At 63.4% G+C, this 55,038-nt stretch carries 55 protein-coding genes (1 of these 55 only partly in view); 35 read left to right on the top strand and 20 right to left on the bottom strand.

Translation table 11 applies throughout. From position 1 onward, the window contains the following. Window positions 1-321, top strand: the 3' end of a protein-coding gene (locus ACS5Q0_RS20865) for an HpcH/HpaI aldolase/citrate lyase family protein (RefSeq protein WP_473128571.1). Its footprint begins 570 nt before the window's first position; 321 of the gene's 891 nt are visible here — the last part of the coding sequence; the start codon falls outside the window, past its left edge; the stop codon is at window positions 319-321. 1 nt (window position 322) lies between these two features. Beyond that, a complete protein-coding gene (locus ACS5Q0_RS20860; protein ID WP_473128570.1) occupies window positions 323-1,558 on the top strand; it encodes a CaiB/BaiF CoA transferase family protein in 1,236 nt (411 codons plus the stop codon). A gap of 46 nt (window positions 1,559-1,604) precedes the next feature. Here ACS5Q0_RS20860 and ACS5Q0_RS20855 read toward each other — a convergent pair whose 3' ends face one another. The 3 genes from ACS5Q0_RS20855 to coxB are packed head-to-tail and all read right to left on the bottom strand — an operon-like array spanning window position 1,605 to window position 5,121. After that, window positions 1,605-1,961: a hypothetical protein gene (locus ACS5Q0_RS20855; RefSeq protein ID WP_473128569.1), complete on the bottom strand. Its 357-nt coding sequence runs from the start codon at window positions 1,959-1,961 to the stop codon at window positions 1,605-1,607. Beyond that, window positions 1,958-4,465 carry a cytochrome c oxidase subunit I gene (gene ctaD / locus ACS5Q0_RS20850; RefSeq protein ID WP_473128588.1) on the bottom strand — a complete coding sequence of 836 codons (2,508 nt, stop codon included), beginning with the start codon at window positions 4,463-4,465 and terminating at the stop codon, window positions 1,958-1,960. Before ctaD ends, ACS5Q0_RS20855 begins: the two co-directional genes overlap by 4 nt. Window positions 4,466-4,467: 2 nt before the next feature. After that, on the bottom strand, window positions 4,468-5,121 hold the full coding sequence (gene coxB / locus ACS5Q0_RS20845; protein ID WP_473128568.1) for a cytochrome c oxidase subunit II: 654 nt from the start codon (window positions 5,119-5,121) through the stop codon (window positions 4,468-4,470). A 117-nt stretch (window positions 5,122-5,238) separates the two neighbouring features. On the opposite strand from coxB, the gene ACS5Q0_RS20840 reads away from it, so the two are divergent. After that, window positions 5,239-5,724 (top strand): DUF2231 domain-containing protein, encoded by a 486-nt coding sequence (locus ACS5Q0_RS20840; RefSeq protein WP_473128567.1) that lies wholly within the window; start codon window positions 5,239-5,241, stop codon window positions 5,722-5,724. On the opposite strand, the gene ACS5Q0_RS20835 is transcribed toward ACS5Q0_RS20840, so the two are convergent. Both ACS5Q0_RS20835 and ACS5Q0_RS20830 read right to left on the bottom strand, forming a co-directional pair. Beyond that, window positions 5,691-6,185, bottom strand: coding sequence for a CopD family protein (locus tag ACS5Q0_RS20835; protein WP_473128566.1), 495 nt, complete (start codon window positions 6,183-6,185; stop codon window positions 5,691-5,693). The genes ACS5Q0_RS20840 and ACS5Q0_RS20835 overlap by 34 nt on opposite strands. Next, window positions 6,182-6,949, bottom strand: a complete 768-nt coding sequence (locus ACS5Q0_RS20830) for a cytochrome c oxidase assembly protein (protein ID WP_473128565.1) — start codon at window positions 6,947-6,949, stop codon at window positions 6,182-6,184. The genes ACS5Q0_RS20835 and ACS5Q0_RS20830 overlap by 4 nt, the downstream gene beginning before the upstream one ends. 640 nt (window positions 6,950-7,589) lie before the next feature. On the opposite strand from ACS5Q0_RS20830, the gene ACS5Q0_RS20825 reads away from it, so the two are divergent. After that, window positions 7,590-7,721 (top strand): hypothetical protein, encoded by a 132-nt coding sequence (locus tag ACS5Q0_RS20825; protein WP_473128564.1) that lies wholly within the window; start codon window positions 7,590-7,592, stop codon window positions 7,719-7,721. Between the two features lie 115 nt (window positions 7,722-7,836). Here ACS5Q0_RS20825 and ACS5Q0_RS20820 read toward each other — a convergent pair whose 3' ends face one another. Beyond that, window positions 7,837-8,277, bottom strand: coding sequence for a hypothetical protein (locus ACS5Q0_RS20820; RefSeq protein WP_473128563.1), 441 nt, complete (start codon window positions 8,275-8,277; stop codon window positions 7,837-7,839). Between the two features lie 627 nt (window positions 8,278-8,904). On the opposite strand from ACS5Q0_RS20820, the gene ACS5Q0_RS20815 reads away from it, so the two are divergent. The 15 genes from ACS5Q0_RS20815 to ACS5Q0_RS20745 all read left to right on the top strand — a co-directional run bounded on the left by ACS5Q0_RS20815 (window position 8,905) and on the right by ACS5Q0_RS20745 (window position 22,313). Beyond that, a complete protein-coding gene (locus ACS5Q0_RS20815; RefSeq protein WP_473128562.1) occupies window positions 8,905-9,885 on the top strand; it encodes a phosphate acetyltransferase in 981 nt (326 codons plus the stop codon). Between the two features lie 3 nt (window positions 9,886-9,888). Beyond that, window positions 9,889-11,097 carry an acetate/propionate family kinase gene (locus tag ACS5Q0_RS20810; RefSeq protein ID WP_473128561.1) on the top strand — a complete coding sequence of 403 codons (1,209 nt, stop codon included), beginning with the start codon at window positions 9,889-9,891 and terminating at the stop codon, window positions 11,095-11,097. Window positions 11,098-11,114: 17 nt separating this feature from the next. Next, the gene (locus tag ACS5Q0_RS20805) at window positions 11,115-11,627 is read left to right on the top strand and encodes a hypothetical protein (RefSeq protein WP_473128560.1); all 513 of its coding nucleotides are present in this window, start codon (window positions 11,115-11,117) and stop codon (window positions 11,625-11,627) included. A 37-nt stretch (window positions 11,628-11,664) separates the two neighbouring features. Continuing rightward, window positions 11,665-14,079: a DUF3141 domain-containing protein gene (locus ACS5Q0_RS20800; protein ID WP_473128559.1), complete on the top strand. Its 2,415-nt coding sequence runs from the start codon at window positions 11,665-11,667 to the stop codon at window positions 14,077-14,079. After that, on the top strand, window positions 14,076-14,882 hold the full coding sequence (fabI, locus tag ACS5Q0_RS20795) for an enoyl-ACP reductase FabI (protein ID WP_473128558.1): 807 nt from the start codon (window positions 14,076-14,078) through the stop codon (window positions 14,880-14,882). The genes ACS5Q0_RS20800 and fabI overlap by 4 nt, the downstream gene beginning before the upstream one ends. A gap of 42 nt (window positions 14,883-14,924) precedes the next feature. After that, window positions 14,925-15,197: a hypothetical protein gene (locus tag ACS5Q0_RS20790; protein ID WP_473128557.1), complete on the top strand. Its 273-nt coding sequence runs from the start codon at window positions 14,925-14,927 to the stop codon at window positions 15,195-15,197. Window positions 15,198-15,223: 26 nt separating this feature from the next. Then, complete coding sequence (locus ACS5Q0_RS20785; protein WP_473128556.1) at window positions 15,224-16,333, top strand: AI-2E family transporter; 1,110 nt, start codon at window positions 15,224-15,226, stop codon at window positions 16,331-16,333. A 28-nt stretch (window positions 16,334-16,361) separates the two neighbouring features. Continuing rightward, on the top strand, window positions 16,362-17,009 hold the full coding sequence (locus ACS5Q0_RS20780) for a CoA transferase subunit A (RefSeq protein WP_473128555.1): 648 nt from the start codon (window positions 16,362-16,364) through the stop codon (window positions 17,007-17,009). 4 nt (window positions 17,010-17,013) lie between these two features. After that, complete coding sequence (locus ACS5Q0_RS20775; RefSeq protein WP_473128554.1) at window positions 17,014-17,715, top strand: 3-oxoacid CoA-transferase subunit B; 702 nt, start codon at window positions 17,014-17,016, stop codon at window positions 17,713-17,715. Continuing rightward, a complete protein-coding gene (locus ACS5Q0_RS20770) occupies window positions 17,712-18,179 on the top strand; it encodes a hypothetical protein (RefSeq protein WP_473128553.1) in 468 nt (155 codons plus the stop codon). Before ACS5Q0_RS20775 ends, ACS5Q0_RS20770 begins: the two co-directional genes overlap by 4 nt. Beyond that, entirely contained in the window at window positions 18,172-19,407 is a 1,236-nt protein-coding gene (locus ACS5Q0_RS20765) for an HlyD family secretion protein (protein ID WP_473128552.1), read from the top strand. The genes ACS5Q0_RS20770 and ACS5Q0_RS20765 overlap by 8 nt, the downstream gene beginning before the upstream one ends. 33 nt (window positions 19,408-19,440) lie before the next feature. Next, on the top strand, window positions 19,441-19,833 hold the full coding sequence (gene atpC, locus ACS5Q0_RS20760; protein WP_473128587.1) for an ATP synthase F1 subunit epsilon: 393 nt from the start codon (window positions 19,441-19,443) through the stop codon (window positions 19,831-19,833). A gap of 22 nt (window positions 19,834-19,855) precedes the next feature. Beyond that, window positions 19,856-20,197, top strand: a complete 342-nt coding sequence (locus ACS5Q0_RS20755; RefSeq protein ID WP_473128551.1) for a phasin family protein — start codon at window positions 19,856-19,858, stop codon at window positions 20,195-20,197. A 316-nt stretch (window positions 20,198-20,513) separates the two neighbouring features. Continuing rightward, the gene (locus ACS5Q0_RS20750; protein WP_473128550.1) at window positions 20,514-21,512 is read left to right on the top strand and encodes an HAD family hydrolase; all 999 of its coding nucleotides are present in this window, start codon (window positions 20,514-20,516) and stop codon (window positions 21,510-21,512) included. A gap of 519 nt (window positions 21,513-22,031) precedes the next feature. After that, the gene (locus ACS5Q0_RS20745) at window positions 22,032-22,313 is read left to right on the top strand and encodes a phasin family protein (protein WP_473128549.1); all 282 of its coding nucleotides are present in this window, start codon (window positions 22,032-22,034) and stop codon (window positions 22,311-22,313) included. A 30-nt stretch (window positions 22,314-22,343) separates the two neighbouring features. Here the strand turns inward: ACS5Q0_RS20745 and ACS5Q0_RS20740 are convergent, their stop codons facing one another. Beyond that, window positions 22,344-22,670 (bottom strand): DUF1476 domain-containing protein, encoded by a 327-nt coding sequence (locus tag ACS5Q0_RS20740; RefSeq protein WP_473128548.1) that lies wholly within the window; start codon window positions 22,668-22,670, stop codon window positions 22,344-22,346. Window positions 22,671-22,810: 140 nt separating this feature from the next. Then, window positions 22,811-23,014: a hypothetical protein gene (locus tag ACS5Q0_RS20735; protein WP_473128547.1), complete on the bottom strand. Its 204-nt coding sequence runs from the start codon at window positions 23,012-23,014 to the stop codon at window positions 22,811-22,813. 286 nt (window positions 23,015-23,300) lie between these two features. On the opposite strand from ACS5Q0_RS20735, the gene ACS5Q0_RS20730 reads away from it, so the two are divergent. Continuing rightward, window positions 23,301-23,984: a hypothetical protein gene (locus ACS5Q0_RS20730; protein ID WP_473128546.1), complete on the top strand. Its 684-nt coding sequence runs from the start codon at window positions 23,301-23,303 to the stop codon at window positions 23,982-23,984. Window positions 23,985-24,145: 161 nt separating this feature from the next. Here the strand turns inward: ACS5Q0_RS20730 and ACS5Q0_RS20725 are convergent, their stop codons facing one another. The 4 genes from ACS5Q0_RS20725 to ACS5Q0_RS20710 all read right to left on the bottom strand — a co-directional run bounded on the left by ACS5Q0_RS20725 (window position 24,146) and on the right by ACS5Q0_RS20710 (window position 28,914). Beyond that, window positions 24,146-24,664, bottom strand: a complete 519-nt coding sequence (locus ACS5Q0_RS20725) for a BA14K family protein (RefSeq protein ID WP_473128545.1) — start codon at window positions 24,662-24,664, stop codon at window positions 24,146-24,148. A gap of 272 nt (window positions 24,665-24,936) precedes the next feature. Then, window positions 24,937-25,527: a phasin family protein gene (locus tag ACS5Q0_RS20720; RefSeq protein ID WP_473128544.1), complete on the bottom strand. Its 591-nt coding sequence runs from the start codon at window positions 25,525-25,527 to the stop codon at window positions 24,937-24,939. Window positions 25,528-26,188: 661 nt separating this feature from the next. After that, window positions 26,189-27,844, bottom strand: a complete 1,656-nt coding sequence (locus tag ACS5Q0_RS20715) for an ABC transporter permease (protein WP_473128543.1) — start codon at window positions 27,842-27,844, stop codon at window positions 26,189-26,191. Next, a complete protein-coding gene (locus ACS5Q0_RS20710; RefSeq protein ID WP_473128542.1) occupies window positions 27,841-28,914 on the bottom strand; it encodes an ABC transporter ATP-binding protein in 1,074 nt (357 codons plus the stop codon). Before ACS5Q0_RS20710 ends, ACS5Q0_RS20715 begins: the two co-directional genes overlap by 4 nt. Before the next feature lie 111 nt (window positions 28,915-29,025). Between ACS5Q0_RS20710 and ACS5Q0_RS20705 the strand changes: the two genes are divergently transcribed. From ACS5Q0_RS20705 to ACS5Q0_RS20690, 4 genes are all read left to right on the top strand, one after another. Continuing rightward, window positions 29,026-29,997, top strand: a complete 972-nt coding sequence (locus ACS5Q0_RS20705; RefSeq protein WP_473128541.1) for an extracellular solute-binding protein — start codon at window positions 29,026-29,028, stop codon at window positions 29,995-29,997. Between the two features lie 30 nt (window positions 29,998-30,027). Then, window positions 30,028-31,020 carry a hypothetical protein gene (locus tag ACS5Q0_RS20700; protein WP_473128540.1) on the top strand — a complete coding sequence of 331 codons (993 nt, stop codon included), beginning with the start codon at window positions 30,028-30,030 and terminating at the stop codon, window positions 31,018-31,020. Between the two features lie 322 nt (window positions 31,021-31,342). Further along, window positions 31,343-33,262 carry an autotransporter assembly complex protein TamA gene (locus ACS5Q0_RS20695; protein WP_473128539.1) on the top strand — a complete coding sequence of 640 codons (1,920 nt, stop codon included), beginning with the start codon at window positions 31,343-31,345 and terminating at the stop codon, window positions 33,260-33,262. Continuing rightward, window positions 33,262-37,563, top strand: coding sequence for a translocation/assembly module TamB domain-containing protein (locus ACS5Q0_RS20690; protein ID WP_473128538.1), 4,302 nt, complete (start codon window positions 33,262-33,264; stop codon window positions 37,561-37,563). The genes ACS5Q0_RS20695 and ACS5Q0_RS20690 overlap by 1 nt, the downstream gene beginning before the upstream one ends. Before the next feature lie 37 nt (window positions 37,564-37,600). On the opposite strand, the gene ACS5Q0_RS20685 is transcribed toward ACS5Q0_RS20690, so the two are convergent. Continuing rightward, window positions 37,601-38,173, bottom strand: a complete 573-nt coding sequence (locus ACS5Q0_RS20685) for an NADPH-dependent FMN reductase (protein ID WP_473128537.1) — start codon at window positions 38,171-38,173, stop codon at window positions 37,601-37,603. Between the two features lie 116 nt (window positions 38,174-38,289). On the opposite strand from ACS5Q0_RS20685, the gene ACS5Q0_RS20680 reads away from it, so the two are divergent. After that, window positions 38,290-38,688, top strand: a complete 399-nt coding sequence (locus tag ACS5Q0_RS20680; RefSeq protein ID WP_473128536.1) for a response regulator — start codon at window positions 38,290-38,292, stop codon at window positions 38,686-38,688. 61 nt (window positions 38,689-38,749) lie between these two features. Further along, window positions 38,750-38,998: a hypothetical protein gene (locus ACS5Q0_RS20675; RefSeq protein ID WP_473128535.1), complete on the top strand. Its 249-nt coding sequence runs from the start codon at window positions 38,750-38,752 to the stop codon at window positions 38,996-38,998. A 53-nt stretch (window positions 38,999-39,051) separates the two neighbouring features. Here ACS5Q0_RS20675 and ACS5Q0_RS20670 read toward each other — a convergent pair whose 3' ends face one another. Continuing rightward, entirely contained in the window at window positions 39,052-39,531 is a 480-nt protein-coding gene (locus ACS5Q0_RS20670) for a YidB family protein (RefSeq protein ID WP_473128534.1), read from the bottom strand. 273 nt (window positions 39,532-39,804) lie between these two features. Here ACS5Q0_RS20670 and ACS5Q0_RS20665 point away from each other — a divergent pair, with 273 nt between their 5' ends. Next, complete coding sequence (locus ACS5Q0_RS20665; RefSeq protein ID WP_473128533.1) at window positions 39,805-40,464, top strand: sigma-70 family RNA polymerase sigma factor; 660 nt, start codon at window positions 39,805-39,807, stop codon at window positions 40,462-40,464. A gap of 172 nt (window positions 40,465-40,636) precedes the next feature. Continuing rightward, window positions 40,637-41,059, top strand: a complete 423-nt coding sequence (locus ACS5Q0_RS20660; protein ID WP_473128532.1) for a hypothetical protein — start codon at window positions 40,637-40,639, stop codon at window positions 41,057-41,059. 21 nt (window positions 41,060-41,080) lie between these two features. Here ACS5Q0_RS20660 and ACS5Q0_RS20655 read toward each other — a convergent pair whose 3' ends face one another. Next, window positions 41,081-42,244: an RtcB family protein gene (locus ACS5Q0_RS20655; RefSeq protein WP_473128531.1), complete on the bottom strand. Its 1,164-nt coding sequence runs from the start codon at window positions 42,242-42,244 to the stop codon at window positions 41,081-41,083. 293 nt (window positions 42,245-42,537) lie between these two features. Between ACS5Q0_RS20655 and ACS5Q0_RS20650 the strand changes: the two genes are divergently transcribed. Further along, window positions 42,538-43,917: a M10 family metallopeptidase gene (locus ACS5Q0_RS20650; protein WP_473128530.1), complete on the top strand. Its 1,380-nt coding sequence runs from the start codon at window positions 42,538-42,540 to the stop codon at window positions 43,915-43,917. A gap of 89 nt (window positions 43,918-44,006) precedes the next feature. Here ACS5Q0_RS20650 and ACS5Q0_RS20645 read toward each other — a convergent pair whose 3' ends face one another. From ACS5Q0_RS20645 to ACS5Q0_RS20630, 4 genes are all read right to left on the bottom strand, one after another. After that, window positions 44,007-44,825 (bottom strand): anti-sigma factor family protein, encoded by an 819-nt coding sequence (locus ACS5Q0_RS20645; RefSeq protein WP_473128529.1) that lies wholly within the window; start codon window positions 44,823-44,825, stop codon window positions 44,007-44,009. After that, entirely contained in the window at window positions 44,822-45,331 is a 510-nt protein-coding gene (locus tag ACS5Q0_RS20640; protein WP_473128586.1) for a sigma-70 family RNA polymerase sigma factor, read from the bottom strand. Before ACS5Q0_RS20640 ends, ACS5Q0_RS20645 begins: the two co-directional genes overlap by 4 nt. A 98-nt stretch (window positions 45,332-45,429) precedes the next feature. Beyond that, a complete protein-coding gene (locus tag ACS5Q0_RS20635; protein ID WP_473128528.1) occupies window positions 45,430-45,870 on the bottom strand; it encodes a DoxX family protein in 441 nt (146 codons plus the stop codon). Between the two features lie 58 nt (window positions 45,871-45,928). Further along, window positions 45,929-46,570: a tetratricopeptide repeat protein gene (locus ACS5Q0_RS20630; protein ID WP_473128527.1), complete on the bottom strand. Its 642-nt coding sequence runs from the start codon at window positions 46,568-46,570 to the stop codon at window positions 45,929-45,931. Window positions 46,571-46,751: 181 nt separating this feature from the next. Between ACS5Q0_RS20630 and ACS5Q0_RS20625 the strand changes: the two genes are divergently transcribed. The 3 genes from ACS5Q0_RS20625 to ACS5Q0_RS20615 are packed head-to-tail and all read left to right on the top strand — an operon-like array spanning window position 46,752 to window position 49,569. Next, on the top strand, window positions 46,752-48,452 hold the full coding sequence (locus ACS5Q0_RS20625) for an ArnT family glycosyltransferase (RefSeq protein WP_473128526.1): 1,701 nt from the start codon (window positions 46,752-46,754) through the stop codon (window positions 48,450-48,452). Window positions 48,453-48,493: 41 nt separating this feature from the next. After that, window positions 48,494-49,225, top strand: coding sequence for a glycosyltransferase family 2 protein (locus tag ACS5Q0_RS20620; protein ID WP_473128525.1), 732 nt, complete (start codon window positions 48,494-48,496; stop codon window positions 49,223-49,225). Beyond that, on the top strand, window positions 49,225-49,569 hold the full coding sequence (locus ACS5Q0_RS20615) for a lipid-A-disaccharide synthase N-terminal domain-containing protein (RefSeq protein ID WP_473128524.1): 345 nt from the start codon (window positions 49,225-49,227) through the stop codon (window positions 49,567-49,569). The genes ACS5Q0_RS20620 and ACS5Q0_RS20615 overlap by 1 nt, the downstream gene beginning before the upstream one ends. Window positions 49,570-49,793: 224 nt before the next feature. On the opposite strand, the gene metC is transcribed toward ACS5Q0_RS20615, so the two are convergent. Continuing rightward, complete coding sequence (gene metC / locus ACS5Q0_RS20610) at window positions 49,794-50,978, bottom strand: cystathionine beta-lyase (RefSeq protein WP_473128523.1); 1,185 nt, start codon at window positions 50,976-50,978, stop codon at window positions 49,794-49,796. A 227-nt stretch (window positions 50,979-51,205) separates the two neighbouring features. Here metC and ACS5Q0_RS20605 point away from each other — a divergent pair, with 227 nt between their 5' ends. The 3 genes from ACS5Q0_RS20605 to ACS5Q0_RS20595 all read left to right on the top strand — a co-directional run bounded on the left by ACS5Q0_RS20605 (window position 51,206) and on the right by ACS5Q0_RS20595 (window position 54,896). Then, window positions 51,206-52,225, top strand: coding sequence for an amino acid ABC transporter substrate-binding protein (locus tag ACS5Q0_RS20605; RefSeq protein WP_473128522.1), 1,020 nt, complete (start codon window positions 51,206-51,208; stop codon window positions 52,223-52,225). A 140-nt stretch (window positions 52,226-52,365) separates the two neighbouring features. Continuing rightward, window positions 52,366-53,568 carry an amino acid ABC transporter permease gene (locus ACS5Q0_RS20600; RefSeq protein WP_473128521.1) on the top strand — a complete coding sequence of 401 codons (1,203 nt, stop codon included), beginning with the start codon at window positions 52,366-52,368 and terminating at the stop codon, window positions 53,566-53,568. 8 nt (window positions 53,569-53,576) lie between these two features. Next, entirely contained in the window at window positions 53,577-54,896 is a 1,320-nt protein-coding gene (locus ACS5Q0_RS20595; protein WP_473128520.1) for an ABC transporter permease subunit, read from the top strand. Window positions 54,897-55,038: the final 142 nt, after the last annotated feature.

Here is a 55,038-nt window from a genome sequence, read left to right as displayed (position 1 = left end):
TACGACGGAGCCTATGCGGTGGTCGCCAATCCCGAGCGATATCGGGAAGAATGCGAGGAGGCACGCAGTCTCGGATTCGCAGGCAAGAGCTGCATCCATCCGACGCAGATTCCGATCGCCAACGAGTGCTTCATGCCTCGTCCGGCCGAGGTCGAAAAGGCCCGCCGTATCCTGGCGGCAGCCGAGGAGGCGGCCGCCAAGGGCGTCGGGGCTTTCGTCGTCGATGGCCAGATGATCGATGAACCCTTCCTCGTCAGTGCACGGGCCATCGTCGCCCTTGCCAAGCAATTCGATTCGAAACGAACCGGGGAGGGCTGCTGACATGGTCTCTTCGACGCTTCACCAGCGCGCCTATCGCCCCGACGCCCAGGGGACCCTGAGCGGCGTGCGGATCCTCGATCTTTCGCGCCTTTTTGCAGGCAATGTCTGCACGCAGATGCTGGCCGATTTCGGGGCCGAGGTGATCAAGGTCGAGCCGCCTGAGGGCGACACGCTGCGGGCCTGGAAAACCGAGGGCGTCAGCACCCATTGGAAGATTTACGCTCGCAACAAGAAGAGTCTCTGCCTCGATCTAAGAAATCCTCAAGCGTCTGAGATCGTCAAAGCCCTCGTTCCTTCGTCCGATATGTTCATCGAGAGCTTCCGTCCCGGCGTGCTCGAAAAGATGGGGCTCGGCCCCGATACGTTGCTGAAACTCAATCCACGGCTCGTGATCATGCGGATCTCAGGCTGGGGCCAGGACGGGCCCTACAGCCAGCGTCCCGGCTTCGGGACCGTCGTGGAAGGCATATCCGGTTTCGCAGCCATCAACGGTTTCGCCGACCGGGAACCCGTTCTTCCCCCGATGTATCTCGCCGATGGCATCGCCGGCGTCTATGGCGCCTCCGCGGCCATGATCGCTTTGCGCGAGGTGGAGTTGAAGGGTGGGCAGGGGCAGGTCATGGACTTGCCGTTGCTCGATCCGCTCTTCTCGATCCTCGGCCCGCAATCCGCCAATTATCGACTCACCGGCACGGTCAAGCCGCGGACGGGCAGTCGCTCGACGAACTCGGCTCCGCGCAATGCCTATCGATGCAAGGACGGGCGGTACGTGAGCCTCTCGGCTTCAATCCAGAAAATGGCCGAGCGCCTGTTCCGGTCCATCGGACGACCCGATCTCATCGACGATCCCCGGTTCCGGACGAATGCAGACCGCGTCAGGAATGCCGAGGAGCTGGACGCCATCATCGGAGCCTTCATCGCCGAGCGGACGCAGGCGGAGAACGTCGCCTTCTTTGAGGCTGCAGAAGTTACGATCGGGCCGATCTACGACACCTCTCAGATCCTCGATGATCCGCACTTCATCGAGCGTGAAGTCATTGCCGACTATCCCGATCCGGACATGGGCGCTCTGCCGATGCACCATGTCGTGCCGCGACTTGAAGGCACCCCTGGCTCCATTAGGACGCCGGCCCCGAGGTTGGGCGAACATAACCGGGCCGTGCTGTCCGAAATTGGGATCGACGACGCCGGATACGCCGATCTGGTCGCATCCAAGGTGGTGTACGGAGAAACCTGATCAGTCACGGAGCACTCTCGGGTCCGTGACGGAATCGTCAGGGGCATCACACGCAAGTCGATGCGCCGACAATCGGCAGGCCCGTCCAAAGGGTTGCGAACAGGGCAACGCCGGCCGCTCCGAGGGTGCTCGCCGACATGAAACGGGAGAGCTGCCCTTGATCGGCACGACTCCTCCGCATCTTCAGGCACCCGCGGAGCAACACGCCCGATGCAGCCAGATGGCCGGCCCACACCACGAGCAGCACAAGCCTGTTCAGGCTGACCGCCCCGACTTCCACGTTCTGCCAGCCGAGGCTGCACCCGATTGCGTTCGCCGCGTACAAGGCCGTGAAGGCCGAACTCCAGATGAGGAAGCCGGCGACAAGGAGGAGGAGCTGGCGCGGCGAGTCCGTCCGGTTCATGAGCCGATCATCCAGGGCAGTGCGTAGACCATGAGAATGGCGATGATCCCGCTGGCCGCCGTGTAGCGGTGCCAGAGATCGCCGATGCGCAGGTCCAGGTCGCGTTTCGCGGAGACGAATCCCGAGAGGCAGCGATACCATCCGAAGCCGGCGAACAGGATGCCGAGTGCAGCATGAAGGCCGGCATAGGCCAGAATGGCGGAGGTGGTTGCCGCATAGGCGTGTCCCGTCGGGTCCGGCGCCAGGATGGCGAGCCGGGCCAAGCATGTCAGCGCGAGCGCGTACCCGGCCGCCGTCGCGATCAGCCAGAACGACGAGCGCACGATCCGGCCGACGGCGTTTTCTGCCCCAGCCTTCCGGCTCGCCAGTGCTGCCAGGGCGAACCCGAAGACGCCCGTGAGCGGCAGGACGATTCCCATCTCCATGAGCGTGGAAGGAGGCCAGCCCGGAGCGACAATCCAAAGATAGAAACTACCGAACAGCAGCGATGCGAAGAGCGTTCCGTCGGCCAGGAGCGTGAAGGCCATGGCCCACCAGGACGGAGCGCCGGATGCTTCCTGATGCACAGGCGCAGTCTCGTTCCGGCCGATGGGCAGAAGGCCGCGGTCCCGGCGCAGACCCGTGTTCCGAGACCATGCGACGAGCAGCACGGCGGCCAGTCCTGCGCCGGTCAGGGCTAGCATGTAGGCCTTCATCAGGAGCGACACGAAGAACAGGCCCGTCGCGAGAGCACTCCAAAGGGGCAGGAAGGTCGGCCCCGGAAGCAGGATGACCTGATCGGGCCTGCCGGTGACCATGTGGACGCCCAGCGTCTCTCGCCAGCCGTTGCGCACGAAACCGAGATAGCCCTCGCCGCGGGTGAGGCGAACGGCCAGGTCCGAGGCGTCCGCGAGCGGCGAGCGGCTCCCTACCTCCGGAATAGACGCGATGTTGTAGTTCGGACTCGGGGTTGGCATGGCCCATTCGAGAGTGTCCGCCTTCCACGGGTTGCGCGGCGCGCGCCGTCCAAACCGCACCTGCAGGATGATGTCGATCACGAACAGGGCAAAGCCGATGGTCATGACGAAGCCGCCGATCGAGGAGAGCAGGTTGAGCCAGTCCCATCCGAGCTCGGGCGCATATGTGTGGACGCGGCGCGGCATGCCCCGCAATCCCGTCAGATGCATCAGGAAGAATGTGGCATTGAAGCCGATGAAGATCAGCCAGAAGGCCGTCACGCTCAACCGATAGACGGGCATGCGTCCGGTGAAGTGCGGAAGCCAATAATGCGCCGCCGCCATCATCGGGAAGATGAAACCGCCCACGAGCACATAGTGCAGGTGCGCCACCACGAAGTGGGTGTCGTGCGCCTGCCAGTCGAAGGGAACGACCGCCAGCATCACACCCGTCAGTCCGCCGGTGACGAAGATGAAGAAGAAGCCGAGGATATAGAGCATCGGAACGGTGAGCTGAGGCCGCCCCGACGACAGCGTCGCCAACCACGAGAAGATCTGTACGCCGGTGGGGATCGCGACCAGCATGCTCGCGGCGGAGAAAAACGCTTGGGCGAGATGCGGGATACCCACAGTGAACATATGGTGTACCCACAGACCGAACGAAAGGAAGCCCAGCGCGATGATGCTCACGACGATCCATGAGTAGCCGACAATGGAATGGCGGGCGAGGACGGGAAGGATGGTCGAGACGGCACCCGCGGCGGGCAGGAAGATGATGTAGACCTCGGGATGGCCGAAGAGCCAGAACAGGTGCTGCCACAGGAGGGCATCGCCGCCACGCGTCGGATCGAAGAACGGCCAGTCGAAGGCACGCTCCAGTTCGAGCAGGATGCTGCCAAGGATCAGCGGCGGGAAGCCGACCAGCATCATCATGCCCGTCACGAGAAGATACCAGGCGAGCAGCGGCATCCTGTCGAGCGACATTCCGGGAGCGCGCATCTTCAGGATCGTGACGACGATCTCCACAGCCGCCGAGATCGCGGAAATTTCCACGAAGGTGATGCCGATAAGCCAGACATCCGCGTTGATGCCCGGGGTGTAGGTCCGCGACGAGAGCGGCGTGTACATGAACCAGCCGGAATCGGGCGCCGCCCCCACCGCGAGCGCCGCCAGCAGGATCGAGCCACCGAAGACATAGCACCAGAAGCCGTAGGCGCCGAGGCGGGGAAAGGCGAGATCGCGTGAGCCGAGGATCTTCGGCAGCAGATAGATCGCCAATCCCTCGAACATCGGGATGGCGAACAGGAACATCATCACCGTGCCGTGCATGGTGAAGATCTGGTTGTAATGGTCTGGTCCGAGGAACGCGCTGTGCGGGGTCGCAAGCTGCGCCCGGATCAGCATGGCGAGAATGCCGCCGACGCCGAAGAACACGAACGCCGCCACGATGAAGCGCCGCCCCAGGATCGAATGATTGACGGCCGACAGCGCACCCCATCCTCCAGGCGTGCCCCAGACCTGATCGAGTTCCTTGTGGAGGCGGATCGGGGATTGCGGCGAGGACGGCATCGTCACGGCGCGACCTCCGTTCGCGGGGCGGCCTGCGGATCGGTCGCAAGCCGCGCGAGCGCGGCGGCGTATGTCTCGGGAGGGTGCGCCATCACGGCCATGTCCATCCCGGCATGCCCGTTGCCGCAGAACTCGGCGCACACGCCCCGGTACGTGCCGGGAGCCTGGGCCGTCAGACGGATCACGTTCACGTGTCCCGGCACGGCATCGATCTTCCCGCCGAGGCGCGGGATCCAGAAGCCATGGATCACGTCCGCGCTGGCCACGTGGATGTCAACGGGCATTCCGGCCGGAATGTGGAGGATGCCGACCGTCCTTGCCGTCCTCCCGTCTGCAAGCGGATGGGAGACTTCCCATCGCCATTGGCGGGCGAGCACATCGACCCGCACCGCCTCGGGCGCTCCCGGATGGGCGAGCAATCTTTCCCCGGTCACGAGCGCATAGACCAGGAGTGCGGTGAGGGTAGCGACGGGAAACAGAACGCCCCCACCGAGGAGCCAGCGACGGGCTGATGCCGGGCCTGGGCCGGACGTCATGAAGGCTCGGATCAGGAGCCCCATCACCAGGAGCAGGATAGCCGCCGCGCCGAAGAGCATCACCCACCACAAGCGCGCCACAGAGGCGGCGTGCGGACCTGCGGGGTCGAGCGTCGACAATGGCCCGGCGCACCCTGCGAGCGCGATGCAGGATGCCGATGCAGTGGCCCACCTGAACCAGGCGGCGGTTCGCCGTGTTGTGCCATTGGAAGGAAGCCAGAAACGAGGAGTTGCGCTGTGCCCAATCCCGTTGTCGAGGAGGTCGAAAGACACGATGTCAGCTCCGCGGTCGCGGTCGCCGGGCATCCGGTCCATGCGATGCTCGTCACCTTTCCGATCGCATTCACGGTCGGGACGCTGGGCGCCGATGTCCTGTATTGGTGGAGCGGCGACGCATTCTGGGCGCGGGTCGAGCTCTGGTCGAGCGGCATCGCCTTCATCCTTGGCGTTCTCGCCGGTCTTGTCGGAACGGCGGAGCTCGTGCTCGTGAAAGGCATCCGCAAGCGCGCCGCGAGCTGGACGCACGCCATTGCGGCGATGATGCTGCTCGCAATCATCGGCGCGAATTGGGGCATCCGCCTGACCGATCACGAGGCGACCGTTCTTCCCACAGGGCTTTTCCTGTCTGGCCTTGGAATGGTGTTCGTGGGCATTGCGGGCTGGCACGGGGGCAAGCTGGTGTTCGAGCATCAGATCGGCCTCATGCTGTCGGAGAACGACTGAAGTCCGCCCGGTCGCCTCATCCAATCAGGCAACGACGCGATGTTGATCAACGGCTTCGACAGGACCAACCAGAGAATTGCAGAGATGACCGCGAAGGTCGCAAGCGCCGTCGCATGCCCGCGCCATGCCGCGAAGCACCGCTCCGGTCGGAAGACGCGAACGATGACGTAGCCGGCATGGACGTGCAGGAGGACCAGACCACCGACGGTTGCGAGCTTCAGCGCCATCCATAGCGTGAAGACCTCCCGCACAAAAATCAGCGCCGTGCCCGTGCCGACCGCCACGAACGCGGCCGGGGAGGTCACGGATGTGTAAACGAAGCGGGTGAATCTCTGGAGGTGGTAGAGCGCCTCACGATCCTTCACCCGAGTCTTCTGTGCATAGAGCCCCGGCAGCACGAGAAGCCCGGCGCACCAGATCACCAGCGACGCGATGTGGACAGCCTTCAGCCACGCCGTCATGCAGAGCCCTCCCGCCTGCGCGGGAGCGAGGACCCGCTCAGCGAGGCGCCGACGATGAGGAGGGCAGTCAGCACATAGGGCGCGGCAGCAGGGATCCACATGATGAGGCCGGCGATCTGCTGGTCTTCGAGCGGGGACAGGTGCCACGGCGCCGTCGTGCCAAGGTGCGGCTCGTAAAGCGGGGAGGGGGCGAAGGTGATCAAGGCGCCCAGCAAGCCCATCTGCGCCACGTTCCCGAGCAGCGGAAGGAGGGAGTGCAGCGAGGCCGAACGCAGGGGAAGCGTGCTCCAGAACAGGATTGCCGTTCCGAGAAGCGATATCTGCATGAGCCAGAAGATGCCATCGCTGCCCAGCGCCGCCGCATAGGGAGCGGGAGCATGCCAGAACCAGATGGTCGCCATCTGGATCACGAAGACGACGCCGAGTCCATTCGAGTTCCGCCGGGGTCTTTCGATGAATGGACATCCCAGCGCAATCAGGGGTGCCGCAACGACGATCATGATCACGGGATGCGTCACGCGGGCCGAGAACAGGGCCGATGTCAGGGCGCAGAACGGCGTGACGAACAGAAGCACGAGGATGAACCACCCGCACGTGAAGCAGATAGTCTCACGCTGACCGATCCTGGAGGATGCCCGCGCGATAAGGCCGTATGCAGCGGCAGACAACAGCAGCCCTGCGATGAGCCATGGGTCGAAGTTCCAGCTGTGCCAGAGTTCCGAAGGGACGGGCGCAGGGCCGCAATAAGGATCGCTCAGGAACATGATCGGCTCTCGGTTGGGGACAAGGTCAATCGTTTCGGCTCGGCAGCGCGAAGGCCTGCACGGAGTCGCCGATCTCCGTCTCCGTGAGGTGATGGCTGCAGGCAATGAGCCAAGCCCCGTTTGTCGTTAGCAGCGCGCCGATGGGGGCTAGACGAACACCTGGCACGATGACGCTCCAGGACCCGATTATGGTGGCGCCATGCCGATCCAAATGCGTCTCCTCCCTCATGACCGGATTGCCCAGTCCGTCACGCGCTGAACAGGCAAAAGGCCCTCGAAAGGTGGCACGCGAATGCCTCACTGGTCCTGGCCGGCTCCCGGCGCGGGCGAAGTCGATCGGGCAAACGCCGCCGTTAGCGAGAGGCGACCAGGCAGGCGGCTACGGATTTCTGCACCATCAAGTCCTCCATCTGCGGGGAAACGTGAGGCTCGAACGTCTGTGCCACGGCAAAGGTTCTGAGTTGTTGCTGATTTATCGCGCTGCCTCACGTCCTTGTTATCGGTCTGATCGTGTAGAGACTCATGCAAGTGCCAAAATGAAAGGTAATCAACGTATTCTGGCAATCTCCGAGAGGTGAGTTGCAGCAGAACCTTTCGGCTTTGCATTCGTTGGCCGACTTTGGAGAGGGAGGAGATACACGTGCGGGTGCCGCCTGAACTGAAGATATTCAAGGGCTTGTGGATCTACTTCGTCGGCCTGTTGCTCACGACCGTCGCGCTTCTGACATTGTATCACCTCGATCCGTCCACGCCGGAAATCGCATTGAACTAGGTTGCGCTTGCACGGAATGACGATGCGTTCCTTTATGAGGCTCACGGGAGGCGCGTGATTGCTTTCCAGCAAGCTGCCGAACCTGCGGGCGGCACTCCGTGATGAGGCGCGCAGCTCATGTCCATGAGGGTTTGGTCACGGCGTACGGATAGCATCGGCTACGATCGAGGGAGAGGCCAAAATGCTCCCCTAACGCGCGAATGGCGTCCTCATGATCCGGGTAGGGATCGCGGTTCTCGGGGCCGACAATGATGATCTTGAAGGCCGCGTCATTGTGGCCGCTCGGCGGAAGCATGGCTGTTGCAAGACCATTGCCCTCCGCATCGCGCAAGGTCAGAAACATCGGCATGGTCCGCTGCACGTAAGCCTTGAGACCGATGTTCTGCTCAATGAAGGGGCTGGCGGTCGAGCGGTAGGTCCCTGTCGCAGTATCCCAGGCGTGACGAAAATGCTTCTCAACGGCGTGGCCCATGATCTGCGACTCGAGGGCGGCTTCTCCCTCGGTCTCGATTCGGAACCAGCTTGTTTGTCCAGGGGCGTCGCAGACGAATTGCATGCCGTATCAACGCAGAAGCCGGGCAAGCGGTTGAGGTCGCGGAGCAGTCTAACAACGGAAATGCGCCTCCGGCACCATTCCCGCTCGTCGATCAACCCGTCTTGCCACGATGATCGTATCTCAGAAGCCGTCCTGTCACCTTCTTTCCCTCGCTGATCAGCCTTTTGGCTTTCTCGCGCAGCTTGTTCCTCTTCGCGCTGCTGCGGTGCTTCTCGCTTCCTTTGCCCATCGTTTGTCTCTCCAGATCGTCGCAGCATTGAAACGATGCTTGCCGGCCGCAGTTCCGATCCTCAGCCCCTGATCAAAGATCTCATTCCGACAGGGGGTTGATCGGAGTGGCACTTCTGCGTCGCTGTGACGAGCAGGCGGCCGTAGCAATTCCCGCAGGGGCATTCAGGTGCTGGCAGAACGGAAACGAACGCGATCCGCCGGGATCCCGCACCACAGTCCCAAACTGTCAAAGCAATGGCCGAATCGGTCAAGCAGCAGGCGTGGGAAAGGGCACACTCGCCTTAATAGATAAGCCGGATCATCGCGGACATCGGCCCAAGCTCCAATTCCGCGAGCCGCTTAGCTCGCCCGGCGACCCGTCGCACAGCCCATCGAGAACACAGGGGGAAAGCAATCATGACGGCTGCGATTCCAGCCCAGGACACGTCCCAGCGCGGTCAGCGCCGGCACGACAAATACGATCGGCTCGTGGCGGCCGCTCAATCTCTGCCGAAGCTGAAGGTCGCCGTGGTGCACCCATGCGATGCGGCTTCCCTAGGGGCTGTGTTCGAAGCAGCGGAACTCGGTCTGATCGAGCCGATTCTCGTCGGGCCTCAGGCCAGGATCGCGGCCGCCGCGCAGACGCTGGGCAAGGATGTCTCCAGGATGCGCATCGTCGACGCCCCACACAGCCATGCGGCGGCCGAGAAGGCGGTCGAACTCGTCAGGGCCGGCGAAGCCGAGGCGCTGATGAAGGGAAGCCTGCACACGGACGAGCTCATGGGCGCGGTGGTCCGCCGTGAGGGCGGCCTGCGCACGGCACGCCGGATCAGCCACTGCTTCGTCATGGACGTGCCCGGCCACGACAATGCGCTCATCATCACCGACGCGGCGGTCAACATCGCGCCGACGCTGGAGGACAAGGTTCACATCGTCCAGAACGCCATCGACCTAGCCCAGGCAATGCGCGTCGATCCAGTGCGGGTCGCGATCCTCTCGGCGATGGAAACGGTCAATCCGAAGGTGCCCTCGACCATCGAGGCCGCGGCCCTGTGCAAGATGGCTGACCGTGGGCAGATCACCGGCGGGATCGTGGATGGTCCCCTGGCGCTCGACAATGCCATCGATCTCGGCGCGGCGAAGATCAAGAAGATCCAGTCCCCCGTCGCCGGGCAGGCCAACGTGCTCGTCGTGCCGGATCTCGAGGCGGGCAACATGCTCGCCAAGAGCCTGACCTTCCTGGCCGATGCCGATGCCGCCGGCATCGTGCTCGGGGCCCGCGTGCCGGTCGTCCTCACCAGCCGGGCCGACTCGACCATCACGCGGCTGGCTTCCTGCGCCGTGGCCTCGCTCGTGGCCGAGGCGCAGCGAAGGCAACTCGCCATCCCGGAGGTCTGAGCCATGGTGCCCGTCCTCATCGTCCTCAACGCGGGTTCGTCGAGCCTCAAGTTCCAGGTTTACGACACGCCGGACGGCGCTGAGCCGCGCGTCGCCTTCAAGGGGTTGTTCGAAGGGTTAGGCGGACCGGCGCACTTTGTCGTCAAGGATGCCTCGGGACAATTCCTCGACGAGATGACGTGGAACTCCGGCGACCGGCTCGGACACGAGGAGGCACTGATGCACCTCGTCTCGTGGCTGCGGCAGCATCAGGAGGGGCGCAAGCTCGCGGCCATCGGGCACAGGGTGGTCCATGGCGGAGAGAGCTTTTCCGGCCCCGTGCTCATTGATGAAGACGTGGTCCAGAAGTTGGAAACTCTGGTGCCGCTCGCCCCCCTGCACCAGCCCCACAACCTGGAGCCGATCCGGATCGTGCGCCGGCGCCTGCCGGGGCTGCCGCAGGTTGCCTGTTTCGACACCGCCTTTCACCGGACACAGTCCGATATCGCGACCCTGTTTGCCATTCCGCGTGAAATGCGCGAGCGCGGCGTGCGGCGCTATGGCTTTCACGGGCTGTCGTACGACTACATTTCTTCCGTGCTGAAGAACTACGCTCCACGCCTCGCCGAGGGGAGGGTCATCGTCGCTCATCTCGGGAACGGCGCGAGCCTCTGTGCCCTCGACGGGGGGGTGAGCATCGCGACGACGATGGGTTTCTCAGCTCTCGACGGTCTTCCGATGGGAACGCGCTGTGGCGCCGTCGATGCCGGAGTCGTCTTCTTCATGCTTCGGGAAATGAAGCTCAGCCCGGACGAGGCTGAGCGCGTGCTCTACACCAAGTCCGGTCTGCTCGGCGTTTCCGGCCTGTCGAACGACATGCGCGTGCTGCGGGCCAATGCCCCGACCAATGCCGACGCCAAGCGCGCCATCGACCTCTTCGTCTATCGCATCAGGCGTGAAATCGGTTCGTTGGTCGCGGCGCTCGGCGGGCTCGACGCGCTCGTCTTCACGGGCGGCATCGGCGAGAACGACGCGGCGACCCGCGCCGAGGTGATCGCCGGGCTCGCATGGGCGGGGCTTACGCTGGACGAGGCGGCCAACCGCGCCGGTGGACCTCGGATCTCCGCCGGATCCGACCCCACGGCATGGGTCATCCCCACCAACGAGGAATTCGTGATCGCCCGGCAGACGCAGAGCGTCCTCGGCGCGACGCAAGCCAAACTTGCATCCTGAACACGGAGATTGACGTCATGGAAACCCTAAAGACCAAGCCGGGCGAGTCGAAGGCCCAGGAGGAGCTTGCCGACGAGACGTTCATGTCGGCCGCCGATCTGCGCAACTATATGACCGAGATGCAAATGGCCAAAGCCATGAAGTCGGTCGATGGGATGGATAAGGCCGGCAAGGCACGCGACGAGCTGATCAAGCGGCTGTCTGAGCCCCTCGACCTCTCCCCCGAGCGGTTGAAGGAGATCCTGCAGCCGTTGCGGACCAAGCTGCGGGCGGCGGCGGAGCGCGGCCAGACCGAGCTCATGGTCATGCGCTTTCCCAGCGCACTTTGCTCGGATAAGGGCCGCGCGATCAACAACTCGGACGAATCCTGGCCGGAAACCCTCACCGGACGCCCGCGTCAGGCCTATGAGCTGTGGCGCGATCAGCTCAGGCCGGCCGGATTTCGGTTGAGCGCGATGATCATCGAGTGGCCGGGTGGATTGCCGGGCGATGTCGGCTTCTTCCTCAAATGGGGCGAAACCAAGAAATGAGCTTCTTCGCAAGCCAACTCTGGACGGGATGAATGCGATGCGGGACGGCGAAACCAAGATCGAACACCAGGACGACGGGCAGGCTCGGCTGACGAAGCTCGCTCGCTCACAGGCGAAGGTGACCGAGGTCTATCACGAACGCTGCACCAGAGCCATGCAGCGTTACCTCGATGCCGTGAGGGTTGCGGGCGAGCCGTTGAGAAAGGAGCCGGTCCGATCGGTGTCGCCTCTCGATCTCTGGCGCGACGTCAGCGCCTATTGGCTAGATTTCGGCCAACGCTCGGTCCTGTTCTGGGACACGCTGCGCCAGCGCGGCAACAATTGGATCGAGCACGAGAAAGCCGGCAAGCCGCCACTTTTGGCCTTTGAGTGGGAGATGGTCGCCGACGCCCGCATGTTCGAGCACCCCGTGAACTACGCTCTCGTGCGCATCGTCCCGCCGGTCGGCATCAAGACGGATCCTGAGCTTCGGCCCTTCGTCATCATCGATCCGCGGGCAGGCCACGGGCCCGGCATTGGCGGGTTCAAGCTCGACTCCCAGGTCGGAGTGGCGCTCAAGGCAGGGCACCCGGTCTATTTCGTGATCTTTTTCCCCGATCCAATGCCTGGGCAGACCCTCGCCGACGTTTCCCGGGCAGAGGCCGAATTCCTGCGCATTGTCGGCGAGCGCCATCCCAAGACTCATAAGCCCGTCCTGTTCGGCAACTGCCAGGGTGGCTGGGCCTCGATGCTGGTCGGGGCCGTCGAGCCGGACCTCGTCGGCCCGATCGTGATCAACGGAGCGCCGATGTCGTATTGGGCCGGCAACGACGGCGAGAATCCGATGCGTTACGCGGGCGGCATTCTCGGCGGTCTCTGGCCGGCGCTCCTGGCCAGCGATCTCGGCGCCGGCAAGTTCGATGGCGCCTACCTCGTTGAAAACTTCGAATATCTCAACCCGGCCAACACCTATCTCGACAAGTACTACACGCTCTTCTCGAAGATCGACACGGAACCCGATCGCTTCCTGGAATTCGAACGTTGGTGGGGCGGCTTCTTCCTGATGAACCGGCAGGAGATCAAGTGGATCGTCGAGAACCTTTTCGTGGGCAACAATCTGGCGGCCGGTGACGCCGAGTGGTCCGAGGGCCGTGCTTTCGACCTGCGGTCGATCAAGTCGCCGATCATCGTGTTCGCGTCGCTCGGCGACAACATCACGCCGCCGCAACAGGCGTTCAACTGGGTGGCCGATCTGTATCCCACCACCGAGGCGCTGAAAGCCAATGGGCAGGTGATCGTCGGCCTGATGCACGAGAGCGTCGGCCATCTTGGCATCTTCGTCTCAGGCGCGGTCGCCAAGCGGGAATACACGCATATCGTCGATCTCATCGAATACATCGAACATCAGCCGCCGGGCCTCTACAGAATGCACGTGGAGGAGAGTAAATCGGACGGTAAGGTCCGCTACGACGTGGCTCTGGCCGAAATGCGGGTCGAGGACCTGCAGGTCCTCCAGAAATACAGCCGTAAGGACGAGATGCCGTTCGAGGCGGTCGAGAAGACATCGGAGGCGCTCGCGTCCGCCTACGAGACCTTCGTGCATCCGTTCGTAGGGCCGTTGGTCACGCCGGCTGCGGCCGGGCTCGTCAGGGCATTCAATCCCCAGAGGGTTCAACGCTGGGCCGTTTCCGACCTCAATCCTCTCCTGTGGCCGCTCAAAGGCATAGCGGATATGGCGAAGGCGAACCGGGCACCGCGTGACGATGACGGTCCGGCGGCAAAAGTGGAGCGCTGCGCTGCCGCCGTCACCTCCGCTTCGTGGGATCTCTACCGCGACCTTCGCGATGCGGCGGTTGAGAACATTTTCTTTCGCACCTATGGCCCCGCCAGCATCGGCATGGCCATGGAGGAGCAGGAGCCCGGCGCGCAAGAGCGGTTCGACGTGCGCAATGCCCCTCTCGTGAAGGAGGCGCTGTCGCGCATCGAGGAAGGCGATCGGATGAAGGCCACGGTCCGCGCGGCGCTTCTGCTGATGAAGGCGGGCACCGGGCGGCGGCGGCTCTCGGCCATGAAGCGGACACGGGAGCTGATCGGAGAGGACAGCGGTCTGCTCGACATGCCGATGGAGGCTGCCCGCGAGCTCATACGCGAGCAATCCTACATCGTCGACTTCGAACCGGTGAAGGCGCTCCTCGCCCTTCCCAAGCTCCTGCGGACTTCCGAGGACCGGCACAGGCTGCTCGATCTGCTCGACCGCGTGGCGGGCAGGATCGAAGCCAACGAAAAGCAGATGACCCTGCTGGGCGAGATCCGGCGCCTTCTCTCCGAAAACGAGACCGCCGCCAAAACCAAGGCGGAGCCGATCACCGTGACGCTGGTGGAGCGCGAGGTGGAGGGCGGCTCCGGGACAGCATCAAGGTCGGGATCGGTTCGTCAGCCACGTGACAACCGACGCACAAGGGCAAGCTCATGAACGATCGACAGGCCGAACAGACGAAAGTCGCCATTCAATCGAAGATCCTGCACGGCAAGCGGGCTCTCATCGTCGGCATCGCCAACGAGCATTCGATCGCCTATGGCTGCGCTCGGATCTTCCGCGAGCTCGGCGCCGATCTTGCCGTCACCTACCTCAACGAGAAGGCAAAACCCTATGTGGAGCCTCTCGCCAAGGAACTCGGGGCGTCGGTCTTTGCGCCCTGCGACGTGGCCCAAGCCGGTCAGCTCGAAGCGGTCTTCCAGCAGATCCGCACGACCTGGGGCAGCCTCGACATTGCGCTCCATTCGATCGCGTTCGCGCCGAAACAGGACCTGCAGGGGCGGCTCGTCGACAGTTCGGACGAGGGTTTCAAGGTGGCGATGGACGTCTCCTGTCACTCCTTCGTTCGTATGGCCCGGCTCGCCGAACCGTTGATGCACCATGGCGGAACGCTCCTGGCGATGAGCTATCACGGCGCCAACAAGGTGGTTCCGAACTACAATCTGATGGGTCCCGTGAAGGCGGCGCTGGAGAGCGCCGTCCGCTATCTCGCATATGAGTTGGGTGACAAGCATATCCGGGTACATGCGATCTCGCCGGGCCCTCTGAAGACGCGGGCGGCCTCCGGGCTGAAGGATTTCGACGTCCTCCTGTCCGAGGCCATCGAGCGGGCCCCCATCGGCGAACTGGTCGACATCGACGATGTCGGTCTCACGGCGGCCTATCTGACGACACCCTTCGCCAGGAGGCTGACGGGGACGACCACCTACGTCGATGGCGGACTGAGCATCATGGCATGAGGCCAGCCTCACGCGTGATTGTCCGAACAAAGGGAGGTCAGGATGACGTTCGGTCTCTTCGGTCCGCGAAGGCGCATCGGCATCATCGCTGCATGTGCCGTCCTTCTGGCAGGGGCGGCATGGGCCCAAGCGCCGGGCGAGCCGCTTTCGCAGCCTGATCGCACGAAGCCGCGTCAGCCGACACCCTCGTCCGTTCAGCAGAAGGACGTGCAGCAGACGAAGGAGGAAAAAGGTGGGTCGGAGGCCGAAAGGAAGGTTCATGCGATGGACCGCCGGCTGAACCGCACCCTGCGCAGCGTTTGCATCGGGTGCTAGCGGCCACATCACATCGGGAGAGAACAGTGCGTTCAGTGGACCATCGCGACGCAATGAACAGCCGGGAACGGGCAACGTCCGCCGAGGCGTCATACGTCGAGAAGGCGATCGGACTCGTGCTGCTTCTGATGCTGGCCGCCGGCTGCGTCTATATCCTGACGCCATTTCTCAACGCCATCTTCCTCGCTGTCACGCTCTGCGTCTCCACGTGGTCGCTGTTTCGGAAGCTCGAGAAGGGGCTCGGACGGCGTCCGACTGCCGCTGCCCTGCTCATGACCCTGATTATCGCGGCTCTGCTCGTGCTCCCGCTGATGGCGTTGGGCGCGAACCTGGCGGACGACGTTGCGCGGCTCAGCGCGACCGTGCGCTCCGGCATCGATCAGGGACTGCCACCGCCCGCATGGCTCGGGCGCGTGCCCATGTTCGGGCACGAAGCGGAGCGGATCTGGCTTGAGGCGTCGGAGCAAGGGAAAGGTCTCGGGCCGGCATTGGCACCTTATGTGGGGCCGTTGCGGGATTGGGCGCTGCGCCAGGGGGCCACGCTCCTCTCCGGAACGCTCCAGGTGGGCTTCGGCATCGTGCTCGCCTTCTTCCTCTACCGGGACGGCGCCTCCGTCGAGCGCCGCCTCGAATGGGCGATGGCGCGCCTGGGCGGCTGGCGGGCTCACCATGTGCTGAGGGCGGCGGGCGCCACCATCAAGAGCGTCGTCAACGGAGTTCTCGGCACTGCCCTGGTGCAGGGGATCCTGCTCGGCTTCAGCTTCTGGCTCGCGGGCGTTCCCGGCGCCATCGTGCTGGGTGCCGTGGGAGTGGTTCTGACTTTGCTGCCGATGGGGCTCGTGCTCCTCTGGCTGCCGGCTGGCCTCTGGCTGATGTCCGACGGACATACCGGATGGGCCGTGTTCGTGATGCTCTGGAACGGCCTTGTCGTCGGCAGCCTCGACAACGTTCTGCGTCCATACCTGATCAGCCGCGGCATCCGGATGCCGATGGTCCTGGTCTTTCTCGGCGTGCTCGGCGGCCTGCTGACCTTCGGGATCATCGGTGTCTTTCTTGGCCCCGTGCTGCTCGCGATCGCACACACCCTGTTCCAGGATTGGGGGCGCGCCAGCGAGACCGCGCCCGGCGCGACCTGATCAGGGGCAAAAGGGGAGGGAGGCCTCGATGAAAACCATTACGCTCCAGGACGCCGTTACGATGATCCCGGCGGGGGCCACGCTGATGGTCGGCGGGTTCATGGGGGTTGGCACGCCCGAGCCGGTGGTCGACGAGATCGTGCGCCAGAAGAAGTCCGATTTGACGGTCATCGCCAACGACACTGCGGCGCCCGGCATCGGCATCGGCAAGCTGGTCGATGCGGGGCTGCTTCGGCGGGTGATCGTGAGCCATATCGGCCTGAATCCCGAGACGCAGAGGCAGATGCTCGCGGGCAACCTGCAGGTGGACCTCGTTCCGCAGGGCACGCTCGCCGAGCGCATCCGCGCCGGTGGCCATGGTCTCGGCGGCATCCTGACCCCGACCGGCATCGGCACGGTCGTCGAAGAAGGCAAGCAGACGATCGACGTCGATGGCCGCCCGTATCTGCTGGAGCCGGCGCTGCGCGCCGACTTCGCGCTCGTGCATGCGTTCATCGCCGATTACCTCGGTAATCTCTCGTATGTCCTCACGGCGCGCAACTTCAACCCGCTGATGGCGATGGCCGCTGATACCGTCGTGGTCCAGGCCGAGAACATCGTTCCCGTCGGAGTCGTCGCGCCCGACCACGTCATGACGCCCGCTCCGGTCGTCGATTACCTCATCGCGAAAGGGTAAGGCCATGGATGCACAATCCCTTATCGCCAGACGTATCGCACGGGAGCTGCAGGATGGCATGCTGGTCAATCTCGGCATCGGCATCCCGACCCTCGTGGCCAACTTCGTCCCCAAGGGGATCCACGTCTTCTTTCAGTCCGAAAACGGCCTCATCGGTACCGGTCCCGTGCCCGAACCCGGCATGGTGCTCCCCTGGCTGACCGACGCGGGCGGGAAACCCGTGACCGCGTTGCCGGGAGCATCCACATTCGACAGCGCCATGTCATTCGGTTTGATCCGCGGAGGGCATCTCGACATCACGGTGCTCGGCGGCCTTCAGGTCGATCAGCATGGCCATCTCGCCAACTGGATGGTGCCGGGCAAGATGGTGCCTGGGATGGGGGGCGCCATGGACCTCGTGACCGGGGCCAAGCGCGTCATCGTGGCTATGCAGCATACCGCCAAAGGGCGCTCGAAGATCGTCCGCGAATGCTCGCTTCCGCTCACCTCGAACCGGCCGGTGGATCTCGTTGTCACGGAACTCGCAGTGATCGGCTTTCCGGAGGGACGCGCCACTCTTCTGGAGACGCAGGACGGCGTCAGCATCGAGGACGTCATCGCCGCAACCGAGGCCGAGCTCGCGGTCTCACCGGAACTGTCAAAACCAACAATCCCGAAGGCCGCGGCTGGAGCTGCCGCCATGCCTTCCATGGGAGACGCGACATGACTGCATCGATGAACCCCGCCGCACCCCACCATCTTCCGATTTTCATCACCGCACCCGGCAAGACCGATGTGCTCATGGTGGTCACAGCGGTGTTTCTGCTGCTCGCTGTGCTGGCGGTCGGCCTTCTGTTCCTGCGCCTGCATACGCTGCCCGAGCGCATGGCTCATAAGTCGCAGAAGATCCAGTTCGAGATCGTAGCGGTGCTGGGCCTGCTGTCCCTGTTCACTCACATGCATATCTTCTGGGTCATAGGCCTGTTGCTCGCCCTGATTGACCTTCCCGATCTCGGGCACCCGCTCCGCAGGATGGCGGGATCTCTTGAGAAGATTGCCGGCATACCGCCGGGCGGGGGCGCGGAGAACGTACCGGACGAGAGTGTTCCCGCCGCCCATGACGAAGGCACAGTGGATGTGCCGACGACCGTCACTCCTTATCGCGTGCCAAAGGAGCAGTCCCATGCTTGAGCTTCTTCTCTGCTCCATGCTGACGATCCTGCCGGACTATCTCTATCGCCGCTATGGACAGGGCAAGCGGCTCGGCAAGGAGATCACGCTCTACTCGGTATGGTTCGAATTGAGATGGGGCATCACGCTTTGCCTGATGCTCACCATCGGGCTGATCACGACCGTCTTCTACAATCACCCGGCAACCGCGAACGCCACGGCGTACTTCCGGACCATTCCGGTTCTGCCCGAGACGAATGGGCGCGTGGCCGAGGTCAATCTTGGCGTCAGCGGCGAGGTCAAGCAGGGACAGCCGATCTTCCGGCTCGACAGCTCGAAGCAGGAGGCAGCGGTGGAGACCGCTCGCCGCAAGATCGCCCAAGTCGACGCGGAACTGGTGGCCGCACGGACCGATGTCGTGGCGGCCGAAGGCAGGATCCAGGAGGCCAGGAGCGCCTATCAGCAGGCCGTGGATGAGCTGGCAACCAAGCAGGAGATCTACCGTCGCAATCCGGGAGCCGTTGCCACGCGAGACATCGAGAAGCTGCAGGTCGCGGTGCAGGGGCGCCAGGGCGGCATCGACGCCGCCGTTGCCGCCAAGGAACAGGCGGAGACGCGGATCTCCACCCTATTGCCTGCCGAGAAGGCCAGTGCCGAGGCCGAACTGGCGCAGGCCGAGGTGGAGCTGGACAAGACCGTCGTTCGGGCCGGGGTGGACGGACGTGTGGAGCAATTCACGCTCCGGGTGGGCGACGTCGTCAACCCGCTGATGCGCCCGGCCGGTGTTCTAATCCCGGAAGGATCCGGCCGGGGCCGCCTGCAGGCCGGGTTCGGCCAGGTCGAGGCCCAGGTGATGCAGGTCGGCATGGTCGCCGAGGCCACCTGCGCGTCGAAGCCCTGGACGATCATCCCGATGGTCGTGACCGGAGTGCAGGACTACATCGCCGCCGGCCAGCTCCGCAGCGGCGAGCAACTGATCGACCCGCAGCAGGTGGTCCGGCCGGGAACCATCCTGGCCTTCCTCGAGCCCCTCTACGAGGGCGGGTTCGATGGCGTGACGCCCGGCAGTAGCTGCGTCGTCAATGCCTATTCCAGCCACCACGAAGAAATCATCGCTCCCGAAACCAGCACGATGCGAAAGGTCGTGCTCCACGTCGTGGACGGCGTCGGGCTCGTGCATGCCCTGATCCTGCGCATTCAGGCGCTGATGTATCCGATCCAGACACTCGTGCTTGGGGGCGGACACTGAATATCACCATGAAGGAGGAATGCCGTGGCTACGATGCTTTTTGAGCTCATCTCACCGGAGCGGATCCTGTTCTCCGGCGAAGTGCGGGCGGTGATGCTGCCGGCCACCGAGGGCGACATGACCGTCATGCCGGGGCACGAGGCGATCATGGTGATGCTCAACCCCGGCGTCATCGCGGTGACTGATACCCAAGGGCACGGCCACCGCGCTTTCGTGAGGGGCGGGTTCGTCGAGATCACCGGCCGCAGCGTGTCGGTTCTGGCCGAGAGGGCGCTGCCGCCGGAGGAGCTCACGCGCGATCGTCTCGACGAGGAGATCGTGCGTCTGGAAACCATGCGCGAGGCAATGCGGGACGACCGTGCCCGCAGGGAGGCGGATTTCGCCATCAGCCGTCTGGAGCAGGTGAAGACGACCCTTTCATTCTGAAGCGCAAAAAGGAGGAAGATCCATGGCCACCATGCCAAAGACATCGGGGATATCGGAGACGCTGCGCGGCGCCGCCGGGGGCGCATTGCCCGATGGCAGCGGCCAGGCTCTGGCGAACGCAGCAGAAACCTGGTTCGCGGCCACCGCCGAATGCCAGCGCGAGATGCTCGGCTTCATATCCATGCGACTTGAGAAGGACGGGGAAGCGGCCAGGGAAATGATGGGCTGCAAGAACCTGGCTGACGCCGCAGCCGTCCACGTTCGCTGGATGGAGGAAACCCTCCGCGACTATAATGCCGAGACCACGAAGCTGATGACAATCTGCACCAGATCCGTCAACGGCGGTGTCCGCCCGAAGACATGATGGCTTTGTTCCCGCAGCCGCGTGACATCCGACGTGGCTGGACAGGGACGGGCCGGCAGGCACCATCCAGGCCATCGTCGGCGGTTTCGTGGACCGTGCGAGCCTTTATGGTTCGATGCGGGTCGACGACCGATTGGAGAGGCTTGCGCCCGAGCTGCAGGGAGCCCTGTTCCGTCCGGTCGCCGAGAGCATGGGACCCAAGATCACGGCGAATGCCGTAAAGCGTCCGGTCCAGAGACTGGCAGGCAAGGCTCGGCCATGGGCCCACTTCGGGGCGGTGAGGATCGACTCCGGGTAACATCTTCGGAGAGGAGCGATGATGAGGTTCTTGAAAGCAATGCGCATCCTCATGGCGGCGGCCATGGTCACGGGACTGGTTGCATTCCAGGCCACGGCACAGCCCGACCCGCTCCAATCCTGGAACGACGGGCCGGCGAAAGCCGCCATCACGGACTTCGTCAGGCGCGTGACCGTGCAGGGGAGCCCCGACTTCGTTCCGGTCGAGGAGCGGATCGCCACCTTCGACAATGACGGCACTCTCTGGACGGAGCAGCCCATGTATGTTCAGGCCGAGTTCGTTTTCGCCCGCGCCAGGGAGATCGCCCGATCCAACCCGGATCTGGCGAGCAGGCAGCCGTTCAAGGCCATCCTGAGCAGCGATAAAGCCGACTTGGCCGCGCTCGGAGAGCAGGGCATCGCCGACCTGATGGCCGCCACCCATAGCGGAATGACCACGACGGAGTTCGAGAAAACGGTTTCAGACTGGCTCGCGACTGCGCGACATCCACGCTTCGACAGGCCTTACCCATCGCTGGCATACCAGCCGATGGTCGAATTGCTGGCCTATCTGAGGGCCAACGGGTTCAAGACCTTCATTGTCTCCGGCGGCGGGGTCGATTTCATGCGGCCCTGGACCGAGAAGGTCTACGGCATCCCGCCTGAGCAGGTGATCGGATCGAGCGGCAAAACCGCGTACCGGCTGGAGGGCGACACGCCGGTCATCGATAAGCTGCCGCAGGTCGATTTCATCGACAATGGTCCGGGCAAGCCTGTGGGGATCGATCGCTTCATCGGCCGCCGTCCGGTCTTCGCGGCGGGGAATTCCGACGGCGACATCCAGATGCTGCAATGGACCACGTTGAACACGGGGGCGCGCTTGGCCCTGATCGTCCATCACACGGATGCCGAGCGCGAGTACGCCTACGACCGCCGATCCCTTATCGGCGAGCTCGATAAGGCGCTCGATGAGGCCCCAAAGCGCGGCTGGCTGGTGGTCGACATGAAGAAAGACTGGAAGGTGATCTACAAACCATGAGCGGCCATTATCGGCGGGGCGGCGAGTGGCCGCGATGAAGCCAAAGAACATGCCTGCTCATTTTTGCATCGGTGTCCCGAACTGTCAGGCCCATGGCCCAATCCGTCAAGCACATTGCGAAGGAAATATCATACTGCTCGCGCTGTACTGGTTCGGACTCGCCGGGACTGGCAGGACGTGCCCTGATGACTTCACTGACAATCCTCCGCCGTCAACGGAGGCCATGGCATCAGAGCCTGATGATCGATGACTCTTAAACCGGACATCACCGCGAAAAGGACAGCTTCGAAGATATCCGCTCCTCTCGCGCACATCCGGCGGGCCGGTATCGCTGCACTGGCCATTCTCCTGTAGCAATCCAGTCGGCGCAGACGCCGGGGCCCTGTTCGGTCGCCCTTCGCCTGGAAGGCCATAACGAAAACCTTTCGATACGAGCAAGTTCGAGGAGAATTGCCGATGACAACTGCATCAAGGAGGTCGTCGACGTCGGACACGACGCGGAGTGCAAAGGAGCCGACCATGCCCATGAACAACGGTCAAGCTGCGGCGAAGACTGCGGAAGCGTGGCTCTCTGCCACGAGCCAATGCCAGCGCGAGATGTTGGATTTCGTGTCCAAGCGTCTCGAGAAAGACGGCACGGCCATGCGCGAAGTTCTCGACTGCAGGAATTTTGCGGATGCGGTGGCGATTCAGTCGCGCTGGGTGGAGGAAACGTTGCGTGACTACAACGCCGAGATGTCCAAACTGATGGCCATCTACACGAATTCCATGAACGGTCGAGAGCGGCGGGGCGAGCGTTGAACCTGTTCGCGCTTGTCGCTCCGAACCGTTCTACCATGTGTTCGAGCGGACTTGATTGACGGCCACCGCCATCAGTTCGGCCATTTTCTCACGGATCTGGTCATCGGTCTTGTCGATCCCATAAGTGTCGAAATCCGCCCGGAGCTTTGCGACGAGGTTCTCATCGACGATGCGTGCCGCGATGCCGCTGCCGATTTCCCTGACATACGCTTCGGCTTTCTCTCCCGTGAGGCCGAGCTGCGAAGCAGCCCATTGCCCCAGCAATCTGTTCCGCTTCGCCAGCGCTCTGAAGCGCGCTTCTTCGTCATGCGCGAACATCTGCTCGAACGCTCGTTCGCGATCTTGGAAAAGTGTCATGGGGACACCTCTGGGCTCGCGGCCCGCAATGGTTGCCGCAAAACACCATGATACATGAAATGGACGTTCCCATTAATGATCAATGGCGTGGCACCCGCAAAGTCGTGTTCACCTGCGCGGCTGCCTCACCCGCATCGGTTTCAATTGAGGCGGCGGTCGGAAATCGCTTCCTTGAAATGGACCAGCTTGTTGAGCTTGTGGCGATCCACCCCGAGTTCCCCGGCCCATTCGCTCAAGGCAGAGCTGTAAAGCTGAGCAAGAAAACGCGTCGGGTTTTCTGCTCCGCCCCTGAGCCTGACGAGTTCACTCAGAGCCTGCTTCAGCATCGCACGATCTACGGGCATCGTCGCACCTCCCTAGAGCATCGGGTGAGCGCATCGTTTGCTGCAAAAACCGGGGCTACATTTTTGCACGATGCGCCAAGAGCAGGCCAATCTGCGGACTGAAGCTCAGGCTGTCAAAAGCGCAAAAGGCTTAAAGGCATTCTTTCGTCCGCGGCATGCTTACCAAAAATGTCAACTCGCCTGTCCCAAGTGATCAAGCAAGTGGGCCCGATTGGACCACAATGTTCCGTTCACTGCAGCTTGTTTCGGCCTGTGCTGTGCACCTGTCGATAAACGGGAGGGTAGGATGAACAGATTACTCGTAGCTCTGGGGGCCGTCTTGGCGGGCGCCTTGATCGTGCCGGGCGAGGCTGCGGCTCAACGAGGCGCCTTCCATAGCGGAGGTGGTTTCGGAGGCGGCGGACGCTTCGGCGGTGGTTTCGGCGGGGGGGCGCGCGTCGGAGGTGGCGGTTTCGGCGGGATGGGCCCCAGGGTTTTCGTTCCTTCGGCGGCAGGACGCTCATTCGGCGGGTACCCGATCCGCACGGGCAGCATCGGCGCTATGCCGCGCGCCGGCATGGCAGGGGCCGGCATGATCCGGCCAGGCTTCGCCCCTGGAGCCTATCGCTCGGCGGGCCGCTTTGCTCCGGTCGGTGTCTATGGGCCTAGGGGGATGTACCGCCCCGGAATCGGCGCCTATCCGGGCCGGGCCGGCTACTATCCGCGATATGGTTGGAACTATCCACGCTATGGCTGGCGCTACCGGAACGGGTACTATGGCTGGCGCTATCCCTATTACGGCCTGGCGGCCGGCTTGGCGCTCGGGGCCGTGAGCTATCCGTATTATTACGACTACGGTGATTACGGGGCCTACGATTATCCTTATTACGATGTGACTTACGGCAATGATTGTAGCTGGGTTGTCCGCCGCTTCGTCAATCCCAATGGGACTGTCGTCGTCAGGCGCGTTTGGGCCTGTGACAATTATTGAAACCTTGGTGCCGGAGAATTGGCTAGGTGAAAATACGACAGGGCGGGGGATTAAATCGATCCCCCAGCCTGCGTGGAGGCGGCATTGCAGCCTGCCTTTGACGCCGATGCGGAACGCCGTTGCATGGGTTGATGCAGCGGCGTGATCATAGGGCGCGGCCTTTACCGATAGCGACGATACGCGACGCGCCCCCCGAAGTGGCGCGGTCCGTAAAAGCCCCGATACGCACCGAAGTGGCGCGGTCCATAAAATCCCCGGTACGCACCGAAATAGCGCGGTCCATAATAGAAGCGGCGCGGATAGTAGCGTGGGCCGTAATAGACCGCGCGCGGGTAGTAGTAACGCGGTGCATAGTAGACGGGCGGCCTGTAATAGTAAGCATAGCCGGGATAGTAGTATCCTGGCCATGGCCCGTAATAGCCGTAACCTGGATAGCCGTATCCGTACCCATATCCGTAAGCGGGGGCGGTCGCGGCTGCCGTGAGAAGGCCTCCAAGGATCGCTCCGCCGATCAGACCAGCAGCCACACCACCTCCGCCCCAGCCGTTATGGTAGCCATAATACCCGCCGTGGTAGCCGTGGTAGCCCCAACCGCGGCCTCTCCAATATTGTGCATCCGCAGATCCGATACTGCCGGTCACCATGAGGGCAGCAACGGCGACCGTGGCGAGTTTTCGCATATCTACCTCCTTGGCGCCTCGTGCGGAACCGGAAACCCGCGTCGGCGAAACGCGGACCCGGTGCAGCAGATCAGGCTACCTCACTGGGCTGATTGCGCTTGATGGATTGGGACAGGTCCTTGACAATTTGAGCCACATGTCCGGCTCTGACCCGAGACGATCAAGGATTGGGGCCTCTTTGGTTCGTACGGCGACCGCCGTTTGTACTCTGTCCCCGTCGTATCCTTGTCATTCAGATCGCGCTTCGCGGCCCGCTGGGTCGACACGATGCGCTAGGCACTCGCGCCGGCGCGGCGGGCCCGCTGGGGGGCCGTCTCCATCTGAACCGTGGTTTCCTCCGGCTGAACTGTCAAGGTCATCGATGCATCATCGGCCATCCGGATGGCAACCTCGGCAAGCCTCCGGAAACTCTTCAGACTCTGCTCGAGGTTGTCGGCGACGAGGGAGCTCTGGATGCTGAGAAACTCGTTCGTCGACCGGCAGCAGACGAGAGCGTTGAAACCGTCGAGATTGCTGGTCAATCGCCTTTGGTTGAAGCGGAACCATTCGCGGGAAAGCTCTTCGAACGCTCGGGCGAGAGCGGTGCCGGTTTCAACCACCGCCCGAAGCCTTCGCGACGATTCCTCGATCCTTCGCCGGGCCTCCCCGTCGCTCCCGTCGCCGACACTTGTGAGTTGCCGGGACGAGTGACGGGCTAACTCGGACATCGTGCAGGCGCTGTTCTCAACCGCTTCCTGCAGAGTTCGGGCAATGATGTGCAGGTTTTCGATGCTGGCGCGGAGCGTTTCGGCAACGTCGTTCGTAATCCGTTGCGCGGTTTCGTTAGGCTCAAGAGTCGGCTTCGCCTCTTCTCTCATCGGCATCCATCCTCCCTCAATCGGTCCGTGATTGCTGTCCTGGAAGTCCTTCGCCGGCCGTTGTCCAACGCCACTGGGAAGGCGCGATGAGGCTGGAAACCACCCGTGTCTCAGGCTCTCCAGCCCAACTTGGATCAAGATTTTACGACGATGTGGACAAGCCCACCGCACGCGCGACGGGATGCCGGTGTGTGAAGCACAAACGATTCGTTCACTCTAAATCTGCCGAGTCGTCCTGCTTGATCGAAACGGACAATCTCTTGACACTTCGAGCCATTGCGATGGACAGGCCGGGGCGATGCCTCGGATCGTGGGCTTCGGCTCCCGTGCCTTTTCCGTGAAATCCTGTTCGCGCATAAAGATTGCCCCATCCGCATTTTACGGATGGGGCTTGAGTTTACAAAGGCGAGACAAGGGGAGCGGGAAGGGCCTTTGCGAAGGACATCATGATGGATTGAGGCTGCCTTGCTTGACCGTTTCGGCCCGTTCCTTGGCATTTCCGGACAGCGACCAAATTCTTTATAGCCGCGGCCCGCGAGAGAGCTCTTGCCTCGCGGGCAGTCATTAATCCTGAACATCATGTTCACGACGCGTGCCGGGCCGCGGGGAGCACGCTGCCGATTGCCACGCAGCCCGTCAGCCGATGTAGGCAACCGGCGATCGCCCGTCAGAGAAGGGCACTTTCCTTCCGGCCCGACAGATGGAAGGCCGCGTAAACGGCGGCGACCGTCATCGCCAGGAGGATCGTCGAAAGGGCCGAGGCCGTGCCGTATTCGCCGTCCATGACAGAGAGGTAGATCCGCACCGGCATGGTGATGGTGCTGCCCACATAGAGCACCAGCGAGGAGGACAGCTCGTTCATGGCCGTGACGAAGCTCATGAGCGCGCCGGCCATGATGCCGGGCAGGATCAGCGGCACTGTCACCTTCAAGAAGGCCTTGCCCGGCGAGTAGCCGAGGCTCACCGCCGCGTCCTCCAGGTTGGGGCCCACCTGCTTCAGCGCTGCGGCGACCGAACGCGCCGAGTAGGGAAGGCGCCGGACGAAGACCGCCATGATGATGATGAGGCCGGTTCCGGTCAATGCGAGCGGCGGCTCGTTGAAGCGGGTGATGAAGGCGATGCCCATGACGATGCCGGGCACCACGTAGGGAACCATCAGAAGGGCGTCGAGCGCGCCCGTGGCGATGCCGGGGCGTCGGGAAATGAGGTAGCCGATCAGGGTTCCCGTGATGACGATGGCCACCACCGCGACGGAGGAGAAGATGAGGGTATTCCAGATCGGGTCCGAGACGGTCGAGATGACGCGCTCATAGCTCTGCAGGCTCACGCCGGGCTGGAACACCGGCCCGCTCGTGCGACGGAACGAGAACAGCACCACGATGATGGCCGGGAGCGCGCCAATCAGTACGATGGCATAGGCGAGGATGTGAAGGCCCAATGCCTTGAGGCCACCGACGTGCTGGCGTTCCGGCTTCTTGATGAGGTTGCTGTGGTAAACGTTCTTGCGAAGAACCCAGCGCTGTCCGAAAACGACGATCATCGAGAGGACGATCAGCACGATGCTGAGCGCCGACGCCATTCCCGGATTGCCGCCGACTTCACTGCCGTAGAGATTGAAGGCCTCCGTGGCCAGAACGTTGAAATCGCGGCCGATGATGCGCGGTGTCCCGAAATCTGCAATGGAGAGGACGAAGGTGAGCAGCGCGCTGGCGGAAATCGCCGGCAGGATCAGCGGGAACGTGATCGTGAAGAGGCGTTTTATCGGAGACACGCCGAGGCTCTCCGCCGCCTCCTCGACGGAGCGGTTGATCGCAGCGAGCGCACCGGACGTGATCAGGAAAACGTGGGGGAAGAACTTGAAGGCGAAGACGAGGATCACTCCCGCCGCGCCGTAGAGGGGCGGAATGGAAAGGCCGATCTCCGCGAGCCCCTTGCGCACGACGCCGCTCGCGCCGAACAGCACGATCCAGGCATAGGCGCCGATGAAGGGCGGCGACACCAACGCCACCACGGCAAGCGTTTGGATGAGGGCCCGGCCGTAGATGTGAAAACGCGTCGTCACGAAGGCGAGGGTGACACCGAGGATAAGGGCGCCGGCCATGCCGCCGATTCCGGCGAGCATGGTGTTCCCGATGGCGCGCTGATAGGCCCTGATGGTGGCGATCTCTACATAATGAACGAGGGAGAAGGCCCCCGTGTCATTATCGATCAGGCTGGCGCGCAGAACCGACGACAAGGGCCAGATCAGCAGCGCGATGAGGATCACCCAGGCCGCAATGAGAACGAAGGTCCAGATATCGAAGCGAGCGCGCCTTTTCATCATGCCCGTCCCGCGTCGATCACGTCGCCATTGGGGCGGAAGAGAACGATCTTCGACTGCGGAAGCTGGACTTCGACCGGACGTCCTTCCATCTCGATGAAGTCGTGCGCCGGATCGGCCACCTGGGCCACGATCTCACCGGCTTCTGTCTTGAGAGTATAATGGGCCTCGCGACCGAGGAAGGTGACCTTCATCACCTCGCCCTTGAGAGCGAGACTCCCGCCTTCCGCGGGCGCGAGCGAAAGCTGCACGTTTTCAGGACGGATCGCGACTTCGACCGCGTCGGACTCGATCGCCGGGTAGGCGATGGACTGGCTGCCGACGGACAGGCGTCCGCCATCGAGGCGGCCGGGGAGAAAGTTCATGGTACCGACGAAGGAGGCCGCGAACCGGCGCAGAGGCTTGCGGTAGATCTCGAACGGAGTGCCGATCTGCTCGACATTGCCCTTGTTCATCACGCAGATTCGGTCCGAGACCGCGAGAGCCTCCTCCTGATCGTGAGTGACGTAGATGGTCGTGATCCCGAGGCGCCGCTGGATGTCGCGGATATCCTCGCGCAGTTCGATGCGCAGCTTCGCATCGAGGTTCGAGAGCGGCTCGTCCATGAGCAGAAGGGTCGGGCGGATCGCCATCGCGCGGGCGAGGCCGATGCGCTGCTGCTGGCCGCCCGACATTTCGGCCGGAAGGCGGTTCTGATACCCGTCGAGGCGTACCATTTTGAGGCTCTCGGCCACCCGCGCTTCGATCTCGCTTTTTGGGAGAGAACGCGCCTTGAGGCCGAAGGCGACGTTGTCTGCAACCGACAGGTGTGGGAAGACGGCGTAATCCTGGAACACCATTCCGATATCGCGCTTGTGCGCGGGCTTGTGGTCGATCCGTTCGCCGTTGACGACGATTTCGCCCCGATCCTGATGCTGGAAACCGGCGATCGTTCGCAGGAGGGTGGTCTTGCCGCAGCCCGAGGGGCCCAGAAGCGTGAAGAATTCTCCGGATGCGATATCGAGATCGATGCTTTCCAGGACCCGCACGTCCTTGTAGCTCTTGGCCAGCCCCTGGATCTTCAAATCGGCCACACTTGGCTCCCTTGTTGGTTTATCCACGCCTCGGAAGGCTCTGACTTTACAAAAGTTACCGCCTTCAGCAACATGCCTTTACCTGGCTAACGAATTCCCCGGGAGGATTTTATGTTGAAAGTCGGACTGACCGCGGGCGTGCTGCTCGCGTCCCTCACAGCTGCGGCCATGGCCCAAGACAAAACCGTCGTGGTCTATACCGCTCATAAGGCATCCATCGTCGACGCACTAGTACCGAAGTTCGAGAAGGAAACTGGCATCAAGGTCGACGTGGTGAAGGCCGGATCGGGCGACATCATCAAGCGCGTCAAGGCCGAATCCGCATCGGCGAAGGCCGACGTGATCTGGAGCATCGGCGGCGAGCAGCTCGAGGACAGCAAGGACCTGCTGGCGGTCTACAAGCCGAAGGAGGATGACGCCCTTCTGCCGAACTACAAGGTCAGCCCGGAATGGATCCCCTACACGGGCATTCTGCTGGTCATGGCGGTCAACAACAAGGAGTTGAAGCCCGCCGACTATCCCAAGACGTGGGCCGAACTCGGCGATCCCAAATGGAAGGGCAAGGTTTCTTCCGCCCGTGCCGATACCTCGGGCTCCAGCTTCCAGCAGCTCGCAACCGTGTTGATCGGCCATGGCGACAAGGGCTGGGATGTCTACAACAAGATCCTGGCCAACATGAACCTTTCGGATTCGTCGGGCGCCGTTCCGCGCTACGTCAACGACGGTGAGGCGCTCGTGGGCCTCACGCTCGAGGACAACGCCCTCGATTACGTGAAGGGCGGCGGCAACGTCGCGATCGTCTATCCGGAAGACGGATCGTCGACGGTGGCCGATGGCGTCGCTCTGGTGAAGGGCGCTCCGCATGCGGAGAACGGCAAGGTGTTCATCGATTGGCTTCTCTCGAAGCCGGTGCAGGAGCAGCTCGTCTCCGAGATCGGACGCCGTTCGGTCCGCAAGGACGTGACCGGTGCCGGCCTCAAGCCCATCAGCGAAATCAAGCTCGTTGACTACGACATCAAGAAGGTGGCACAGAACCGCAACGAATGGGTCGCCAAGTGGAAGTCGGCTCTGCAGAATCGTTGAGCCGTCACCGCTTGAGGTCATGAAGTCGACATGCTGATCGAAGCATTCTCCGAGGCGAAGAATCCCGCTGCGCCTCATGCTAATGAGGACCAGATCGTCATCCTGCCGGGCCGCGCCTATGCGGTCATCGACGGAGTCACGGATCGCCTCGGCACCCGTTACGAAGGAATGCTCTCCGGTCAGTATGCGGCCGTGACCATCAAACGCGCGCTCGAACACATGCTGAGCGTACCCGAAGCGCGCATGGACGGCCTTGCGGTCGTCCACGCGCTGACGGCGGAAATCGCCGCGGCCTATAAGGCCCACGGAACGGCAGAGAAGGTCCTGAAGGATTGGAACCTGCGCCTCTCGGCGGCACTGGCTCTCGTGCTCGTTCAGGCCGAAACTCTAGATGTGATCCTCGTCGGCGACAGTGGCGTGCGCATCAACGGCGAGCACGTTCTCCGGATGGAGAAGGATCTCGACCTGATCACGTCCATCCTGCGTCGGCAGGCCTGGCCCGTGATCGGGCGCAAGACGTCCGATCCCGAAAAGCAGGAGCAAGTGTCCCGTCGCGTCACGTGGCACGGCACGCGCCAGCCCCTCGATGCCGTGGCCGACATCCTCGATGCCGCCGACTTGGCGCTCATCGAGAAACGTGCCATCGCGGCTAATCGCGAGGCTCTGCCGCATGTGGCCGAAGCCGACATCGAGAATCTCGTGCGGGGCGGGATCGTCAACGCGCAGGGCGGCTACCAGAACAATGCCACCCTGCAGCTCGGCTATCCTTGCATCGACGGATTCGAGGTGCCGCAGCACATGATCAGGATCGAGCGTTTCCCTCGCTCCGAGGTCAGGACGGTCGAGATCTATTCGGACGGATATTTCAAGCCCGGAGACGGTTTCGGCGTCGTTGCGTGGGAAAAGGCCTTCGCCGAGGCCGAGCGGGAGGATCCTGCGAAGGTCCTCCTTTACCCATCGCCGAAGGGGTCCACCTCGTCCCATTGGGCCGATGATAGAACATATCTCGGCGTGAAATTCTGACGTTCGGAAGACCCTCTGCGCACGCTGATTGGGGGGATAGTAATCGATGCGCTCTCGCCCGGGATCGATGACGCGGCTTGTTCACATCCATCCGCGACCCGGTATCCCTCGGCATCCCGTTGAATTGATTTACTGATCCTAGGGCTGTTTCGAAGTGTGGCGGAATTCGGGTTGGCTCGTCCTGGATTTCGCCTTATTTCAACGCAAAGTCTCAGCATGCGTCAAAAGTTCGTTTTTATGTTATGTCATTAGGGTGATCGTGGCTCAAGCGGTATGGTCGGGAACCAGAAAATTCACGTCTCTGGCGCTCCTCGCAGGACTCATGTCCGGTGCGTCGATGGTTCCGCCTGCCATGGCATTCGACTTCTTCGGCCTCTTCGGCGGGAGCGATGAGGCCCCACCACCGCCGAATGCGGAAACGCTACCCTATAGCGTTGATTTCACCGTCGTCGGAAACAGCAAGGATCTTGCCCAGATCCTCAAGGACGCGTCGACGCTCCAGAGCCTGAAGAGCGATCCGCCTCCGGATGCTGATGCGCTGGTGCGGCGGGCGGAGGCCGATCTTCCGCGCCTGAACGATGCGCTCTGGGGTGCGGGCTATTACAATGCCCGGATCACAGTAAGCGTCGCCGGCGCGCCCCTGTCGCTCCAGGCGACGCGCCCCGAGGCCGCCATCCGGGCGGCCATGGCCTACCGCTCGCGGGCGCTCGTGCCCGTCCAGGTCACGGTGGATCCTGGACTGCAATTCGCTCTCCGGAATATTGCCGTCCTCGATGCGCGGACCGGCCAGCCATTCCCGCCGAACGAGTTGCCGCCCCGCGTCGTCAAGATCGATCCCGGCGATCCGGCGCGCGCGGCGGACATCGTGGCGGCCCAGGCGCGGATCGTCGATTACTTCCGCGCGCAGTCGCGGCCCTTCGCCAAGGTGACGGGACAGAATCCGGTCGTCTATCACCCGGCACAGGTCATGGATGTCAGCCTGACGGTCGACCCCGGTCCGCGTGCAGGGATCGGTGAGATCTCCGTCAGGGGCGCGGAGAACGTGGACCCGGCTGTGGTGCGGTCATTCATCTATACGGAGCCGGGCGATCCCTATTCACCGGCAGCCATCGCCTCGATGCGAAAGTCGATCCTCAACATCGAGGCGCTGTCGTCGGTTCGGGTGCGCGAGGGGCAGACCCTCGATGCCTACGGCAACCTGCCCCTCTTCGTCGAGATCACGGAACGTCCGCCCCGCGTCGTCGGCGCGTCGGTACAGTATTCCACGACGGACGGACCTGCGGTTCGCGCTTATTGGGCGCATCGCAATCTCTTCGGGGGAGCCGAGCGTTTGAGGCTCGAGGGCAGCGTCTTCTATCTCACGGAGGACGGCGGCCGTCCGAATGATGACGACGGCTTCGACTGGAGCGATCTCGGCGGGCGCGTCAGAGCGAGCTTCCTGAAGCCTGCTCTCTGGGGAACGCGCAACGATTTCCTGGCCGAAGCGCTTGCCGAGCGCGACCGGACGGAGGGCTACACGAGCCGTCTCGTGAACGGAACGGCGGGGATCCGCCACCGCTTCAGCGAAACCTTCTCGATCCAGGGCGGCATCGAATACGAAAAGGGACAAGCCTCGGACATTCTCGGAGAGGTGGATTACACCCTCGTGGGCCTGCCGCTTTCCGTCAGCTACGATTCCACGGACAATACGCTCGATCCCACGCGGGGCATGAAGCTCATCGCGTCGGTGACGCCTTACCCGGATTTCCTCGGATCGTCGGTTCCCATGACGATCGCGAAGGGAACGGCCTCCGCCTATTGGTCCATCGACGAGGAGTCCCGTTACGTGCTCGCGGGCCGTCTCGGCCTTGGCTCGATCATCGGCGCGGATCTCGAGGACATTCCGGCGAACCGGCGTTTCTACGCGGGCGGCGGCGGCTCCGTGCGCGGATTCGCTTATCGCAGCTTGAGCCCGCTCTTCCTGGGCGAGCCCATCGGCGGGCGCAGCCTGATCGAGGGCTCCCTCGAAGCGCGGATCAAGGTGACGGACACCATCGGCATCGTGCCCTTCGTCGATGCGGGAACCGCGTTCGAGTCGAGCTACCCGGATTTCAACGACTCGATCCGCGTCTCGGCTGGCCTGGGCCTGCGCTACTATACCGGGATCGGACCGATCCGCCTCGATGTCGCGATGCCCGTTCGCCGCGAGAGAGGGGATGATCGCTCCCTCGCCGTCTATGTCGGGATTGGACAGGCGTTCTGATGATCAAGCTGCGACGCCATCTTACCCTCTTCGCCGTCTCCGTGGTTCTGGCGCTGGCCGCGCTGTGGTTCGTCGCGGGATCACAGAGCCGTGCCCAGACCGATCAGAGCGTTCTGGCGAACCTGATTTCACGGGTTCTGTCGACGCCGACGACGCGGGTCACGATCGGCCAGATCGAAGGGGCGCTGTCCTCGAATGCGGTAATCCGGGACGTGAAGATCGCGGACCGCAACGGCGATTGGCTCCTGCTCGATCGTGCGCGCCTCGTCTGGACACGGACCGCGCTGCTGAGCGGGCGGCTCGAAGTGAACGAGCTCGCAATCGACCATCTGCAGGTTCTGCGCAAGCCCGAGACGACGGAAGAGGAGAAGGTCGCCGTCTCCGACGAGCCGATCCTCCCCGAGCTGCCCGTGAAGGTGATCGTCGAGGGATTTACCCTTCAGGAGCTTGCGCTCGGCGAACCGGTGCTCGGCACCGCCGCGCGGCTCTCCGCCAAGGGCTCTGCCGATCTCGGCGATCCGAGCGAAGGGCTGAAGCTCGATTTCGCCGCGCAGCGCCTGGACGCGCCGGGCAGCGTTTCGATCAGTCTCGATTATGTGCCGCAGACGAACCGGCTCGCCCTCGATCTGAAACACCAGGAGCCGGAGGGCGGCATCGCAGCCCGACTGCTCGACCTGCCCGGCTTGCCGCCGGTCGATCTCAAGCTCGCGGGCGACGGCCCCTTGAGCAATTTCGCGGCGCGGCTCGATTTTTCGGCCGGTCCGACGATTGGAGCTACAGGCACAACGACGGTCCGGCGCGCCGGGGCCGCCTACGCTGTCGATGCCGACCTCGCCGCACGGGTCGAAGGGTTGCTTCCAGCCCCCGTCGCCCCCGTCTTCTCGGGCACGACACAGCTCGTCGGCAACGTGTCGATTGGAGACGACGGCACTCTGCGACTCCAACCGGTTCGCATCACCTCGAACGTGGCGAGCTTCGACATGACGGGAACCGTCAGCGGGGCGCGGGCGCTGGACCTGAACCTTCAGGCCCGGGCCCTGCCGAATGACGGCTCCGCCACCCGCGCGGGCGATGCGGAGATCCGCCGCCTCGTCTTCGACGGAAGAGTGCAGGGGACGATGACGGCACCGCGCATCAACGGTTCGCTCGATGCCGCCGGTGTCCGTCTGCCGCAGGGCGCGCTCGACACGCTTGTGGCCCGCATCGCCATGAACCCGGTGAACGACGCGGCCATTCCAGACAGGTTCACCTTCACCGTCGATGCAAAAGCCGACGGCATCCAGCCCGCCGACCGGGCCATCGCCCGCGCCCTCGGGCGGACCTTGTCGCTGAACGCCAACGGCACACTCGACCGTGACGGGATCGCCAGCGTCGAGACGGCGCGCCTCGAAACCTCCACGGCGCAGGCCGGCTTCACCGGACGGATCGGCTCGACGGTGCTGGATGGAAACCTGAACGCCACCATCCCTGCGCTCGCATCCTTCTCCGGCGTCGCCGGCCGCACGCTGCGCGGTTCCGCATCCCTCGATGCAAGGTTGTCCGGAAACCCGCGTCGCTCCAATATCGCAGCGACGATCGACGCCGGCCTGCGGGAACTCTCGACGGGAACGCCACCTCTGGACGGACTCCTCGGTCGCTCGGTGGCGGCGAAGGGCGTCCTGCGCCGGGTGCCCGGCGGCTTCGCGTTCGAGAATTTCCGGATCGACGGAGCGCATCTCGATGCGCGCGTGAACGGGCGCGCCACGCAGAGCACCGCCGATCTGGGGCTCGACATCGCCATCGACCAACTCAGGCATCTCGATCCGCGCGTGAGCGCCGGGCGCGCGACCATTGTGGCTCGCCTGTCGGGGTCTCTCGAAAAGCCCGATGTCACGGCAGATGCGACTCTGTCCGACGTGAGGGCGCTCGACCGGCCCATCCCACGGCTTGCGCTTCGGCTCGACGCCAAGGACGTGACGGGCGCGCTCGATGCCGCTCTCACGCTCGATGGGCAGGTCGGCGCAAAACCGGCGACAGGCGTTGTCCATCTCGCGCGACCAGGCGACGGCGGCTGGCTCCTGGATCGTCTCAGTGCGGAGATCGGCTCCGTCTCCCTGAACGGAAACCTGCGTATCGGTTCCGACCAGCTCGCAGAGGGCCGCATCTCGGTATCGGGAGGCGATCTCGACGACCTCAGTCCGCTCGTTCTGACAAAGCTCGACGGATCGCTGAACGGGGACATCGTGCTCAGCGCCGCGAACGGGCGCCAGGATGTAACGGTCACGGCAACGGGATCCCGCGTGGCTGTCGCGAACGTGGCGGTGCAGGGCTTCGATGCCCGTTTCTCCGTGACCGATCTCTACGCGCGGCCCGTCATCGACGGCACCGTTCAGGCCGAGGCGCTGACCGCGGCCGGGCAAACTTTCAGAACCATCCGCCTCTCGGCGACGGGCTCGCCCGCCGCGTCGACCATCACGGCGTCGGCCATAGGGCAAGGTTTCGACCTGAATGCGCAGGCCCGCGTGATTCCGGGCGATGCGACGCGTATCGAGCTGGCGAGCTTCACCGCAAGGCGCGGCGGCCGGCGTCTTGCTCTGGCGCAACCCGCCGCGATCGAACTCCGGGGCGGCGACGCTACCATCAGCGGCCTCCTGATCGCCGCCGATCAGGGACGCGTGGGCATTTCCGGCAAGGTCGGCAACCGGCTCGATCTTAAGGTCGACATCCGCAACCTTCCTCTCCAGGTCGCCGAAATCGCCGTGCCCAATCTCGGCCTTTCCGGTACCGTGAACGGAAGCGCCACGGTCGCAGGGGAGGCGGGCAACCCGACCGGCACCTACGACGTGCGGGTGACGGGGCTCGCAACGCCGGAGACGCGCCAGGCGGGCCTTCCTCCGCTGGCGGTGACGGCGCAGGGCCGGATCGCGGACCAGAGAGCGACCATCGACGCGAACGTGGCTGCGGGACGCTTCGGAACGGTGCAGGTCTCGGGAAGCGTGCCGCTCGACACCACGGACGAACTCGCGCTGAAGATTGCGGGACGAACGGATCTCGCCGTGGCGAACAGCTTCCTTTCGGCCCGTGGCCAGCGCCTGACCGGCAGCGCCGCGCTCGATCTTTCCGTCGCGGGCGCCATGGCCGAGCCTCGCCTCCAGGGGACCGTTGCCCTGTCAGGCGGAACGTTCGTCGATTCTCTCCAGGGCATCCAGCTGAACGACATCAATGGGCGGCTTGCCGCGCGCGGCGAGGTTCTCGCCATCGAGAGCCTGAGCGCCCGCACGCGCAATGGCGGGACGCTCGCCGCGAGCGGACGGGTGACCCTCGATCCAGCAGCCGGATTGCCTGCCGATATCCGCATCACCGGCAGCCGCGCCCAGCTCGTCTCCAACCAGACCGTAGACGCGAGCGCCGATCTCGACCTTACGGTTTCGGGGCCTCTCACGAGTGCTCCGCGCCTTGCGGGCCGGGTCGACATCATCACGATGAACGTCTCCGTTCCCGACCGGCTTCCCACCACGCTGAGGCCGCTGCCCGGCACCAAGCACGTTCAGCCGACGCCAACCGCCGCTGCGCGGCTCGCCCTGGAGCGCAAGCAGCAGAGCGCCGCTCGGGGAACCCCGTTCAGCGCAGCGCTCGATCTCGTCGTCACGGCGCAAAACCGCATCTTCGTGCGGGGTCGGGGGATCAATGCCGAGCTCGGCGGTGATCTGCGTCTGCAAGGCACATCCCGCGATCCGGTCGCCATCGGCGCCTTCGAACTCCGGCGCGGGCGTCTCGATCTCATCGGCAGGCGTATCGACTTCGTGCGGGGAAGGCTCGACTTCACCGGCGATCTGACGCCTTCCCTCGACTTCCTGGCGGAAACGCAGGCGGGCGATGTGACGGCTCGTATCGCGGTGACGGGGCCAGCGTCTCAGCCCGTATTCGCCTTCAGCTCGAGCCCGGATCTGCCGCAGGACGAGGTTCTATCCCGCGTCCTGTTCCAGCGCCCCTCCGGGGGCCTATCGGCGGGGCAGGCGCTGCAGCTCGCACAGACCGTGGCGCAGCTCTCCGGCGGCACGGGAACGGATGCCTTCGAGAGCCTGCGGCGCTCGCTGGGGGTCGACAGCCTGGACATCACGGTCGGAGCAAGCGGCGATCCTGCGGTCGGCGTCTCGCGCTACATCAGCGACAACGTGCGCGTCGGCGTCAAAGCAGGGGCGCGGCCCGAGGAAAGCGGCGTTACCGTGGATGTGGACCTGACGCGGCGGCTCAAGGCGCAGGGCGCGGTCGACGCCGAGGGGGGAACCTCCGTCGGCCTCGGTTTCGAGCTGGAGTACTGAGGAAGTTCTTGACCCACCGCTCCACGCGCGGCGCGGTTCAGGTGTCGCGCGGCAGGGCGATATAGACCCTCTCGATGAAGTGGTAGAACTCGGCCATGTATTTCGTCAGGAACTCGGCGGTCGACTCGACCGTGATGTTGCCGTCATCGTCAATCAGCCCGGGCTTGAACTGAATGTAGGCTTCCGGCGCGTTCATCTGAGGCGAGTTGCAGAACCCGAGCACGCTGCGCAGATGCTGCTGCGCGATGGCCGTTCCGATCGAGCCGGGGGAGGTGCCGATCACGGCCGAGGGTTTGCGGGTGAACGCGTTCTGGCCGTAGGGCCGGCTGGCCCAATCGATGGCGTTCTTCAGACCGCCCGGGATCGAGCGGTTATATTCCGGCGTCACGAACAGCACGGCATCGACGGCCGCGATGGAATCCTTGAAGGCGCGCGCGGCCGGAGGGAACTCGGAATCGTAGTCGTAACTATAGAGCGGCAGATCCCTGATCGGGATTTCGGTGAATGTGAGCTGCTTGGGCGCGATGCGTGTCAGGGCGAGCGCGAGCTTACGGTTGATCGATTCCTTGGCGAGGCTGCCGATCAGGTAGCCGACCTTGAACGTGGTCATGGAATCCTCCTCGATTGTCCGGCGGAGACCGAACTTTCCGTAACTGAAAAGGCTAGTGCGCTGAGAGCTGAAATGAAGGTGGGAACAAGAAAGTTGGATCACCCGTTTCACGGTGTATGAAGCCCCGGCGTGAGATTCTGAACCGACCCGTCGTGCTCCTCGTGGAGGACGAGCTGCTCGTGCGCCTGACGCAGGTCGAAATCCTGCGGGATGCCGAGTTCTGGGTCGTCGAGGCCCAGGACGCGGACGAGGCTTTCGATCTTCTTAAAAAGCGCCCGGATATCAACGTGGTGCTCACCGACGTGAACATGCCCGGCTCTATCGATGGATTCGAGTTCGCCCGCCTCGTTCGCCAGGGATGGCCGGACGTGGGCGTTCTCGTGATCTCCGGCAAGGTGGCGCCCAAGCCCGGCGATCTTCCGGAGGGCACGCATTTCCTGCAAAAGCCGATCCGTTCCGACGCGCTCGTCGAGGCCGTAAAGCAAACCATGCTTTCGAGGACGCAGGAAGCGTGAGGGCAGAACCCAACCGGTCCGGACCCGTCTTTTCTGCTCGCGTGGGAGGGAAGGGCAATCCATGAGCAAGAACCGCGTTGCTTTCGGCGGCCGTCATGTGCCTCTGCCGCGCTCGAAAGCGCTCCGGATCGCGCTCGGCACCGCGCTGGTTCTAGGGGGACTCGTCGGTTTTCTACCCGTGCTCGGCTTCTGGATGATCCCTTTGGGGATCATCGTGCTGTCCATCGACATCCCCCTGGCGCGCAGGCTGCGCCGCCGCTCCGTCGTATGGTGGGGGCGGAGGCGCAGTGCGCGGCGGGAGCGTCTTTAGCGCGTCGGACTCAAGAACGGACCCGGTTTTCCGATGACCGGATGACGCTCCCGTCAGTCGGGAAGGCGTCCTTCCGGCGTGTACTGATCGACCGCGTGCGGCAGTTCCCGCGACAGGCGTGCGAGAATTTCCTCGCGGGAGAGGCCGGTCTGCTGCGTCAGCGTGTTCAGAACGTCGGGCCCGATGGCCTGTTCGAGGTTCTGCGGCGCAATCTCCTTATTCGGGCCGGTGCCGACCCAGGAATCGGCTGCCTCACCTTGGCCGCTTTGGCGGAACCGGTCGACGATTTCGCCGAGACCGCCTTTCAGGAGGTTACCCGCGTCCGCGCCGCCTGCTCCCCCGAGACTGCCGAGCAGGCCGCCGAGGCCGCCTAGTCCCCCGAGGCCACCGGGTTGCTGACCCGGTCCTTGTCCGGGCGTGCCAGGCTGCTGTCCCCCGCGCAGCATCTCGGCGATTTTATCCCGGTTCTGGTAACCGGCGATCGCGAGAAGCCCCAGAAGGGCCGTCATCGAAGGGAAGCCGCGGTTGTTCATGTCATTGCTCCTTGGTGTTCGAGTCGACAGGAACAAGCAAACGGGCAAAGGGTTCCGATTGTGATGCGCAAAAGGCAGCGTCGCCGCTTGGAGGCGTTCCGCGACTAGAGGTGCGGGCGAAGGCTTCAACCTCGCCTTTTGTCGCAGAAAATCACGCCGTCGAATTGGCGTGCGCATATTTAAAAGCGCGACGGCCGCCCCAAATATTCCCGCATGCCAGACAAGACCAGAACTTCTTCTCAGAACCCTTCTTCACCGATCTCAGGCGCGGCCTTGAGCGCGGCCGTTCGTCTTCATCTCGGTAAGCAGCTTCGCGCGCTTTACGGCGATCCCGCCGAGGACAAGCTGCCGCGCGATTTGGCCAAGCTCGCCGAGCGCGTCGCGCAGGTCATCCGCGCGCATACCGAGCCCGTCGATCAGGCTTTTGTCGACGGTGTCATGGAGGCGCTGCCCAACCTGCGCGCCTTCGCCCTGTCGCTCACGGGCAAGCTCGATCAGGCCGAGGACCTGGTACAGGATACCGTCCTGAAGGCGCTGACGAAGCAGGAAACCTTCGAGAGCGGCACGAATCTTCAGGCTTGGCTCTTCACGATTTTGCGCAACGGCTTCTATTCGACCCACCGGAAGACCAGCCGTGAGGTCGAGGATGGAGACGGCGCGCATGCCGCGAGCATGGTCGCCATTCCCGATCAGGAGGACAAGCTCGCCCTGCAGGATCTGACGACAGCCTTGGGAAAGTTGCCGCAGGAGCAGCGTGAGGCGATCATCCTGATCGGCGCCGAGGGCATGTCCTATGAGGATGCGGCGGAAGCCCTCGGTGTGAAGGTCGGCACGATCAAAAGCCGCGTGAACCGCGCCCGCAATCGCCTGGCCGAGCTGATGGGCGTGGCCGGAGACCGGCTGCAGCATCACAGTCACACTGCCGACGCCTGATCCCGAAAAGACGACGCAGGAGGCCTCGCGCCGCCTTGATAGGCGGCGCGAGGCCTTTTCTTTTGTCTGCCTAAAATATCAGCGAGCCGACTTCCGAACTTTTCCTTGGGCTTCATGGTTGAGCCGACAGCTGGTGGGTGCTCGCGAACGCTTCTCTGCCAAGGAGGGGAGCATGGAACACAGGCCTCTGTCTGAACTCGGCCACGTGGCCGATCTGAAGCCCTCGCAAACGCCTGTACTCTCGAAACGGGAGCGTCTGGATCGCTGGGCCGAGCTGCTCGAGCGGGAGCCCGACCGCACTCTCAGAACCCTCGATGAAATCGAATGGAAACCGAAGGCGGTCCGTCACGCCATGCGCGCCGACAATTCCGCCCTGACAGTGGCCTTCGACGATCCGGTGCTGCGGACTGCAGGTCTCCTGAGCGACAGGTTCGGGGATGCGGTGAATTTCTTCCAGATCTCCGAGCATGATGCGCATATAGTGCTCTGCTCGTGCCATGGCGGTGAGTCGATGCGGGCCGAAGAGGCGGCCCGGCGGGTGCGCGGCATCCGTTCGCCGAGCCTCTGGTCGCTCTATTTCGGGTGGCTTCGATAACGGTCAGGCTCCGGCGCGACCTCAATCCTTGTAGGGATCGAACTCGCCGGGGCCTGCCATGGCCACGCCGAACGGGCGCAGGCGATGCTCGATGGCGATCGTTCCGCTGTGATAGGCAAGCACCTCATCGAGCCTGCGATAAACCATCGGGCTTTCATCGACGTCGCCCCCTCGGAGAAGGACCCCTTTGTCGCGGAGCCAAGCATCCATCTCCTCGCGGGTGAAGCGGGGAGGGCGAATCCATTCGCCTTGCCGGTTCTTCTTGCCCTTTGCCTCCATGCGCCCGAACAGGCGGCCGGCGCCATGGACCGTGGAATAGAGGCTGTCCGCGCTCTGCTCGCTCTCGACGCCGCGCAGGATGACGGCATTGTCGCCCATGGAGCCCCCTACGAAACCGCGCTGACCCGGAAAAGCCGGCGTCGCCCCTTTCCTGACAACCCAATAATCCCGCCCGTCGTGGTTCTCGCGCCAGACGAAGTTGTGGTGGTTGTGGACCGAATCCGTAACGGCGCCGCCGACGATTTGGCGGACGCGCTCCACCACCCATTCGCGTCCGGCATAGGCGTAAAGCCCGCCGAGGGTCACGCCGGCGAGATAGCTCTGCCCGATCTCGCTGTCCTGGCGAACGAGGGCCGGCTCTACCTCCATGCCGTCTTTCGCGCCCGTGAGGGCGAGATGCTTCGTCGTGATCTTGTGCCCCAGGCCCCGCGAGCCGAAATGCACCCCGATCCAGACGAAGCCCTCCTCGTCCTCGAAGAGATCCACGTAATGATTGCCCGAACCGACGGTGCCCAGCTGCTGGGATGCCATTTTCTTCAGGTCACGGACGCCCGCCTCGTCCCAGAGCGGCGAGTCGAACAGCGCGTGGTCGACCGCCACGGTGTTCTTCTGGCCAATCCCGAAGCTTATCGTTCTGCCGATGTCGCTCAAGATCTTCGCGGTCTGTCCCGCAATGTCCCGGTAGCGGGTGTCGAGGCGCACCGCCATGTTGCCGCAGGCGATGTCGAAGCCGACGCCGCTGATGGAGATATGCTCCTCATAGGCCACGACGCCGCCGATCGGATGGGCATAGCCGAGGTGCCCGTCCGCGCAGAGCACGCCCTTGGCGGCGCTCCCTGCCGCCATGCACCGATGCAGCTGCCTGATCGTTCTCTCGTCGTGTTCGCCGTAGATGCGGGTTTCCATGCAGAGCCTCCGGTTGGTCCTGTGATCAAATCCTACGGAGGAGACCCGTTCCTCTGGGATGGTCGGCTCCAATGCCGCTATTCGCGCCTGGTATATAGCTTAAGTATTGCTGTTGTTATATAAATGCAAAATTAGTGTAAATTTCACATGATAAGCTGTTTGGTTGGTGAGGTGCGTAAATTTACATAGAAATAAGAATATAAATCTAGCGATAATTCAATTTTAATCCTTATGGATTATAAAATTATTGCTCCCTCTATGCTCTAAAAGCCCTGGTTTACCTGAGGACGAGCATGGCAGTTTCGGTTACGGTAGCACGGACAGGCAATCAGGATATCGATGGTGTCCTTTCGGGTTCGGGCTGGAGCAGCCCCAATCTCACATACAGTTTTCCGCAAAAGGCATCTTATTACGGCAGCAATTACGGATCGGGCGAACCACAGGACAATTTCGGGGCGCTGAACGCGAACCAGAAGCAGGCGGCGCGCGAAGTCTTCGCGATGATCGCCTCGGTCACCAACCTGAACTTCACCGAGGCTTCGGAGACCTCCACGAAGCACGCGACCGTGCGGCTCGCCAGTTCGGACATGCCGTCGACGGCATGGTCCTTCTTCCCGGATCCATCCGACGAGGGAGGGGATGTATGGTTCAGTCGCACCAACGGGTGGTTCGATGATCCGGTCCCGGGAAGTTACGGCTATTACGCCTTCATCCACGAGATCCTGCACTCTGTCGGCCTGAAGCATGGAAACGAGGCGGGCCAGTTCGGAGCCATGACGCCCGCGCGCGACTCCATGGAATTCTCGGCCATGACCTATCGGTCCTATGTGGGCGCGGCCGGGCAATATGTGGAGAACGGGGCCTGGGACTACGTTCAGACCCCAATGATGTACGACATTGCGGCCCTGCAGCATATGTATGGCGCCGACTTCACCACGAGGGCCGACAACACTGTCTATCGCTGGGATCCGGCGACGGGGCAGGAACTCATCGACGGCGTCGGCCAGAGCCTTCCGGGCGACAATCGTGTTTTCATGACGCTCTGGGACGGTGGCGGACAGGACACTTACGATTTGTCGAATTATGCCACGGCTCTCAAGGTGGACCTGCGTCCGGGGCAGTGGACACGCCTCTCCACGGAGCAGATCGCCCAGCTCGGCGACGGGCATTATGCGCGCGGCAACATCGCGAATGCCCTGATGTATCACGGTGACGTGCGGTCTCTGATCGAAAACGCCATCGGCGGGTCCGGCAACGACATGATCGTCGGCAACGCTATTTCGAACGTCCTCAAGGGCAGCAGAGGAGCCGACCGCCTCTACGGGCGCGAAGGCAACGATGTCCTGTATGGCGGAGCGGACAAGGATGTCTTCGTCTTCAACACGAAGCCGAGCCAAGCGTCGAACCTCGACCGCATCGCCGACTTCTCGGTCGCGGACGATACCATCTACCTTGAGAATTCCGTGTTCACGACGCTGAAAGCCGGCAAGCTCCCATCGAGCGCGCTCTGGACCGGAAGCAGGGCTCACGATACGTCGGACCGCGTTCTCTACGATTCCTCGAAAGGCGGGCTCTATTACGATGCGGACGGAACCGGAAAGTCCGCATCCGTGCAATTCGCGCAAGTCTCGAAGGGCCTGAAGATGGCGGCGAACGACTTCTTTGTCGTCTGAGGCGCTCGAATGCGCCTGCGCGTCGGGTGCGGGATCGAGCCACGCTCATGCCGCACCTGTGAACCTTCTTCGGCAGAATGAAAACGGCTCTACCCCGCCAAGCGGTCCGAGAAATCCTTCGCCAGATTCTCGAGGCGGGGAAACGGCATCCGGCCGATCACCATGTAGTCGTGCCCCGCTTGCGTCCAGTAGACGATGTGGAAGCCTTCTCTCTGCTCGGTGCGCGGCGGGGCGTCTTCGTCATCGCTTTTGACCATGCACAGGGCGAGAGGGCCGCTCTCGGGATCGAGATAGGCGAGCTGACCCAGGGGCTTTCCGTCATATTCAAACAGCTGAGCCCGTTTGAAGGACAATCCGGGCATATCGGCTTGGCGCACGGACAGGTTGACCGTGAGCTTGGACTTGAGACTGTCGATCTCGCGCTGTCTCATCGCATCGTCGTCAGGAATGCTGGCCAGCGTGTCGGCCGAATAGAGCGTGAGGTATTCGGCGACCGCCTGACGCCAGTCGTCATCGTCCTGGGTGCGGGATGCGCCCGTGACCAGATCCCGCAACGAGAAACCTGGGCCGAGAAGGTTGTTGGTCGCAAATCCTGCAAGAAAAAGCATGATCGCCGCGGCAACGGCAGCGGCAGTCTTCCAGCTCCAGGACCGGTTCCGAGGGACCGCCGCGGACATGCCGGGCAGCATGGATCTCAGGCGCTCTTCAGGGGCTTGGGCGAGGAGAGCGTCGAAAGCCTGCTTGAACGGGCGATTGCCGCCCGACAGCACGAGGAGGCGGCGCTGAAGCTCGGAGTCGCCCGCGATCCTTTTGGAGACGGTCGATTGCTCGTCGGGTGCGAGCTCGCCATCGAGATATGCAACGAGCTGCTCATCCGTCATGCGGCCAAGATCCTGGGGAGGCGTCATGGTGTCCGGGCCTCCATGCTGAGTCTGCCGAGGGTCAGGCGCGCCGCGGCGAGACGGCTCATGATCGTCCCGATAGGAACAGCGAGAATGTCCGCTGCCTCCCGATAGGCCATGCCTTCACAATAAACGAGAAAGACCGCCTCCCGCTGGCCGTCGGGAAGGGCGAGGACTTCGCGCAGGACCTGATGGGCGAGCACATGGGCCTCGACCTGCTCCGAACCGTCGAAGGCAAGGGCCGCTTCGGCATCGACGGTGCCCGCGCCTTCCCGGATGCGCCGAGACCGGATCTCGTTCAGCCAGATGGAGTGCATGATGGCGAACAGCCATCGTTGAAGATTCGTCCCGGCGGCAAATTGCTGCGCTCTCTCGAGAGCCCGCAGGCAGGTCGATTGAACCAGGTCCTCGGCGGCCTCGCGGCGTCCGGTCAGAACCAGCCCATAGCGCCAGAGCCGCGTTAAATATCGGGGCAAGTCCGCTCTGACTTCATCCTGCCCGGTCCTGAACATCACCTGCGCAAATGCTCTGTGTCGCAGCTTCGATGCGAATATTAGAGATAGGGAGTCCCGGCCATCGAAGACAAGGTGCTGCTCCTGAAACGGAACGCTCATCTCCCCTGTTCCCGCACCGTACCGGGCGGCTCGATCGGAAGCTCGGGGCGTCGGGCGAAGTTATCGACGGACCAGTCTCCGGGGCCGAACGCAACAAGGCCCAGGAAGCCTCCGGCCATGGCGATATCCTTGTAGAACTGGATCAATTCGTCGGGATCCGAGATATTTCCATGAAAGAGGAGGGCGGTCAGGCCGCAGAAGCCCGCCAGGGCGAAGGCTGCGATCCTGGTCAGGAAGCCGAAAGCCACCAGCAGGCCACCTCCCAGCTCCGTCAGGATCACGAGCGGGAGCAGGATTCCGGGCACTCCGTGCTGATCCATGTACTGAATCGTACCGGAATAGTTGAGCAGCTTGTCCCAACCCTCGACGACGAAGATGAGGGCCAGGAGAAGCCGTGCCAGGAGCGCGAAGGGAGCTTGGAGCCTTAAGTGCGTCATCTCCTTATCTCCTTGAAGAGGGCTGGCGCGGCGGGGGGCCCCGCCGCATCTCGGCGCGTCAGAGCTTCGGGGTCGCCCCGATGGCTTTGGCGAGGTCCCTGTATTCCTCGCATCCCGTTCCGCAGAGCGTCTTGATGGTCTGGAGCTGCTCCTTGGCGAGATCGATCTTGCCCTGTGTCACGTAGGCCTCGCCCAGATATTCCCGCACCTGCGCGTAGTTGGGATCAAGGGCCACGGATTGCAGGTAATAGCGGATGCCTTCCTCCGTCCGGCCGAGCTTGCGCGTCGCATAGCCCCTGTAATTGAGGGCTCGCGGCGTATTGGGGTTCTGCAGGAGATCGAGCATGTCGATGGCCTCGCTGTAGCGCTTCGCCTTGGCGAGCGCGTAGGCGTATTCGGTCAGGTTGCCGTCAGGCACGATCCCGCTTTGGGCCCGCACGCACTTGTTCGTTTTCTGGACCCAGACTTGCCCACGGGGGCAGACGGTCATGGGGGGATTGCTCGTGTTGCGATCGCTGCCTCCGCGGTTGCCGCTCCCGCTCCCACCTCCGGCCGCGCTGCCGTTTCCGCTGCCGAGGCCTCCGCCTCCTCCTCCGCCGAGGGCGAGGGCCGGGCCGGTCGCGAGGGCTGCACCCAGGAACAGGACAGCGGCTTGGGCGGCAAATCTTGTCGGGGAACGGGACGTGCGGTGGCCGAACATGGCGCCCTCCTTGGTTGCTCCTCAGCGAACACCGGCTCCTGGGGTTTTATTCGCGGGAACCCTCCAAGTGCGGCAGCACGCCCGGCACCGCTGGATTTGACTTCCCGCCGGGATTGGGGGACACCACGGCCTTTGCGGGGCTATTCCCACCCGAGTTTTTGTCCGCAAAGGCATGTCATCGATGGACGGTTCCGTCGCCCAGCATCCATCCCTGCGCCGCTTCTCGCCTGCGCAGCTCGTGAGTTTCATGGAGCGCAGCCATGCCCGGCTTTGCGCTGTCCTCGTCCTGTTGTCTCTGGCCTGCTTTCTGCCGGGTTTCACCACCCTGCAACCCATGGATCGGGACGAGCCCCGCTACGCCCAGGCCTCCAAGCAGATGCTGGAGACAGGCGATTTCGTGGATGTCCGCTTCCAGGACGAGGCGCGATACAAGAAGCCGGTGGGTATCTATTGGATGCAGAGCGCCAGCGTTCTGGTTGCCAAGGCCCTCGGCGCCCCCGAGGCACAGAAGACGATTGCCTACTACCGTTTGCCCTCCCTGTTCGGCGCCATCGCGACGGTTCTCCTGACCTATTGGGCGGCCCTGGCCTTCTTTGGGAGGCGAGGGGCCTTCCTGACGGCGGCGTTGATGGCCACCTGCGTCATCCTCATGGTCGAGGCGCGGCTTGCCAAGACGGATGCCATGCTGACCGCCTGCTCGGTGGCGGTCATGGGCGGCTTGGCGCGCGCCTATCTGAGCCGAGGGGCCGGAATCCTGCCGCGGCGCGCCCTCTTGATCTTCTGGACGGGGTTCGCCCTCGGCATCCTCGTCAAAGGGCCGTTGGTCCTGATGTTCGCCGGCCTTACCGGAGCCGTCCTGTCCTATCGGGAGCGCTCGACGCGCTGGCTGCTGACCTTGCGGCCTTGGCTCGGCCTGGCTTTCACCCTGGCCGTGGTTCTGCCCTGGTTCGTCGCCATCGCCATCAAGAGCGGCGGCGCGTTCTATTCGGAGGCCGTGGGCCACGACATGCTGGGCAAGGTCGGCACGGCCCAGAAGTACCACTGGGCTCCTCCCGGCTTCTATCTGGTGGCCTTCTTCGCCACCTTCTGGCCGGGCGCGATCCTGGCGGCCATCGCCGTGCCCTTCGCCTGGATCCATCGCCGGGAAGAGCCGGTCGCCTTCGCTCTGGCCTGGATCGTCCCCTCATGGCTGGTTTTCGAGGCCGTTCCGACCAAGCTGCCGCATTACACGCTGCCCTTGCTTCCAGCGGTGGCGATCCTCATCGTCATGGCGATCAGCCGCCATTTCGTCGGTCCGCACCGGCCCTTCGCGAAGCTGGCCACGGTCCTCATTCCCTTCATCCCCGTGGGCCTGACCATCGGCCTGTCGGCGGCGAACTGGTCCCTCGACGGCACGCTGCCGTACCGGGCGCTCCCCTTCATGGCGGCTGCCTCCGCGATCGCGCTTTATGCCTGGTGGCTCTTCATCAAGAACCGGGTGGTGAGCTGCCTCTGGGCCGGCTTCCTCTCGGCCGTCTGCCTATCCATCGGCGTGTTCGGCTTCGCCCAGCTCGACCTGCGGTCTCTGAAGGTCTCGGACAAGTTAGCGGAGACGGTAGGAGGCAAGATGAGGGTCGGCACTCTCGGCTACCGCGAGCCGAGCCTCGTTTTCCTGGTCGGCACCAATCTCGATATGCTCGACAGCGCCTCGGAGGCATCCGCCTTCTTGAAAAAAGGCTGCGCGGCCGTGTTCGTCGACCAGCGTTTCGAGACCGATTTCCGGGCCGCCAACGAGCGGAACGGATTGACCCCTGCGCTCTCGACCCGCGTCTCAGGTTTTAATATCAACAGCGGGAAGCGTGTCGATATCGGCGTCTATTCCGTCGACGCCGGCTGTCCCTGATCTCTTAACTCAAGAGGGGGCCCGTAAAGGGCCCTTGATCGATGAACGATTTAACCCCGGGTCCGCGCCTCAGCGTCGTGGTGCCCGTCAAGAACGAGGCTCTGAACATCCTCCCCCTCGTGGAGGAGATCGAGCGCGCCTGTGCGCCGCTCGCTCCCTTCGAGGTGATCTACGTGGATGACGGGTCGACGGACGATACCGTCGAGCAGGTGCGGGCGGCCCGCGCCCCCCGGCCCTGGCTGCGCCTTATCCGTCACGAGGGGAGCTGCGGGCAGAGCGCGGCGGTCCGGACGGGCGTTCATGCGGCGCGCGGGCCCATCATCGCCACCCTCGACGGCGACGGGCAGAACGACCCGGCCTTCATCCCGCAGCTCGTCGCGGCGCTGGACGACCCGGACGTCGGCCTCGTCGCCGGGCAGCGGCTCGGGCGCAAAGGGGCCGCCAAGCGCTGGCAGTCGCGTATCGCGAACGGCGTGCGCGGACGTGTCCTGAAGGATGGGACGCGGGATACCGGGTGCGGCCTCAAGGCTTTCCGGCGCGACGTCTATCTGCGCCTTCCCTATTTCGATGCCCTGCACCGCTTCATGCCAGCCCTGGTCAAGCGCGAGGGTTACCGGATCGCCCATGTGGACGTGGTCGACCGGCCCCGGCATGCGGGACAGTCGAATTATGGCCTCTTCGACCGCCTGTGGGTCGGAATCCTCGATCTCGCGGGGGTGTGGTGGCTGATCCGCCGCCGACGCCGCGTGCCCGTTTCCCAGGAAATTCTCTGATGCTGATGCGCCTGTCCCACGATATCGGATTGTATTTCTACGATATCGTCATTGCCCGCTTCGATCTCTGGGCCGCCTTCGGCGTTCTGGCGCAGTTCGTGTTCGGCGCCCGCTTCATCGTGCAGTGGATCGCCAGCGAGAAGGCGGAGAAGAGCGTCATTCCCATGGCGTTCTGGTTCCTCTCCATCGGAGGCGGGCTGATGACGCTCATCTACGGCTTCGCCCGGCGAGACATCGTCATCATCTCCGGGCAGGCCTTGTCGATCTTCATTTACGTCCGCAACCTCATGCTGATCGCAAAGGAAGCGCGGAAAAAAGCCAAGACGGCGGAACTCCCGACCTAGCGCATCGTGCGGAAAAGTGGATCCGGTTTTCGCTGCGCGGCCCGCTGGGTCCGCGTCCCACGATGCGCTCATCCAAGAAGGGAGCATCGGATCGATCCCAAAAGTGCAAATCCACTTTTGGGTCCGATGCTCGAGAGCTGTCTCCCCTTGCGCGGAAACAGCTCTTTTCTTTGATAGGTCGGCGTCTCTGACGGCGAAGCGAATCCGCTTCGCCGAATAATGGCCTAATCCGCTTCCCGCAGACGGGCGAAGCCCGCATCCAGATCACGCTTGAGATCATCGAGATCCTCAAGGCCGATGTGGAAGCGCAGGGCATGTCCGCCCGGCTCCCATTTCGTGGCCGTGCGGTAGGTCGCGCAGTTGAAGGGGATCACGAGGCTCTCGAAGCCGCCCCACGAATAGCCCATCCCGAAGAGCGCCAGCCCGTCGAGCATGGCGGCGAGCGCCTTGTCGGAGAACGGCTTGAGGATCACCGAGAACAGGCCGGACGATCCCTTGAAGTCCCGCTTCCAGATGTCGTGGCCCTTGTAGGATTCGAGCGCCGGATGAAGCACGCGCTCCACCTCGGGGCGTGCGGCGAGCCAGCGGGCCATCTCCAAAGCCTGCTTCTCGTGTTCGCGCAGGCGCAGCGCCATGGTGCGAAGGCCGCGAAGCCCCAGGAAGACGTCCTCCGGTCCGGGACACATGGCGAAGGCGTCATAGGCCGCCCGCAGATTTTTGAAGCAGCGCTCGTTGGCGGACACCAGTCCGAGCAGGAGGTCGGATCCGCCGCTGAGATACTTGGTGCCGGCCTCGATGGCGATGTCGACGCCCCGCTCGTGCGGCGGGAAGAGCAGGGGGGTCGCCCAGGTGTTGTCCATGAGAACCACGGCCCCATGCCGGTGCGCCACCTCGGCGATGGCGGGGATATCCTGCATCTCAAAGGATTGTGAACCAGGCGCTTCCGTGAAGACGGCGGCCGTGTTCGGGCGCATGAGGGAGGCGATCCCGGCTCCGATCGAGGGATCGTAATAGGTGGTTTCCACACCAAATTTCTCAAGCATCCCATGGCTGAACTGCCGCGTGGGAAGATAAACCGAGTCCGTGACGAGCAGGTGGTCGCCGGCCTTGAGGCAGGACATGAGGGCGACCGTGACCGCCGCGAGGCCGGAGGGAGCCAGGACGGTGCCCGCCGCGCCCGTGAGTTCCGTCCAGGCCGTCTCGAGCGCCTCCGTGGTCGGGGTCCCTTTCGTTCCATAGGAATACCGCCCACGGCGGTGCAGGAGATCGTCGGTCGTGGGGTAGAGCACGGTGGAGCCGCGATAGATCGGCGTGTTCACGAAGCCATGCTGCTCGAAGGGCTCTCGACCCGCATGAACGAGGAGGGTGCGTTCCGCGAGATGGGCAGGTTTGGGAGGAAGTTTTGACATGGGCTCAAGGACTTGCTGAAGGGAACATGATCTGAGGCCGAGGGCACTCCAACGTCAACCCTCCGACTAAAAACCATTCCATCAAGACTTGACCGGTGATCAATCATGGAATGTGATGGATCCCGATGCCGCCATCGACCGATGCGGCGTGGAACGGTCTGACCGTGGCTCGGCTGGGGGAAGAAGAACAGACGAGCCGAATGGAACTTTGGGGAGAATAAACCAACATGAAAAAGGCTCTCGTATCGATTGCCTTCGGCCTGACGGCAAGCCTGCTCGCGACCGGCGCGTCCGCGCAGGCGACCCTGAACAGCGTGAAGCAGAAAGGATTCCTGACCTGCGGCTCTAACACGGGTCTCGCCGGCTTCGGTCTGCCGGACGCTCAGGGCAATTGGACTGGTCTCGACGTCGACCTCTGCCGCGCCATCGCTGCCGCGATCTTCGACGACCCGTCCAAGGTCCGCTACATCCCGCTCGCCGCCAAGGACCGCTTCACCGCGCTCCAGTCGGGTGAAGTGGACGTGCTGTCCCGCAACTCGACGATGACCATGTCGCGCGACACGCAGCTCGGCCTGGACTTCCCGGCCATCAACTACTTCGACGGCCAGGGCTTCATGGTCCGCAAGAAGCTCGGCGTGTCCTCCGCGAAGGAGCTGAACGGCGCCTCGATCTGCACCCAGCAGGGCACCACCACCGAGCTCAACCTGGCCGACTACTTCCGCGCCAACAACATGAAGTACGAAGTCGTGGCCTTCGCGACCTCGGACGAGACCTTCAAGGCCTATGACGCGGGCCGTTGCGACGCGTTCACGACCGACGCCTCGGGCCTCTATGCCGAGCGTCTGCGCGCGTCGGCTCCGGACGATCACATCGTTCTGCCCGAGATCATCTCCAAGGAGCCCCTCGGCCCGGCCGTCCGTCACGGCGACAACCAATGGGGCGATATCGTCCGCTGGACCCATTACGCCATGCTCGACGCCGAAGAACTCGGCGTGACCAAGGCCAATGTCGATCAGATGAAGTCCTCCGACAATCCGGAGATCAAGCGTCTGCTTGGCACCGAGGGCAAGTACGGCGAGGCCGTCGGCCTGACGAACGACTGGGCTTATCGGATCCTCAAGCACGTGGGCAACTACGGCGAGATCTTCGAGAAGAACGTCGGCGAAGGCTCCAGGCTGAAGATCAAGCGCGGCCAGAACGCCCTGTGGACGAAGGGCGGCCTGCAATACGGCATGCCGATCCGCTAACCGGATCCTTCATGGCTGGAGCGCCCGGGAAGCTGGGCGCTCCTCAATAACAATAAACTGCCGGTCGTTCATGGCAGCGACAATTGCATGAACACGGGGGAGGACGGCGTAAAAAGTCAGCCGTCAGAGGATTGAGTTCAGTGCAGACCGTTGTCAGCCAGACATCGCCACCCAAAAAATCGTTTCTTTACGATCCGAAGGTCCGTGGAATTTTCTACCAGGTCCTCCTGATCGCCGTCGTCGGCTACCTGTTTTATGTAGCGGCCAGCAATGCCATCGAGAACCTGCGGCGGGCCAAGATCGCGTCCGGCTTCGGTTTCCTCGAGAATACGGCCGGATTCGACATCAGCCAGTCGCTCATTCCGTTCAGCGCGGCCGGTTCCACCTATGGTGATGCATTCATCGTAGGTCTGCTCAACACGCTGATCGTCTCCGCCATCGGCATCTTCTTCACGACCATTCTCGGCTTTCTCATCGGCATCGCCCGGCTGTCCACCAACTGGGTCGTGGCGAAGGTGGCCATGGTCTATGTCGAGGCGCTGCGCAACATCCCGCTCCTGGTGCAGCTGCTGTTCTGGTACATCGCCGTTCTCGGGCCGCTGCCGCAGCCGCGCAACTCCCTGGAGATGGGCGCAGGCTTCTTCCTGAACTCGCGCGGCTTCTTCATGCCCCGTCCGGTTTATGCGCAGGATGCGTGGGCCATCCCGGTCGCGCTGGCGATCGGTCTCGTGGTCGCTTTCGCCTACCGGCGCTGGGCGAGGGCGCGGCAGGAACGTACGGGACAGCAATATCCTGTCGGCCTCGCGACGCTCGGTCTCGTCGTCGGTCTGCCCGTCGTGACCTGGATCGTGCTCGCTCTTTTCGGCGCCAACCCGATCGGCTTCGACATGCCCAAGAAGGGCACCTTCAACCTGACGGGCGGCATGCAGATCCTGCCCGAGTTCGTCGCGCTGCTGCTCGGCCTTACCACCTATACCGCGGCCTTCATCGCCGAGGTGGTGCGCGCAGGAATCCTGGCCGTTTCGAAGGGGCAGACCGAGGCGGCAAGCTCGCTCGGCCTCAAATCGGGCCAGACGCTGCGCCTCGTGGTCATTCCGCAGGCGATGCGCGTCATCATCCCGCCGCTGACGAGCCAATACCTCAATCTGACGAAGAACTCGTCGCTGGCCGTCGCGATCGGATATCCCGATCTTGTGCAGGTGTTCATGGGCACCGTTCTCAATCAGACCGGCCAAGCCATCGAGGTCGTCATCATCACCATGGGCGTGTACTTGACAATCAGTCTCGTGACCTCGGCCCTGATGAACATCTACAACCGCCGTGTGGCAATCGTCGAACGATAGGAATTCCGATGAGAACCACCGTCGATATGCCTCGTTTCGTCCGCACCAAGCAGGAGGAGGCTCTGCCTCCGCCGAATCTCACGCGCGGTCCTATCGCCTGGATCCGGGAAAACCTCTTCTCGGGCCCCTTCAATACCGTGCTGACGCTGGTGGTTCTGTACCTGCTCTATGTCAGCATTCCGCCCCTGGTGAAGTTCCTGTTCGTGGATGCCGTGTGGAGCGGCACCGACCGCGCCGCCTGCCGCGCCGATATGGGCGGCAGCGAAGCGGGAGCCTGCTGGGCCTTCATCCGCGAAAAGCTCGGCTACTTCACTTACGGTTCATACCCGGTTTCCCAGCGCTGGAGAGTCGATGTCTTCTTCGCTCTCCTGGCTCTGGGCGTGGGCTGGCTTCTGTGGCTGAGAGCGCCGCGCCGGGATTTGGGAGCCGTCTACTTCTTCTGGCTGTTCCCGGTGGCCTCCTATATTCTGCTGACGGGCGGCAACAACGATTTCAGCAGCCGGTTCTGGGTCGGTTTCCTGATCTTCGGCGCTCTTGTGATCGCTCTCTTCGCCTTCCTCGCCGCCCTTCTCAAGACGTCGCTGCGTCCGGCCCTGATCATAGGCGGCGGCATCGTCGCGGTGATCGGCATCACACTCGCCCTGATGGATATCAACTTCGGCCTGGATCCGGTGCCGACCTCCCTCTGGGGCGGAGTTCTCGTGACGCTGCTAGTGGCGACGGTGGGCATCGTCTTCTCGCTCCCGTTCGGCATCCTGCTGGCCCTCGGGCGCCGCTCGAAGCTGCCGATCGTGCGGATGGCGTCCGTCATCTTCATCGAGTTCGTCCGTGGCGTGCCGCTGATCACGGTGCTCATCATGGCTAACACGATGCTGCCGCTCTTTCTGCCAGGCGACATGACGGTCGACCGCCTGATGCGACCCCTCATCGGAACGGCGCTCTTCTCCTCAGCCTACATGGCCGAGGTGGTGCGCGGCGGCCTTCAGGCCATGCCGAAGGGGCAATATGAAGGCGCGATGTCGCTCGGCCTCAACTACCCGCAGATGATGATCCTCATCATCCTGCCCCAGGCCCTGCGCATCGTGATCCCGGGAATCGTGAACACCTTCATCGGTCTGTTCAAGGATACCTCCCTCGTGTCGATCGTCGGCATCTTCGATGTGGTGAAGACGATCGAGGCCTCGCGCATCGATCCCAATTGGGCGGCGCCCACCATCGGCCTGACGGGCTATGCCTTCGCGGCCCTGTTCTATTTCATCTTCTGCTTCGGCATGTCGCGCTACTCGCTCGGAGTCGAACGACGCCTCGCGGCAGGTCAGAAACGGTAATCATTCATGGCAACGACAGTGACATCCCAAACAGTTCAGGCCGCCCGCGACCCGCAGACCGAATCCGCCGTGCAGATGATCGACGTGCACAAGTGGTATGGCGAGTTCCACGTGCTGCGCGACATCAACCTCAACGTGCGCC

Source organism: Microvirga sp. HS2 (assembly GCF_055792805.1).
This window is presented reverse-complemented; position numbering and strand designations above follow the sequence as displayed.

What these genes read in the sequence shown, in the direction of transcription:
- ACS5Q0_RS20860 (WP_473128570.1), top strand. Translation starts at nt 323, where the DNA reads ATGGTCTCTTCGACGCTTCACCAGCGCGCCTATCGCCCCGACGCCCAG.
- ACS5Q0_RS20855 (WP_473128569.1), bottom strand. Translation starts at nt 1,961, where the DNA reads ATGAACCGGACGGACTCGCCGCGCCAGCTCCTCCTCCTTGTCGCCGGC.
- ctaD (WP_473128588.1), bottom strand. Translation starts at nt 4,465, where the DNA reads ATGCCGTCCTCGCCGCAATCCCCGATCCGCCTCCACAAGGAACTCGAT.
- ACS5Q0_RS20835 (WP_473128566.1), bottom strand. Translation starts at nt 6,185, where the DNA reads ATGACGGCGTGGCTGAAGGCTGTCCACATCGCGTCGCTGGTGATCTGG.
- ACS5Q0_RS20830 (WP_473128565.1), bottom strand. Translation starts at nt 6,949, where the DNA reads ATGTTCCTGAGCGATCCTTATTGCGGCCCTGCGCCCGTCCCTTCGGAA.
- ACS5Q0_RS20820 (WP_473128563.1), bottom strand. Translation starts at nt 8,277, where the DNA reads ATGCAATTCGTCTGCGACGCCCCTGGACAAACAAGCTGGTTCCGAATC.
- ACS5Q0_RS20815 (WP_473128562.1), top strand. Translation starts at nt 8,905, where the DNA reads ATGACGGCTGCGATTCCAGCCCAGGACACGTCCCAGCGCGGTCAGCGC.
- ACS5Q0_RS20810 (WP_473128561.1), top strand. Translation starts at nt 9,889, where the DNA reads ATGGTGCCCGTCCTCATCGTCCTCAACGCGGGTTCGTCGAGCCTCAAG.
- ACS5Q0_RS20805 (WP_473128560.1), top strand. Translation starts at nt 11,115, where the DNA reads ATGGAAACCCTAAAGACCAAGCCGGGCGAGTCGAAGGCCCAGGAGGAG.
- ACS5Q0_RS20800 (WP_473128559.1), top strand. Translation starts at nt 11,665, where the DNA reads ATGCGGGACGGCGAAACCAAGATCGAACACCAGGACGACGGGCAGGCT.
- fabI (WP_473128558.1), top strand. Translation starts at nt 14,076, where the DNA reads ATGAACGATCGACAGGCCGAACAGACGAAAGTCGCCATTCAATCGAAG.
- ACS5Q0_RS20790 (WP_473128557.1), top strand. Translation starts at nt 14,925, where the DNA reads ATGACGTTCGGTCTCTTCGGTCCGCGAAGGCGCATCGGCATCATCGCT.
- ACS5Q0_RS20780 (WP_473128555.1), top strand. Translation starts at nt 16,362, where the DNA reads ATGAAAACCATTACGCTCCAGGACGCCGTTACGATGATCCCGGCGGGG.
- ACS5Q0_RS20775 (WP_473128554.1), top strand. Translation starts at nt 17,014, where the DNA reads ATGGATGCACAATCCCTTATCGCCAGACGTATCGCACGGGAGCTGCAG.
- ACS5Q0_RS20770 (WP_473128553.1), top strand. Translation starts at nt 17,712, where the DNA reads ATGACTGCATCGATGAACCCCGCCGCACCCCACCATCTTCCGATTTTC.
- ACS5Q0_RS20765 (WP_473128552.1), top strand. Translation starts at nt 18,172, where the DNA reads ATGCTTGAGCTTCTTCTCTGCTCCATGCTGACGATCCTGCCGGACTAT.
- atpC (WP_473128587.1), top strand. Translation starts at nt 19,441, where the DNA reads ATGCTTTTTGAGCTCATCTCACCGGAGCGGATCCTGTTCTCCGGCGAA.
- ACS5Q0_RS20755 (WP_473128551.1), top strand. Translation starts at nt 19,856, where the DNA reads ATGGCCACCATGCCAAAGACATCGGGGATATCGGAGACGCTGCGCGGC.
- ACS5Q0_RS20750 (WP_473128550.1), top strand. Translation starts at nt 20,514, where the DNA reads ATGATGAGGTTCTTGAAAGCAATGCGCATCCTCATGGCGGCGGCCATG.
- ACS5Q0_RS20745 (WP_473128549.1), top strand. Translation starts at nt 22,032, where the DNA reads ATGCCCATGAACAACGGTCAAGCTGCGGCGAAGACTGCGGAAGCGTGG.
- ACS5Q0_RS20740 (WP_473128548.1), bottom strand. Translation starts at nt 22,670, where the DNA reads ATGACACTTTTCCAAGATCGCGAACGAGCGTTCGAGCAGATGTTCGCG.
- ACS5Q0_RS20735 (WP_473128547.1), bottom strand. Translation starts at nt 23,014, where the DNA reads ATGCCCGTAGATCGTGCGATGCTGAAGCAGGCTCTGAGTGAACTCGTC.
- ACS5Q0_RS20730 (WP_473128546.1), top strand. Translation starts at nt 23,301, where the DNA reads ATGAACAGATTACTCGTAGCTCTGGGGGCCGTCTTGGCGGGCGCCTTG.
- ACS5Q0_RS20725 (WP_473128545.1), bottom strand. Translation starts at nt 24,664, where the DNA reads ATGCGAAAACTCGCCACGGTCGCCGTTGCTGCCCTCATGGTGACCGGC.
- ACS5Q0_RS20720 (WP_473128544.1), bottom strand. Translation starts at nt 25,527, where the DNA reads ATGCCGATGAGAGAAGAGGCGAAGCCGACTCTTGAGCCTAACGAAACC.
- ACS5Q0_RS20715 (WP_473128543.1), bottom strand. Translation starts at nt 27,844, where the DNA reads ATGATGAAAAGGCGCGCTCGCTTCGATATCTGGACCTTCGTTCTCATT.
- ACS5Q0_RS20705 (WP_473128541.1), top strand. Translation starts at nt 29,026, where the DNA reads ATGTTGAAAGTCGGACTGACCGCGGGCGTGCTGCTCGCGTCCCTCACA.
- ACS5Q0_RS20700 (WP_473128540.1), top strand. Translation starts at nt 30,028, where the DNA reads ATGCTGATCGAAGCATTCTCCGAGGCGAAGAATCCCGCTGCGCCTCAT.
- ACS5Q0_RS20695 (WP_473128539.1), top strand. Translation starts at nt 31,343, where the DNA reads ATGTCCGGTGCGTCGATGGTTCCGCCTGCCATGGCATTCGACTTCTTC.
- ACS5Q0_RS20690 (WP_473128538.1), top strand. Translation starts at nt 33,262, where the DNA reads ATGATCAAGCTGCGACGCCATCTTACCCTCTTCGCCGTCTCCGTGGTT.
- ACS5Q0_RS20685 (WP_473128537.1), bottom strand. Translation starts at nt 38,173, where the DNA reads ATGACCACGTTCAAGGTCGGCTACCTGATCGGCAGCCTCGCCAAGGAA.
- ACS5Q0_RS20680 (WP_473128536.1), top strand. Translation starts at nt 38,290, where the DNA reads ATGAAGCCCCGGCGTGAGATTCTGAACCGACCCGTCGTGCTCCTCGTG.
- ACS5Q0_RS20675 (WP_473128535.1), top strand. Translation starts at nt 38,750, where the DNA reads ATGAGCAAGAACCGCGTTGCTTTCGGCGGCCGTCATGTGCCTCTGCCG.
- ACS5Q0_RS20670 (WP_473128534.1), bottom strand. Translation starts at nt 39,531, where the DNA reads ATGAACAACCGCGGCTTCCCTTCGATGACGGCCCTTCTGGGGCTTCTC.
- ACS5Q0_RS20660 (WP_473128532.1), top strand. Translation starts at nt 40,637, where the DNA reads ATGGAACACAGGCCTCTGTCTGAACTCGGCCACGTGGCCGATCTGAAG.
- ACS5Q0_RS20655 (WP_473128531.1), bottom strand. Translation starts at nt 42,244, where the DNA reads ATGGAAACCCGCATCTACGGCGAACACGACGAGAGAACGATCAGGCAG.
- ACS5Q0_RS20650 (WP_473128530.1), top strand. Translation starts at nt 42,538, where the DNA reads ATGGCAGTTTCGGTTACGGTAGCACGGACAGGCAATCAGGATATCGAT.
- ACS5Q0_RS20645 (WP_473128529.1), bottom strand. Translation starts at nt 44,825, where the DNA reads ATGACGCCTCCCCAGGATCTTGGCCGCATGACGGATGAGCAGCTCGTT.
- ACS5Q0_RS20640 (WP_473128586.1), bottom strand. Translation starts at nt 45,331, where the DNA reads ATGTTCAGGACCGGGCAGGATGAAGTCAGAGCGGACTTGCCCCGATAT.
- ACS5Q0_RS20635 (WP_473128528.1), bottom strand. Translation starts at nt 45,870, where the DNA reads ATGACGCACTTAAGGCTCCAAGCTCCCTTCGCGCTCCTGGCACGGCTT.
- ACS5Q0_RS20630 (WP_473128527.1), bottom strand. Translation starts at nt 46,570, where the DNA reads ATGTTCGGCCACCGCACGTCCCGTTCCCCGACAAGATTTGCCGCCCAA.
- ACS5Q0_RS20625 (WP_473128526.1), top strand. Translation starts at nt 46,752, where the DNA reads ATGGACGGTTCCGTCGCCCAGCATCCATCCCTGCGCCGCTTCTCGCCT.
- ACS5Q0_RS20620 (WP_473128525.1), top strand. Translation starts at nt 48,494, where the DNA reads ATGAACGATTTAACCCCGGGTCCGCGCCTCAGCGTCGTGGTGCCCGTC.
- ACS5Q0_RS20615 (WP_473128524.1), top strand. Translation starts at nt 49,225, where the DNA reads ATGCTGATGCGCCTGTCCCACGATATCGGATTGTATTTCTACGATATC.
- metC (WP_473128523.1), bottom strand. Translation starts at nt 50,978, where the DNA reads ATGTCAAAACTTCCTCCCAAACCTGCCCATCTCGCGGAACGCACCCTC.
- ACS5Q0_RS20605 (WP_473128522.1), top strand. Translation starts at nt 51,206, where the DNA reads ATGAAAAAGGCTCTCGTATCGATTGCCTTCGGCCTGACGGCAAGCCTG.
- ACS5Q0_RS20595 (WP_473128520.1), top strand. Translation starts at nt 53,577, where the DNA reads ATGAGAACCACCGTCGATATGCCTCGTTTCGTCCGCACCAAGCAGGAG.